At 53.3% G+C, this 57,671-nt stretch carries 51 protein-coding genes (2 of these 51 only partly in view); 19 read left to right on the plus strand and 32 right to left on the minus strand.

The features are described 5' to 3' along the window. The 3 genes from gspE to nadC form a co-directional block, all read right to left on the minus strand. A protein-coding gene (gspE, locus tag NA624_RS05710; RefSeq protein ID WP_000650598.1) for a type II secretion system protein GspE crosses the window boundary here: on the minus strand, positions 1–1,268 show its 5' portion. It extends 118 nt beyond the left edge of the window; only the first 1,268 of its 1,386 coding nucleotides appear in the window; it begins with the start codon at positions 1,266–1,268; its stop codon lies beyond the left edge, outside the window. A gap of 9 nt (positions 1,269–1,277) precedes the next feature. Beyond that, the gene (gene ppdD / locus NA624_RS05715) at positions 1,278–1,715 is read right to left on the minus strand and encodes a prepilin peptidase-dependent pilin (RefSeq protein WP_000414988.1); all 438 of its coding nucleotides are present in this window, start codon (positions 1,713–1,715) and stop codon (positions 1,278–1,280) included. A gap of 221 nt (positions 1,716–1,936) precedes the next feature. Beyond that, positions 1,937–2,830, minus strand: coding sequence for a carboxylating nicotinate-nucleotide diphosphorylase (gene nadC, locus NA624_RS05720; protein ID WP_001135136.1), 894 nt, complete (start codon positions 2,828–2,830; stop codon positions 1,937–1,939). An 87-nt stretch (positions 2,831–2,917) separates the two neighbouring features. Here nadC and ampD point away from each other — a divergent pair, with 87 nt between their 5' ends. Beyond that, positions 2,918–3,481 (plus strand): 1,6-anhydro-N-acetylmuramyl-L-alanine amidase AmpD, encoded by a 564-nt coding sequence (ampD, locus tag NA624_RS05725; RefSeq protein ID WP_000936326.1) that lies wholly within the window; start codon positions 2,918–2,920, stop codon positions 3,479–3,481. Next, entirely contained in the window at positions 3,478–4,332 is an 855-nt protein-coding gene (gene ampE, locus NA624_RS05730; protein ID WP_000172039.1) for a beta-lactamase regulator AmpE, read from the plus strand. The genes ampD and ampE overlap by 4 nt, the downstream gene beginning before the upstream one ends. Before the next feature lie 91 nt (positions 4,333–4,423). Here ampE and NA624_RS05735 read toward each other — a convergent pair whose 3' ends face one another. The 3 genes from NA624_RS05735 to aroP form a co-directional block, all read right to left on the minus strand. Beyond that, on the minus strand, positions 4,424–5,374 hold the full coding sequence (locus NA624_RS05735) for a glycoside hydrolase family 43 protein (RefSeq protein ID WP_000024780.1): 951 nt from the start codon (positions 5,372–5,374) through the stop codon (positions 4,424–4,426). Next, positions 5,374–6,780: a glycoside-pentoside-hexuronide (GPH):cation symporter gene (locus tag NA624_RS05740; RefSeq protein ID WP_000357539.1), complete on the minus strand. Its 1,407-nt coding sequence runs from the start codon at positions 6,778–6,780 to the stop codon at positions 5,374–5,376. The genes NA624_RS05735 and NA624_RS05740 overlap by 1 nt, the downstream gene beginning before the upstream one ends. 163 nt (positions 6,781–6,943) lie before the next feature. Next, complete coding sequence (gene aroP, locus NA624_RS05745; protein WP_001539002.1) at positions 6,944–8,317, minus strand: aromatic amino acid transporter AroP; 1,374 nt, start codon at positions 8,315–8,317, stop codon at positions 6,944–6,946. A 560-nt stretch (positions 8,318–8,877) separates the two neighbouring features. Here aroP and pdhR point away from each other — a divergent pair. From pdhR to NA624_RS05770, 5 genes are all read left to right on the plus strand, one after another. Continuing rightward, complete coding sequence (gene pdhR / locus NA624_RS05750) at positions 8,878–9,642, plus strand: pyruvate dehydrogenase complex transcriptional repressor PdhR (protein ID WP_000331771.1); 765 nt, start codon at positions 8,878–8,880, stop codon at positions 9,640–9,642. A gap of 159 nt (positions 9,643–9,801) precedes the next feature. Continuing rightward, positions 9,802–12,465: a pyruvate dehydrogenase (acetyl-transferring), homodimeric type gene (gene aceE / locus NA624_RS05755; protein WP_000003841.1), complete on the plus strand. Its 2,664-nt coding sequence runs from the start codon at positions 9,802–9,804 to the stop codon at positions 12,463–12,465. 14 nt (positions 12,466–12,479) lie between these two features. Then, positions 12,480–14,366 carry a pyruvate dehydrogenase complex dihydrolipoyllysine-residue acetyltransferase gene (gene aceF / locus NA624_RS05760; protein ID WP_000963593.1) on the plus strand — a complete coding sequence of 629 codons (1,887 nt, stop codon included), beginning with the start codon at positions 12,480–12,482 and terminating at the stop codon, positions 14,364–14,366. Between the two features lie 199 nt (positions 14,367–14,565). Further along, positions 14,566–15,990: a dihydrolipoyl dehydrogenase gene (gene lpdA, locus NA624_RS05765; protein ID WP_001529952.1), complete on the plus strand. Its 1,425-nt coding sequence runs from the start codon at positions 14,566–14,568 to the stop codon at positions 15,988–15,990. 288 nt (positions 15,991–16,278) lie between these two features. Continuing rightward, positions 16,279–16,563, plus strand: a complete 285-nt coding sequence (locus tag NA624_RS05770) for an outer membrane protein (RefSeq protein WP_000765363.1) — start codon at positions 16,279–16,281, stop codon at positions 16,561–16,563. 37 nt (positions 16,564–16,600) lie between these two features. Here NA624_RS05770 and NA624_RS05775 read toward each other — a convergent pair whose 3' ends face one another. Together NA624_RS05775 and NA624_RS05780 are read right to left on the minus strand one after the other, a co-directional pair. After that, positions 16,601–17,392: a DUF2950 family protein gene (locus NA624_RS05775; protein WP_000757447.1), complete on the minus strand. Its 792-nt coding sequence runs from the start codon at positions 17,390–17,392 to the stop codon at positions 16,601–16,603. A 12-nt stretch (positions 17,393–17,404) separates the two neighbouring features. Then, positions 17,405–19,000, minus strand: coding sequence for a DUF3300 domain-containing protein (locus tag NA624_RS05780; RefSeq protein WP_000174536.1), 1,596 nt, complete (start codon positions 18,998–19,000; stop codon positions 17,405–17,407). A gap of 388 nt (positions 19,001–19,388) precedes the next feature. Here NA624_RS05780 and acnB point away from each other — a divergent pair, with 388 nt between their 5' ends. The 6 genes from acnB (at position 19,389) to NA624_RS05810 (ending at position 26,742) form a co-directional block, all read left to right on the plus strand. Further along, a complete protein-coding gene (acnB, locus tag NA624_RS05785; RefSeq protein ID WP_000888963.1) occupies positions 19,389–21,986 on the plus strand; it encodes a bifunctional aconitate hydratase 2/2-methylisocitrate dehydratase in 2,598 nt (865 codons plus the stop codon). Positions 21,987–22,174: 188 nt separating this feature from the next. Then, the gene (gene yacL, locus NA624_RS05790; protein ID WP_000384308.1) at positions 22,175–22,537 is read left to right on the plus strand and encodes a protein YacL; all 363 of its coding nucleotides are present in this window, start codon (positions 22,175–22,177) and stop codon (positions 22,535–22,537) included. Between the two features lie 233 nt (positions 22,538–22,770). Further along, complete coding sequence (locus tag NA624_RS05795; RefSeq protein ID WP_001022084.1) at positions 22,771–23,724, plus strand: 2-keto-3-deoxygluconate permease 1; 954 nt, start codon at positions 22,771–22,773, stop codon at positions 23,722–23,724. Beyond that, the gene (gene dtnK, locus NA624_RS05800) at positions 23,721–24,992 is read left to right on the plus strand and encodes a D-threonate kinase (protein WP_439040252.1); all 1,272 of its coding nucleotides are present in this window, start codon (positions 23,721–23,723) and stop codon (positions 24,990–24,992) included. Before NA624_RS05795 ends, dtnK begins: the two co-directional genes overlap by 4 nt. Further along, positions 24,982–25,965: a D-threonate 4-phosphate dehydrogenase gene (locus tag NA624_RS05805; RefSeq protein WP_000448754.1), complete on the plus strand. Its 984-nt coding sequence runs from the start codon at positions 24,982–24,984 to the stop codon at positions 25,963–25,965. Before dtnK ends, NA624_RS05805 begins: the two co-directional genes overlap by 11 nt. A 9-nt stretch (positions 25,966–25,974) precedes the next feature. After that, positions 25,975–26,742 (plus strand): DeoR/GlpR family DNA-binding transcription regulator, encoded by a 768-nt coding sequence (locus tag NA624_RS05810; RefSeq protein WP_000678255.1) that lies wholly within the window; start codon positions 25,975–25,977, stop codon positions 26,740–26,742. Positions 26,743–26,771: 29 nt separating this feature from the next. Here NA624_RS05810 and speD read toward each other — a convergent pair whose 3' ends face one another. The 3 genes from speD to NA624_RS05825 form a co-directional block, all read right to left on the minus strand. Beyond that, complete coding sequence (speD, locus tag NA624_RS05815; RefSeq protein ID WP_000734276.1) at positions 26,772–27,566, minus strand: adenosylmethionine decarboxylase; 795 nt, start codon at positions 27,564–27,566, stop codon at positions 26,772–26,774. Between the two features lie 20 nt (positions 27,567–27,586). After that, the gene (gene speE / locus NA624_RS05820) at positions 27,587–28,447 is read right to left on the minus strand and encodes a polyamine aminopropyltransferase (protein ID WP_000829974.1); all 861 of its coding nucleotides are present in this window, start codon (positions 28,445–28,447) and stop codon (positions 27,587–27,589) included. A 106-nt stretch (positions 28,448–28,553) separates the two neighbouring features. Continuing rightward, on the minus strand, positions 28,554–28,901 hold the full coding sequence (locus NA624_RS05825; RefSeq protein WP_000846613.1) for a YacC family pilotin-like protein: 348 nt from the start codon (positions 28,899–28,901) through the stop codon (positions 28,554–28,556). Between the two features lie 201 nt (positions 28,902–29,102). Between NA624_RS05825 and cueO the strand changes: the two genes are divergently transcribed. Further along, positions 29,103–30,713 carry a multicopper oxidase CueO gene (cueO, locus tag NA624_RS05830; RefSeq protein ID WP_000946047.1) on the plus strand — a complete coding sequence of 537 codons (1,611 nt, stop codon included), beginning with the start codon at positions 29,103–29,105 and terminating at the stop codon, positions 30,711–30,713. 77 nt (positions 30,714–30,790) lie between these two features. Here cueO and NA624_RS05835 read toward each other — a convergent pair whose 3' ends face one another. Next, positions 30,791–33,181, minus strand: a complete 2,391-nt coding sequence (locus tag NA624_RS05835) for a glucose/quinate/shikimate family membrane-bound PQQ-dependent dehydrogenase (protein WP_000829733.1) — start codon at positions 33,179–33,181, stop codon at positions 30,791–30,793. A gap of 205 nt (positions 33,182–33,386) precedes the next feature. On the opposite strand from NA624_RS05835, the gene hpt reads away from it, so the two are divergent. After that, positions 33,387–33,923 (plus strand): hypoxanthine phosphoribosyltransferase, encoded by a 537-nt coding sequence (gene hpt / locus NA624_RS05840; protein ID WP_000683342.1) that lies wholly within the window; start codon positions 33,387–33,389, stop codon positions 33,921–33,923. Between the two features lie 57 nt (positions 33,924–33,980). On the opposite strand, the gene can is transcribed toward hpt, so the two are convergent. Further along, a complete protein-coding gene (gene can / locus NA624_RS05845; protein ID WP_000651590.1) occupies positions 33,981–34,643 on the minus strand; it encodes a carbonate dehydratase in 663 nt (220 codons plus the stop codon). Between the two features lie 108 nt (positions 34,644–34,751). On the opposite strand from can, the gene NA624_RS05850 reads away from it, so the two are divergent. Further along, entirely contained in the window at positions 34,752–35,678 is a 927-nt protein-coding gene (locus tag NA624_RS05850; RefSeq protein ID WP_000150617.1) for an ABC transporter ATP-binding protein, read from the plus strand. Beyond that, positions 35,675–36,445, plus strand: a complete 771-nt coding sequence (locus NA624_RS05855) for an ABC transporter permease (protein ID WP_000983418.1) — start codon at positions 35,675–35,677, stop codon at positions 36,443–36,445. The genes NA624_RS05850 and NA624_RS05855 overlap by 4 nt, the downstream gene beginning before the upstream one ends. 117 nt (positions 36,446–36,562) lie before the next feature. On the opposite strand, the gene NA624_RS05860 is transcribed toward NA624_RS05855, so the two are convergent. The 4 genes from NA624_RS05860 to NA624_RS05875 are packed head-to-tail and all read right to left on the minus strand — an operon-like array spanning position 36,563 to position 41,503. Then, positions 36,563–37,639, minus strand: a complete 1,077-nt coding sequence (locus NA624_RS05860) for a fimbrial protein (RefSeq protein WP_000794035.1) — start codon at positions 37,637–37,639, stop codon at positions 36,563–36,565. An 8-nt stretch (positions 37,640–37,647) separates the two neighbouring features. Then, positions 37,648–40,194, minus strand: coding sequence for a fimbrial outer membrane usher protein (locus NA624_RS05865; RefSeq protein ID WP_001225425.1), 2,547 nt, complete (start codon positions 40,192–40,194; stop codon positions 37,648–37,650). A gap of 26 nt (positions 40,195–40,220) precedes the next feature. After that, positions 40,221–40,904, minus strand: coding sequence for a fimbrial biogenesis chaperone StiB (stiB, locus tag NA624_RS05870; protein WP_001086398.1), 684 nt, complete (start codon positions 40,902–40,904; stop codon positions 40,221–40,223). Positions 40,905–40,951: 47 nt separating this feature from the next. After that, a complete protein-coding gene (locus NA624_RS05875; RefSeq protein ID WP_000779119.1) occupies positions 40,952–41,503 on the minus strand; it encodes a fimbrial protein in 552 nt (183 codons plus the stop codon). A gap of 365 nt (positions 41,504–41,868) precedes the next feature. Here NA624_RS05875 and NA624_RS05880 point away from each other — a divergent pair, with 365 nt between their 5' ends. Both NA624_RS05880 and NA624_RS05885 read left to right on the plus strand, forming a co-directional pair. Continuing rightward, positions 41,869–42,309, plus strand: a complete 441-nt coding sequence (locus tag NA624_RS05880) for a PTS sugar transporter subunit IIA (protein WP_000901969.1) — start codon at positions 41,869–41,871, stop codon at positions 42,307–42,309. A 61-nt stretch (positions 42,310–42,370) separates the two neighbouring features. Further along, on the plus strand, positions 42,371–43,600 hold the full coding sequence (locus tag NA624_RS05885; protein ID WP_000245329.1) for a polysaccharide deacetylase family protein: 1,230 nt from the start codon (positions 42,371–42,373) through the stop codon (positions 43,598–43,600). A 6-nt stretch (positions 43,601–43,606) separates the two neighbouring features. On the opposite strand, the gene panD is transcribed toward NA624_RS05885, so the two are convergent. From panD to sfsA, 15 genes are all read right to left on the minus strand, one after another. Further along, the gene (panD, locus tag NA624_RS05890; protein ID WP_000621526.1) at positions 43,607–43,987 is read right to left on the minus strand and encodes an aspartate 1-decarboxylase; all 381 of its coding nucleotides are present in this window, start codon (positions 43,985–43,987) and stop codon (positions 43,607–43,609) included. A gap of 94 nt (positions 43,988–44,081) precedes the next feature. Further along, a complete protein-coding gene (gene panC, locus NA624_RS05895) occupies positions 44,082–44,936 on the minus strand; it encodes a pantoate--beta-alanine ligase (protein WP_439040253.1) in 855 nt (284 codons plus the stop codon). A 125-nt stretch (positions 44,937–45,061) separates the two neighbouring features. Beyond that, positions 45,062–45,856: a 3-methyl-2-oxobutanoate hydroxymethyltransferase gene (gene panB / locus NA624_RS05900; protein ID WP_000043005.1), complete on the minus strand. Its 795-nt coding sequence runs from the start codon at positions 45,854–45,856 to the stop codon at positions 45,062–45,064. 121 nt (positions 45,857–45,977) lie between these two features. Beyond that, entirely contained in the window at positions 45,978–47,246 is a 1,269-nt protein-coding gene (locus NA624_RS05905) for a fimbrial-like adhesin (protein ID WP_071778390.1), read from the minus strand. 21 nt (positions 47,247–47,267) lie between these two features. After that, a complete protein-coding gene (locus NA624_RS05910) occupies positions 47,268–47,852 on the minus strand; it encodes a fimbrial-like protein (RefSeq protein WP_001253713.1) in 585 nt (194 codons plus the stop codon). A gap of 11 nt (positions 47,853–47,863) precedes the next feature. Next, a complete protein-coding gene (gene staE / locus NA624_RS05915; RefSeq protein WP_000745165.1) occupies positions 47,864–48,472 on the minus strand; it encodes a fimbrial protein StaE in 609 nt (202 codons plus the stop codon). Positions 48,473–48,486: 14 nt separating this feature from the next. Further along, entirely contained in the window at positions 48,487–49,053 is a 567-nt protein-coding gene (locus tag NA624_RS05920; RefSeq protein WP_001549988.1) for a fimbrial protein, read from the minus strand. Further along, complete coding sequence (locus tag NA624_RS05925; protein WP_001125000.1) at positions 49,040–51,646, minus strand: outer membrane usher protein; 2,607 nt, start codon at positions 51,644–51,646, stop codon at positions 49,040–49,042. Before NA624_RS05925 ends, NA624_RS05920 begins: the two co-directional genes overlap by 14 nt. Positions 51,647–51,705: 59 nt before the next feature. Further along, positions 51,706–52,443, minus strand: a complete 738-nt coding sequence (locus NA624_RS05930; RefSeq protein WP_000019793.1) for a fimbrial chaperone — start codon at positions 52,441–52,443, stop codon at positions 51,706–51,708. A gap of 265 nt (positions 52,444–52,708) precedes the next feature. Beyond that, a complete protein-coding gene (locus NA624_RS05935; protein WP_000756783.1) occupies positions 52,709–53,302 on the minus strand; it encodes a fimbrial protein in 594 nt (197 codons plus the stop codon). Between the two features lie 403 nt (positions 53,303–53,705). Then, a complete protein-coding gene (gene folK / locus NA624_RS05940) occupies positions 53,706–54,185 on the minus strand; it encodes a 2-amino-4-hydroxy-6-hydroxymethyldihydropteridine diphosphokinase (RefSeq protein WP_000150782.1) in 480 nt (159 codons plus the stop codon). Beyond that, the gene (pcnB, locus tag NA624_RS05945; protein ID WP_204100804.1) at positions 54,182–55,579 is read right to left on the minus strand and encodes a polynucleotide adenylyltransferase PcnB; all 1,398 of its coding nucleotides are present in this window, start codon (positions 55,577–55,579) and stop codon (positions 54,182–54,184) included. The genes folK and pcnB overlap by 4 nt, the downstream gene beginning before the upstream one ends. 161 nt (positions 55,580–55,740) lie before the next feature. After that, the gene (gene gluQRS, locus NA624_RS05950) at positions 55,741–56,637 is read right to left on the minus strand and encodes a tRNA glutamyl-Q(34) synthetase GluQRS (protein WP_001549989.1); all 897 of its coding nucleotides are present in this window, start codon (positions 56,635–56,637) and stop codon (positions 55,741–55,743) included. A gap of 68 nt (positions 56,638–56,705) precedes the next feature. Further along, positions 56,706–57,161 (minus strand): RNA polymerase-binding protein DksA, encoded by a 456-nt coding sequence (gene dksA, locus NA624_RS05955; RefSeq protein ID WP_001155232.1) that lies wholly within the window; start codon positions 57,159–57,161, stop codon positions 56,706–56,708. A gap of 176 nt (positions 57,162–57,337) precedes the next feature. Continuing rightward, positions 57,338–57,671, minus strand: partial view of a DNA/RNA nuclease SfsA gene (sfsA, locus tag NA624_RS05960; protein WP_000899412.1) — the end only. The gene runs 371 nt beyond the window's last position; only the last 334 of its 705 coding nucleotides appear in the window; its start codon lies beyond the right edge, outside the window — the gene reads right to left on this strand; its stop codon occupies positions 57,338–57,340.

Genomic DNA, 57,671 nt, shown 5'->3' on the forward strand with positions numbered 1-57,671 from the left:
GCTTCCAGTGCTTGCGCCGATGCGCCGCTCGCAATTAACTGACGTAATGTCGGGGTAACGGTTAACACTTCGAATAACGCGGTTCGGCCATAAAAGCCGTGGTAGCAATGCTGACAGCCGCTTGCCTGCCAGCGCGGTAGCGCGCTGGGCCAAAGATTGGGCGATAGTACCACGGGATCGCTCAGGCGCTGTTTGCAGTGCGGGCAAAGCTTTCTTACCAGGCGTTGCGCTACCACCAGCGTAAGCGCCGATGAGATCATCCAGCGTGCTACGCCCATTTGCTGCAAACGTATCAGGGTTTCACTGGTGGAGTTCGTATGGAGCGTTGAAAGTACCAGATGGCCCGTTTGTGCCGCCTTAATTGCGATTTCTGCGGTGTCGCCGTCACGAATTTCACCTACCATGATGATGTCAGGATCCTGGCGTAAAAGCGCGCGCAGCACATTTTGAAAGGTGAGCCCGGCGCGGGGATGGATCTGCGTTTGGTTAATCCCATCCAGTGGAATTTCTATCGGATCCTCAACGCTACAGAGGTTGATACCCGGCATATTCCGGGTTTGTAGCGCGCTGTATAGCGTGACCGTTTTTCCGCTACCGGTGGGGCCAGTCACCAGTACCAGCCCCTGAGGTTGCTGTAGGGCTTGTCTAAAAGCGGTAAGTTGTGCCCCGTACATGCCCAGCGTGTCCAGATCCAGCGTTTGTTCAACCTGATGCAATAACCGTAAGACGACTTTTTCGCCTTCTTTACAGGGAAGCGTGGCGATACGAAAAGAGATGCTGTCTCCCGACAGGTCAACGGTAAATTGCCCGTCCTGCGGCAGCCGATGTTCAGCGATGTCCAAATTTCCCAGGACTTTCAATCTGGCCGTCAGCGCAAGCCCCGTCTCTTTGGCGATGTCCTGCAGAATATGAAGAACGCCGTCGATGCGGAGTCTTATTCGGTAGCGGCTGGCGCCTGGTTCGAGATGGATATCAGAGGCGCGTTTCGCCATCGCCGAGCGTAATGTCTGATTGAGAAGCTGGGCCGCGGTTTCTCCGCCTTTCGCGGCGTTTGCCGAGGGAGCCTGATCCGGCTTATGCCGATGATTTTCCATTTGCTGGCGAGTCCAGCACACAATATCAATCTGTTTTTGCGTGGCGAAATGCAGAGCGTCCAGTAACGCATGAGAGGGCGCGTCGACCACCGCAACAGTGATACTGTTGCTGGCGCTATTGATCAGTACAGCCTGATGACGTTGACACAATGTGTTGAGCTGAGCGTCTTTCATCTTGTCTCCTTAGTTGGCGTCAAAACGGAAGACATCTTCACAAGCCTGTTGTAACGCGCTGTCGCTTTGAATATTGCAGTTACGCGTCCAGCCGGTAATGCCGTTAGCATTGTCCCAGGCGGGCGTCATGATGACGTTAAGCCCGCTCAGACTCTCCTGGCCGGTAAGCGTGATGACGCCTTTTTCCACGCTCATGCCCGAAACATAACGGGTGATGACGGGCGAGGGGATACCGTTGACGCCCGCATCGCATGTGCTCGTCCCACCATGTTCCAGAGCGCAGAGTTCGACGGCGGTACGGTAGGGGACAAACGTTTGCAACATATCCGTCAGCGCCGCTTTACGCAGATAGTTCTGGTAAGCCGGAATGCCAATGGCGCTTAAAATGGCGATGATGCCAATAACGACCATCAGTTCGATAAGCGTGAAACCGCGTTGTTTTTCCATTGTTCGCTCCTTGAGTTAGCTGGCGCTACTGTGGCAAACGCGGGAAGAGCGGGCGAGCGGCAAAAGGTAAAACGGGAAGGCGGATTCTGAAGATTTTCGCTGCGTTACATGACACGGCAACGTTATTGCGAGGCGCTACGAATATTTTACCGAATCACGACGCGGATCTACGGACAGGTGATTTATAGACCCGACGGCGCAGCGCCATCGGGTGGAGAGGATCAGCGAAAACGCATGGAGAGATCGAGCGCGCGTACGTGCTTGGTCAGCGCGCCAACGGAGATGAAATCCACCCCGGTTTCAGCAAATTCGCGTAAGGTTTCCGCGGTGACGTTGCCGGATACTTCCAGCCGCGCCTGGCCGTTGACGCGTTTCACCGCCTCGCGCATCTGGTCGGTGTTGAAATTATCCAGCATGATAATATCCGCGCCTGCTTTCAGCGCATCGTCCAGTTCATCCAGATTTTCGACCTCGACTTCTACCGGCACGTCCGGATGGAGCCAGAACGCTTTTTCCACCGCCTGACGAACAGAACCGGAGGCGATGATATGGTTTTCTTTAATCAGGAACGCGTCAGTGAGGCCCAGACGATGATTGGCGCCGCCGCCGCATAAAACTGCATATTTGAGCGCGGTGCGCAGACCCGGCAGCGTTTTACGCGTGTCGAGCAACTGGGTTTGGGTGCCAGCCAGCAGTCCAACGTAGCGGCGTACTTCACTGGCGACGCCGGAAAGAGTCTGGACAAAGTTTAGCGCCGTGCGCTCGCCGGTCAGCAATACGCGAGCGGGGCCGTTCAGTTCAAACACTGTTTGGTTGGCGTGAATGGCGTCGCCGTCATCGACATGCCAGGTGAGGCGCACATCATCGCCCGCCAGTTGGATGAAGACCTCTTCAACCCAGCGCTTGCCGCAGAAAACGCCGTCTTCACGAGTGATCACCGTGGCATGGGCTTGCGTATCTGCCGGCAAAAGTTGCGCGGTGATATCGTTGCCAGCATCGACTTCTCCACCTAAATCTTCACGCAGCGCCTGAGCAACGGCGGCAGGGATATCGAGATTAATGCGTTCCAGTAGCGCGTCACGTCGGTCGTCTGGGTTATAACGGCGAGGCGGCATGATAAAACTCCAAATTGCTAACGAATCATAAGGTAGAAACATGCTACTCTGAAGCAGCTATAAGCACCACTCAAAAGGAGACTCTGCATGTTGCCAGATAAGGGTTGGTTGGTAGAGGCGCGACGCGTCCCTTCTCCGCATTATGATTGCCGTCCGGATGACGAAAAACCGTCCTTGCTGGTGGTGCATAATATTAGCCTGCCCCCCGGCGAGTTTGGCGGTCCGTGGATCGATGCATTATTCACCGGAACGATAGATCCAGACGCCCATCCTTTTTTTGCAGAAATCGCTCATCTTCGTGTTTCGGCCCATTGTCTGATTCGTCGCGACGGTGAAATCGTCCAGTATGTGCCTTTTGATAAGCGTGCGTGGCATGCGGGCGTATCAAACTATCAGGGGCGGGAACGTTGTAATGATTTCTCCATTGGTATTGAGCTGGAGGGGACGGATACGCTGGCTTATACCGATGCGCAGTATCAGCAGCTAGCCGCCGTGACGCGCACGCTTATCGCTTGCTATCCGGCGATCGCCGACAATATGACCGGACACTGTAACATTGCGCCTGACCGCAAAACGGACCCTGGCCCTGCCTTTGACTGGCCGCGCTTTCGCGCTTTGGTAGCCCTTTCGTCGCACAAGGAGATGACATGACGCTGTTTACGACATTACTGGTGCTGATTGTCGAGCGCCTGTTTAAGCTGGGCGAGCACTGGCAGCTCGATCATCGGCTGGAGGCGCTATTCCGTCGGATTACGCATTTTTCGATGTTGCGCACGATGGGAATGACGGCGATCGCGATGGTGGTGACTTTTCTACTGCTCCAGGCGTTAAAAGGGCTGCTATTTAACGTGCCGACGCTGGTGGTGTGGATTCTCCTGGGCGTGCTGTGTATCGGCGCGGGCAAAGTGCGAGTACATTATCACGCCTGGCTGAAAGCGGCGTCCCGTAACGATCCGCATCCTTGCGAGGCGATGGCCAGCGAGCTTACGCTGATTCACGGCGTGCCGCCGGATTGTAATGAGCGTGAATTTTTGCGTGAGTTGCAAAATGCGTTGTTATGGATAAATTTCCGTTTTTACCTCGCACCGCTATTTTGGTTTATCGTTGGCGGTCCATGGGGGCCGGTAACGCTGGTGGGCTATGCGTTTTTACGGGCCTGGCAGACGTGGCTGGCGCGCTATCAGACGCCGCACCAACGTTTGCAATCCGGCATTGACGCTATTCTTCATGTGCTGGACTGGATTCCGGTACGTCTGGCGGGCGTTGTGTATGCATTACTGGGGCATGGCGAGAAAGCGTTGCCGGCCTGGTTTGCCTCGCTGGCGGATCTGCATACTTCGCAGTATCAGGTGCTCACACGTCTGGCGCAGTTCTCACTGGCGCGCGAACCGCATACTGACAAAGTAGAAACCCCCAAAGCGGCGGTGTCGATGGCGAAGAAGGCCTCGTTTGTGGTGGTGGTGATTATTGCGTTGCTCACCATTTATGGGGCATTAGTGTAGCGTTGTGCCGATGGCGCTAACGCTTATGCTGCCTACAATGGAAAAATCTGTAGGCCCGGTAAGCGTTAGCGCCACCGGGCAGTGCAACGGCTTAGATCGTATCGGCTGGCGGCACGCCAAAATCAGGCATCCCGTTTTCGTCCCAGCGCACCCGTTTCAGACGCGTATGGCGGTTGGGATCGTACAACGGATCGCCTTCAATTTCGGTGTAATTTCTCGCGTGGTACACCAGTACATCTTCACCTTCCGGCGTTTGCGTAAAGCTGTTGTGTCCCGGCCCATACTGGCGATTCTCATAGCTGGTGGTAAAGACCGGACGCGGTGATTTATGCCAGTTGGCCGGATCGCGCAGATCGTCGTTTACGTTAATCCACAGTAATCCCACACAGTAGTTTTCATCGGTGGCGCTGGCCGAATAGCTGATAAACAGCTTGTCGCCATGCACCACGACGGCCGGACCTTCGTTAACCCAAAAACCCCGACACTCCCAGTCGTACTCTGGCTTACTGAGTCTTACCGGCTCGCCTTTAATCGTCCACGGATTTTCCAGTTCAGCCAGATAAATATTTGAGTTACCGGCAATATCCGGCGCTTTTTGCGCCCACAGATACCACTGCTTTCCCTGATGATAAAAAGTGGTGGCATCGAGGGCGAAGGTATCAAACGGTGTTTTAATTTGACCTTTCTCCGTCCACTTGCCGGTGAGTGGGTCGGCATCGGCGCACTCCAGGGCAAACATGCGGTGCTGGAACATTCCCAGCTTATCAAGCGCTTGAGTATGGGTAGCGGCAAAATAGATGTACCACTTGCCGTTGATGCGGTGCATTTCCGGTGCCCAGATGAGCTGGCTCATCGGGCCGCTTTCCGGTTTGCGCCAGACGACAACGGGGTCGGCGGCGCGCAACCCTTCCAGCGAATTAGCCCGGCGGATTTCCAGCCTGTCATATTCCGGTACGGAGGCAATAAAGTAGTAATCGCTGCCGTCGCGTAAAATAAACGGATCGGCACGTTGTTCAATAAACGGGTTTGGCCAGTTTGCCATCAGGCTTTCCTTACGCTTTCAGCGGCTTTGAGCTCCTGCAACTCACTCAATTCGCGGTAATTAGTGCGACGTTTTTCCAAATCGTCCTGGATTTTTTTCATCAGTTCACGGTCAACTTTCAGCAGACGTACCACGCCTGCGGTAATCAGGTAGCCAACGCCGGGGATAACGGTAAACAACAGCATAATACCGTTCATCGCCGAGGCGCTTTGCGCTTTGGCGCTGGCGTCATAACCGTACCAGGAGAGCAAAAAGCCGACCATCGCCCCGGCAATCGCCAGACCTAGTTTCAGGAAGAACAGATTACCGGAGAAGCTAATACCGGTAATGCGTTTGCCGGTTTTCCATTCGCCGTAATCATCGACGTCCGCCATCAGCGACCAGTGCAACGGGGAAGGGATCTGATGCAGAATATTGAGCAGGAAGTAGAGCGCCACTATCATTACGGTAGCTTTCGGATCAAAGAAATAGAACGCGCAGGAGAAAATCGCCAGCGCGATATTGGTCCAGAAAAATACCTTCAATTTACACCAGCGATCGGTTAAGACTTTTGCCAGCATACTGCCGATCATCATACCGACCACGCCAAGACTAATAAAAAGCGTAGCGAAATGGGTGCTTTGTCCCATCACCCAGGTGACGTAATACATGGTCGCCGCCATACGGATAAACCCCGGGCAGACGTTACATAAGGTCAATAGCAGAATGCGTACCCATTGATCGTTTTTCCACACGTCTTTGAAATCATTCTTCATATCATCGTGCGTCGGAACGGCAGGGCGAACGCGTTCGCGGACGCTGGCAAAGCAGAACAGAAACATACCCATGCCGATAATCGCCAGCACGGTCATCGCCAACTGATAGCCTTTGGCTTTGTCGCCGCCGCCAAACCAGTCCACCATCGGCAATAGCGTTAACGATAGCAACAGCGTCGCGATGCCGACTAACACGAAGCGATAAGCCTGACAGGCCACGCGCTCTTTTGGATCATTGGTGATCACGCCGCCCAGTGAGCAATAGGGAATATTGATGGCGGTGTAGGTCACGGAAAGCAGAAAATAGGTGACGAAAGCATAGACAACTTTGCTGTTATAGCCCCAGTCCGGCGTCGTGAACATCAGCACGCTGAACAGCGCGTAGGGAAATGCAATCCACAGTAGCCAGGGGCGGAAACGACCATATTTACTTTGGGTACGATCGGCAAGCGCGCCCATCACCGGATCGGTAACGGCATCGATAACGCGTACTGAAAGGAGTAAAACACCGACTAACGCCGGGGCAAGACCAAAAATATCCGTATAAAAGTAATTAACAAACAGCATGATAGCGCCAAAAATAATGTTACATCCGGCGTCACCCATGCCATACCCGATTTTCTCTCTTACCGAAAGTCTGCCCTTATCCATTGAGACTTCTCCCCATCAGATGATGGCGGTAATTATTCGCCTGCGAGCTTTTTTTTGCGTAGCAGGATCACGCCGCTGATATGGATAAAATGGTTATACGTGGGAAACTGTGAGGCAGATAACACCCTCCCCGGACGGGGAGGGCGGAAAAGTAACGCCACGATCAGTGGGCTTTCACCGTTTTTGCCGTTTTTTCTTTACACAGGTAGCCGACGCCCAGGATGAGCAGCCATACCGGAATCAGCCACACGGAGATCGCCATACCTGGCGTCATCAGCATAATGATCAATACCGCCGCCATAAACAGCAGGCAGAGAACATTGCCGAACGGATAAAACAGGGCCGGGAAGCGGGTTTTCACGCCCTGCTGCTGTTTCGCGCGACGGAACATCATATGGGCAAGGCTAATCATCGCCCAGTTAATGACCAGCGCGGAGACCACCAGCGCCATCAGCAGTCCGAATGCGGACTCTGGGGCCAGGTAGTTGAGCAGCACGCACAACGCCGTCACGACGGCGGAAACCAAAATGGAGCTCACCGGCACGCCGCGTTTGTCGACGTTCAGCAGCGCTTTCGGCGCATTTCCCTGCTGGGCCAGACCGAACAGCATACGGCTGTTGCAGTAAACGCAGCTGTTATAAACCGATAGCGCGGCGGTGAGAACCACGATATTCAGCGCATTGGCGACAAACGTATCGCCCAGCTCATGGAAGATAAGGACAAATGGGCTGGTATCGGCGGTGACGCGAGTCCATGGCAGCAGCGAAAGCAGAACCGCCAGCGAGCCGATATAAAAAATCAGGATGCGATAGATAACCTGATTAGTGGCTTTGGGGATGCTCTGTTCCGGGTTATCGGCTTCAGCGGCGGTGATCCCTACCAGCTCCAGTCCGCCGAACGAAAACATAATAATGGCCATCATCATCACCAGCCCGGTCCAGCCATGCGGCAGAAAGCCGCCCTGTTCCCACAGGTTGCGCACGGTGGCCTGCGGACCAGCGGTATCGCTGAAGAGTAACCACGCGCCGAACAGAATCATAGCGATGACGGCGATCACTTTAATAATGGCGAACCAAAACTCCATCTCACCGAACACTTTAACGTTGGTCAGGTTGATGGCGTTGATAATCACAAAGAAGGCTGCCGCAGAAGCCCAGGTGGGGATCTCCGGATACCAGAACTGGATATATTTACCCACTGCAGTCAGTTCCGCCATGGCAACTAATACGTACAGCACCCAGTAGTTCCAGCCGGAAGCGAATCCGGCAAAGCCGCCCCAGTATTTATAGGCGAAGTGGCTAAAAGAGCCGGCGACCGGTTCTTCAACCACCATCTCCCCCAGCTGGCGCATAATCAGAAAGGCAATAAAACCTGCAACCGCATAGCCCAGGATAATTCCTGGCCCCGCCGACTGAATAACGGAGGCGCTTCCCAGGAACAAGCCTGTCCCTATCGCGCCGCCCAATGCGATAAGCTGAATATGGCGGTTTTTCAGGCCGCGCTTGAGCTGCTCGCCGTGCTGCTGACTGTCCATTATAAAACCTCGTGTATCGGGCGCGGTTTATTCATAACGCGCTTATTTTGAACGATGCAGTAGTGCGTGTGTAAGTTTGCAATTCCGCTTTTGTATTGATTTATTTACAGATTCGTTTTTTTAAATGTCACTTCAACTCTTTCGTCTTGATCAGAATAATGGTATATGGCCGCGAATGCACCTGCTTTGTGCAGGGGTGATGACGAGTTGCGTAAAAAGAAAGCACTTGTAAATACCTCCTTTTATTTTCCCTTACAGATGTTAATTTTTTTTATTCGTTATTTATGCATAAAAATGCATTTAATCTACTGTTGAATCGGTTCAGATGAGATTTTTTATCGTTTCAAATACGTTAAATCTACCTCCTGGTGGGTAAATTTAACATTTGTGCACAGTTACAGTTTTGAAACATGATTTCTGTAAAATTGTTAAAATGTGCCTCCTTTACTGATTTCAATCAAAACCTGTATGGACAGAAGGTGAATACTTTGTTACTTTAGCGTCACAGACATGAAATTGGTAAGACCAATTGACTCCGGGCAAATGGCTTAAGACAGGAAATCATGGCCTACAGCAAAATCCGCCAACCAAAACTCTCCGATGTGATCGAGCAGCAGCTGGAGTTTTTAATCCTTGAGGGAACATTGCGTCCCGGAGAAAAACTCCCACCGGAACGTGAACTGGCAAAACAGTTCGACGTCTCCCGTCCCTCCTTGCGCGAGGCGATTCAACGTCTCGAAGCGAAGGGATTGTTGCTTCGTCGCCAGGGCGGCGGAACCTTCGTGCAGAGCAGCCTGTGGCAGAGCTTTAGCGACCCGCTGGTGGAACTGCTCTCCGATCACCCTGAATCCCAGTTTGACCTGCTCGAAACGCGCCATGCGCTGGAAGGCATTGCGGCTTATTACGCGGCGCTGCGCAGCACCGACGAAGATAAAGACCGTATTCGCGAGCTGCACCACGCTATTGAGCTGGCGCAAGAGTCCGGCGATCTGGATGCCGAGTCCGAAGCCGTGCTCCAGTATCAAATCGCCGTCACCGAAGCGGCGCACAACGTGGTATTGCTTCATCTGCTAAGGTGTATGGAGCCGATGCTGGCGCAAAACGTGCGGCAGAACTTCGAATTGCTGTATGCGCGTCGGGAGATGCTGCCGCTGGTGAGTACGCATCGCACCCGTATATTTGAAGCCATTATGGCCGGAAAACCAGAAGAAGCGCGTGAAGCGTCACACCGCCATCTGGCGTTTATCGAAGAGATTATGTTGGACAGAAGCCGTGAGGAGAGCCGTCGTGAACGCGCTTTACGCCGTCTGGAGCAGCGCAAGAATTAGTTTTTTCTGGCAGAACGTTAACCAGAAGATGTTGTGAATAAAGCGCAAAAATGTGCGCGGCAACTAAACGCAGAACCTGTCTTATTAAGCTTTCTGACGAAAGTTTAATGGGACAGGTTCCAGATAACTCAACGTATTAGATAGATAAGGAATACCCCCATGTCAGAACGTTTCCCAAATGACGTGGATCCGATCGAAACTCGCGACTGGCTACAGGCGATCGAATCGGTCATCCGTGAAGAAGGTGTTGAGCGCGCTCAGTATCTGATTGACCAACTGCTTTCTGAAGCTCGTAAAGGCGGCGTGAAAGTCGCGGCAGGCGCAGGGGCCAGTAATTACATCAACACTATTGCCGTTGAAGACGAACCGGAATACCCGGGCAATCTGGAGCTGGAACGTCGCATTCGTTCTGCTATCCGCTGGAACGCCATCATGACCGTGCTGCGCGCGTCTAAAAAAGACCTTGAGTTGGGCGGCCACATGGCGTCCTTCCAGTCTTCCGCCACGATCTATGATGTCTGTTTCAACCATTTCTTCCGTGCGCGCAACGAACAGGATGGCGGCGATCTGGTGTACTTCCAGGGCCACATCTCTCCGGGCATCTACGCTCGCGCGTTCCTGGAAGGTCGTCTGACCCAGGAACAGATGGATAACTTCCGTCAGGAAGTGCATGGCAATGGCCTCTCTTCCTATCCGCACCCGAAACTGATGCCGGAATTCTGGCAGTTCCCGACCGTCTCTATGGGTCTGGGCCCAATCGGTGCTATCTACCAGGCGAAATTCCTGAAATATCTGGAACACCGCGGCCTGAAAGATACCTCTAAACAGACCGTTTACGCCTTCCTCGGCGACGGCGAGATGGACGAGCCGGAATCCAAAGGCGCGATCACCATCGCCACCCGTGAAAAACTGGACAACCTGGTCTTTGTTATCAACTGTAACCTGCAGCGTCTTGACGGCCCGGTCACCGGTAACGGCAAGATTGTTAACGAACTGGAAGGCATCTTTGCAGGTGCTGGCTGGAACGTTATCAAAGTCATGTGGGGCGGTCGTTGGGATGAGCTGCTGCGTAAAGACACCAGCGGTAAACTGATCCAACTGATGAACGAAACCGTTGACGGCGACTACCAGACCTTCAAATCCAAAGACGGCGCTTACGTACGTGAGCACTTCTTCGGTAAATATCCGGAAACCGCCGCGCTGGTGGCCGACTGGACTGACGAGCAGATTTGGGCGCTGAACCGTGGTGGTCACGATCCGAAGAAAGTCTACGCGGCACTGAAAAAAGCGCAGGAAACCAAAGGCAAAGCGACGGTAATCCTGGCCCATACCATTAAAGGTTACGGCATGGGCGACACCGCGGAAGGTAAAAACATCGCTCACCAGGTTAAGAAAATGAACATGGACGGCGTGCGTTACGTCCGCGATCGTTTCAACGTGCCGGTTGCCGATGCTGATCTCGAAAAACTGCCGTACATTACCTTCCCGGAAGGTTCTGAAGAACACAAATACCTGCATGAACGTCGTCAGGCGCTGCATGGCTACCTGCCAAGCCGTCAGCCGAACTTCACCGAGAAGTTAGAGCTGCCTCAACTTTCAGATTTCGGCGCGCTGCTGGAAGAGCAAAGCAAAGAGATTTCCACTACGATCGCTTTCGTGCGTGCCCTGAACGTGATGCTGAAGAACAAGTCGATCAAAGATCGTCTGGTTCCGATCATCGCCGACGAAGCGCGTACTTTCGGTATGGAAGGTCTGTTCCGTCAGATTGGTATCTACAGCCCGAACGGCCAGCAGTACACCCCGCAGGACCGTGAGCAGGTTGCTTACTACAAAGAAGACGAGAAAGGCCAGATTCTGCAGGAAGGGATCAACGAGCTGGGCGCAGGCGCATCCTGGCTGGCTGCGGCGACCTCTTACAGCACCAACGATCTGCCGATGATCCCGTTCTACATCTACTACTCCATGTTCGGGTTCCAGCGTATCGGCGACCTGTGCTGGCAGGCTGGCGACCAGCAGGCTCGCGGCTTCCTGATCGGCGGGACTTCCGGTCGTACTACGCTGAACGGCGAAGGTCTGCAGCACGAAGATGGTCACAGCCACATTCAGTCGCTGACTATCCCGAACTGTATCTCTTACGACCCGGCTTACGCTTACGAAGTGGCTGTCATCATGCATGATGGTCTGGAGCGTATGTACGGTGAGAAACAAGAGAACGTTTACTACTACATCACCACCCTGAACGAAAACTACCACATGCCGGCTATGCCAGCAGGTGCCGAGGAAGGTATCCGTAAAGGTATCTACAAACTCGAAACCCTCGAAGGTAGCAAAGGTAAAGTTCAGCTGCTGGGCTCCGGTTCTATCCTGCGTCACGTGCGTGAAGCGGCACAGATTCTGGCGAACGACTACGGCGTAGGTTCTGACGTGTACAGCGTGACCTCCTTCACCGAACTGGCGCGTGATGGTCAGGATTGTGAGCGCTGGAACATGCTACACCCGCTGGAAACCCCGCGCGTTCCGTACATCGCTCAGGTGATGAACGACGCTCCGGCAGTGGCATCTACTGACTATATGAAACTGTTCGCCGAGCAGGTTCGTACTTACGTACCGGCTGACGACTATCGCGTACTGGGTACGGATGGCTTCGGTCGTTCCGACAGCCGTGAGAACCTGCGTCACCACTTCGAAGTTGATGCTTCTTATGTGGTTGTTGCAGCGCTGGGCGAACTGGCTAAACGTGGCGAAATCGACAAGAAAGTGGTAGCGGATGCGATTACCAAATTCAACATCGATGCAGATAAAGTTAACCCGCGTCTGGCGTAAGAGGTAAAAGAATAATGGCTATCGAAATCAAAGTACCGGACATCGGGACAGATGAAGTTGAAATCACCGAGATTCTGGTCAAAGTGGGCGACAAAGTGGAAGCTGAACAGTCGCTGATCACCGTAGAAGGCGACAAAGCCTCTATGGAAGTCCCGTCTCCGCAGGCTGGCGTCGTGAAAGAGATCAAAGTCTCTGTCGGCGACAAAACCGAGACCGGTGCACTTATCATGATTTTCGATTCCGCCGACGGTGCAGCTGACGCTGCACCTGCTAAGGCAGAAGAGAAGAAAGAAGCGGCTCCGGCAGCAGCACCTGCTGCGGCAGCGGCGAAAGACGTTCACGTTCCGGATATCGGCAGTGACGAAGTTGAAGTGACTGAAGTGATGGTGAAAGTGGGCGACACCGTTGAAGCTGAACAGTCGCTGATCACCGTCGAAGGTGACAAGGCCTCTATGGAAGTGCCGGCGCCGTTCGCGGGCACCGTGAAAGAGATCAAAGTGAACACCGGTGATAAAGTGTCTACCGGCTCACTGATTATGGTCTTCGAAGTGGCGGGCGCAGCGCCTGCCGCAGCACCAGCGAAAGCGGAGGCCGCTCCGGCAGCGGCTGCTCCAGCAGCGACGGGCGTGAAAGACGTTAACGTACCGGACATCGGCGGCGACGAAGTTGAAGTCACCGAAGTGATGGTCAAAGTCGGCGATAAAGTTGCCGCTGAACAGTCGCTGATCACCGTGGAAGGCGACAAAGCCTCCATGGAAGTGCCTGCGCCGTTCGCGGGCACCGTGAAAGAAATCAAAATCAGCACCGGCGACAAAGTGAAAACCGGTTCTCTGATTATGGTCTTCGAAGTAGAAGGCGCAGCGCCTGCGGCCGCTCCGGCTAAACAGGAAGCGGCGGCACCGGCTCCGGCGGCGAAAGCTGAGAAGCCTGCTGCCCCGGCTGCCAAAGCGGAAGGCAAGTCTGAGTTCGCTGAAAACGACGCTTACGTTCACGCTACTCCGCTGATTCGCCGCCTGGCGCGTGAGTTTGGCGTCAACCTGGCGAAAGTGAAAGGGACTGGTCGTAAAGGCCGTATTCTGCGCGAAGACGTTCAGGCTTACGTGAAAGATGCTATCAAACGCGCGGAAGCTGCGCCGGCTGCTGCGGGCGGCGGTATCCCGGGTATGCTGCCGTGGCCGAAAGTGGACTTCAGCAAGTTTGGTGAAGTTGAAGAAGTGGAACTGGGCCGTATCCAGAAAATCTCTGGCGCGAACCTGAGCCGTAACTGGGTGATGATCCCGCACGTTACGCACTTCGACAAAACCGATATCACCGATCTGGAAGCGTTCCGTAAACAGCAGAACGCCGAAGCTGAGAAGCGCAAACTGGATGTGAAATACACGCCAGTGGTCTTCATCATGAAAGCGGTTGCCGCTGCTCTGGAACAGATGCCGCGCTTCAACAGCTCTCTGTCCGAAGACGGTCAGCGTCTGACCCTGAAAAAATATATCAACATCGGCGTGGCGGTTGATACCCCGAATGGCCTGGTGGTTCCGGTCTTTAAAGACGTGAATAAGAAGAGCGTGACCGAGCTGTCTCGCGAACTGACCACCATCTCCAAAAAAGCGCGTGATGGTAAGCTGACCGCTGGCGAAATGCAGGGTGGTTGCTTCACTATCTCCAGCATCGGCGGCCTGGGAACTACCCACTTCGCGCCGATTGTTAACGCGCCGGAAGTGGCTATCCTCGGCGTTTCTAAGTCGGCGATGGAACCGGTGTGGAATGGGAAAGAGTTTGTGCCGCGTCTGATGATGCCTATCTCTCTTTCCTTCGACCACCGTGTGATCGATGGTGCTGATGGTGCGCGTTTCATTACCATTATCAACAATATGTTGTCTGACATTCGCCGTCTGGTGATGTAATGAAAAAGCCGGCCCGACGGCCGGCTTTTTTTGATAATCTCATGTATTTTGTGAGGTTATTAGCGAAAGCGATAATTCGTGATCCGTTTGTTGTTTCAAAATTGTTAACAATTTTGTAAGATACGGGCGGATAGAACGACCCGGTGGATGATGGGCGATCAAGTACCCCGGACCGCCGGATACAAATAAAGAGGTCATGATGAGTACTGAAATCAAAACTCAGGTCGTGGTACTTGGGGCGGGCCCGGCAGGCTATTCTGCCGCTTTCCGTTGCGCTGATTTAGGTCTGGAAACCGTAATTGTAGAACGTTACAGCACCCTTGGCGGTGTTTGTCTGAACGTCGGCTGTATCCCTTCTAAAGCGCTGCTGCACGTAGCAAAAGTTATCGAAGAAGCCAAAGCGCTGGCTGAACACGGTATCGTCTTCGGTGAGCCGAAAACCGATATCGACAAGATTCGTACCTGGAAAGAGAAAGTGATCACGCAGCTGACCGGCGGTCTGGCGGGTATGGCCAAAGGCCGTAAAGTGAAAGTGGTCAACGGTCTGGGTAAATTCACCGGGGCGAACACCCTGGAAGTTGAAGGCGAAAACGGCAAAACCGTGATCAACTTCGACAACGCGATTATCGCGGCAGGTTCTCGTCCGATCCAATTACCGTTTATTCCGCATGAAGACCCGCGCGTATGGGATTCTACCGACGCTCTGGAACTGAAAGAAGTGCCGAAGCGTATGCTGGTCATGGGCGGCGGTATCATCGGTCTGGAAATGGGTACCGTATACCACGCGCTGGGTTCAGAGATTGACGTGGTTGAAATGTTCGACCAGGTTATCCCGGCGGCTGATAAAGACATCGTTAAAGTCTTCACCAAGCGCATCAGCAAGAAATTCAACCTGATGCTGGAAACCAAAGTAACTGCCGTTGAAGCGAAAGAAGACGGTATCTACGTTTCGATGGAAGGCAAAAAAGCCCCGGCTGAAGCGCAGCGCTATGATGCGGTTCTGGTGGCGATCGGTCGTGTGCCGAACGGTAAAAACCTCGACGCGGGCAAAGCAGGCGTGGAAGTTGACGACCGTGGCTTTATCCGCGTCGACAAACAGCTGCGCACCAACGTGCCGCACATCTTCGCTATCGGCGATATCGTCGGTCAGCCGATGCTGGCGCATAAAGGCGTTCACGAAGGCCACGTTGCCGCTGAAGTTATCGCCGGGAAGAAACACTACTTCGATCCGAAGGTTATCCCGTCTATCGCGTACACCGAGCCAGAAGTGGCATGGGTTGGCCTGACCGAGAAAGAAGCGAAAGAAAAAGGCATCAGCTATGAAACCGCCACCTTCCCGTGGGCAGCTTCTGGCCGTGCTATCGCTTCTGACTGCGCAGACGGTATGACCAAACTGATTTTCGACAAAGAATCTCACCGCGTGATCGGCGGGGCGATTGTCGGCACCAACGGCGGCGAGCTGCTGGGTGAAATCGGTCTGGCGATCGAAATGGGCTGTGACGCGGAAGACATCGCGCTGACCATTCATGCGCACCCGACTCTGCATGAGTCCGTGGGCCTGGCGGCGGAAATCTTCGAAGGTAGCATTACTGACCTGCCGAACCCGAAAGCGAAGAAGAAATAATCTTCTGTAGGTGGCAATGCGCCATTCGACACAGAAAAGCGGCTTTACAGCCGCTTTTTTTATGCATGGCAAATCAGATGTGTCAAATGATGGCGAAGGATAACGAAACCGCAAAATTTATCTTTTCCGCAGCAGTGCGCTTTTCAAACCTTATGCCGTCGGTAGTGCCTTTGTCAGTCATTTTCGACCAACTAATTGTTTCATAAGAAATACCTCTCCTTACTTTGTCATCACCCTGAAATTAGTAACGCTATAAAATAATAGCGAGCTAATTATGAGGTTTGATATATGAAACTTTTTCTGACAACAGCAGCGCTAACCGCGACGTTGATCTCCGGCATGGCATTTGCCAGCGATCCCGTCATCCCCTGGGCGACTAACAGCGGCGGTACGGAAAGTACGCATATTGCGGCAATGGGCGAGGATTTGAATGCGCAGCATCAGCAGATCACCCACACGCATGAAGGCGTATGGGCGGCCAATTCCGGCAGCATTCAGGCTGATGAAGCCGCGCTGACCAGCAACAAGCCGCCGGTACAAGGCCACCCGGAATTAATGCCGCATCAGGGCTAATGATCATGGCCTGGCGATAACGCCAGGCGCTTACGGGTTATTCGGCGACCTGCCACTGCGCGTCTGGCGCAAAACGCGTGATAGCCTGAACTTTACTCTCCGTCTCTTTGCCTAAATCCGCCTGATAAATACGATCGTCCTGGTTGACCATAAAACTCATCACCCCGGTTTCGCCGTAATGCATCGGCCAGGCCAGAAGCGCCGCGCCGTGACCGTCGTTATCGCTGATAATACGGAAATGGTAGCCGTGGTAACCCTCATCTGGCGCTGCGGGGCTAAAGTTTGGGCCTAAGGGACTGGGGGCGTCGCCTGCTTTGGTTGGCCAGTACAGGCCATCTTTTTGGCCTTCGCTACTGATTATCCTGTGCGCCCAGCGATGGTTTTGTAAGTAATAGTCCTGCTGTGCATCAACGTAAGCATGCATAGCCTGTAAGGTAGAAAGTTCATTTCGCCCAATAGTACGGGTGAGGATCTCATTCCCGGCTGCCGCCATATCAAAGCGCCAGCCGCCAGCCTCTTTCACCATGGGCACCGGGAGCTGCCAGTCTTCTCGTCCGACATTCAGGTGCGCCGTATTGTCTTTTTGTACAATGCGATGGCCTTCGCGCCAGTCACGGTTGAAGCGGGCCACGGCCTCGGGATCGGCGCCTTCCGGCGGCAGAAATTGCCGCCAGTCATCGCCCAGTAGCGCGGTAAGCTGCGTTTCGTTTTTTCCGGCTACCGCCGCGGCGAAGGCGCTGGCGGCCGCTTCCGGGGAGGGGAACCGTTCCTGCGCGTAGCCCAGCAAGGGTAACGACAGTAACAGAGCGCTTAACATAACCTTTTTCATTATCTGCTCCGGTTAACGGCGATGAAATTCATGATGTTCAGAAAAATGTTCCCGCGCGGCGGCGTGTTGCTCGGTGTTTAAGTGGCTGCCGCGACGGCTTTCCAGGCCGCGTAGCTGTTGCGATTGCCATGACGGCGATCGACTGTCGTTCCCGCTAAACACATTGGCGTGCATATTCTGGCGAAATGCCTGACGCTGCTGCGGCGTAGAGGATGCGATCCGCTGATGCGCCGCGTTACGCTGTTGCTGCGATAAGGGATGCTGCTGCGTCTGGGATTTCAGCGTCGCGCTATGCTGCTGCGCCGTCTGTCGACGCGCGCTGTCATACTGATTGTCATAACCGCGATAATTATTACGCCGGGCTATCTGATTTAATTGTTGTGAGGCCGCTTTACGCTGGGCATCACGGGTGCCTGGCGCTGGCAAAGAAGCGTTCGCTGTATGGCTGCGCTGTTGGAATTGCGTCATGGCCGCCTGGCGCTGACTGTCGCGAGACACTGGCGCTTGCTGCGTTGCGCTTAACCCGCCGCTAACATTGGTGGGATGGAACCGTTGCGCAACGGTATTATTCGGATAGGGGACGCCATTGCGCCAGGCGGGATTATGCTGCCAGCCCATCGTTTGGCCCGGCAGGTTTTGCCCGGATATCCGGTTGAAATTATTGACATTGATGTTGATATTATCGCCATTATGTTGATAACCGCTACCACCATGATGGTAATCATCATCATGATGGTCGTCGTCATGGTGGTGATGATCGTCGTCATCCCAGTCTATGCTGCTGAACAACGCATAGGTGGTGGCGACGCCCAGACTATAACCAAAACCTTTAACAAAACTATCGGCAAACTGCTGTCCCGGAGGGGGCGGTAAATACACCGGCGGATAAGCGGTATTGGGCCAGGCGCCATACACCGTCGCGGGGTTATAGTTCGGCACGTACACCACCTGCGGATTCGCGGGTTCAATTTTGATGACGGTCGACGGTGTCGCTGGCGTACTGGCGGATGTGGTGGTTGTCGTCGTGACGGCGGTAGAAGCGCTGGACTTCGGCACGCTGGTGACGGTTTGCTGCGGCGTTGATTTTAGCGAACCGGTTTGTTGAGCGAGTAGACGCAACCTTTGCACCGCATCCATCACATCCTGTGGCTGGGCTAAGAACGCATCGCCCAGGTTTTGCACCCATTGCGGATTCTCGCCCATAAGCGCCATCAACTGGGGAAAGGCGACCAGCGATTTGACGCTGGGATCCCACGGTTGGCTGGCCACCGCCTGAATAGCGGCATCGCCCTGCAGTGTGGGGTTATCTCGCGACCACTGGACGGCCTGAACCACGTTCGCCGGGTAGGTGGAGGCCATGAGCACCTGAGAAAGCAGGGCATCGGGATAAAGCGCGACAGGCGCGACCCATTGATCAATTTGCGCAGTGGTAAAGGTCGTTTTCGCGACAGGCGCGGGCACAGCGGTCTGCGTTTGCTCAGGGGCGGGAGTCGCCGCCTGCGCGGGCGCTTCGGGAGCGCGGCTTTTAACATACAGTACGCCCGAAGCGGCAAATAACCCGGCACTGCACACAAGGGCAATGAGATGGGGTTTAAAGGGCAACGTCATTTTATCTCTCCCGATTCCCGAGAATCGCTATGGTCATTATGCCTGCCGCCGACGGGGTGCAGTTTGGCGTGAGTATAAAGGGACGATAGTTTAATTTTTAGCTAATGTTGGGATCGGTAACGTTACGTGACGATCAAAGCACGAAATGAGGTAAGCATTTATGGCTGCAGCTCCCGTCTCAGTAGAGCATTAGACCATCCTTAACGATTCAGCCACTTTTTTATGTTGCTTTTTTGTAAACAGATTAACACTTAAAGAAAATCCTGTTATTGTGCCTTATGCGGTACCGGGCATTTACCCTACTAACTACTGTCTCACAGGAGCGTGAAGAGAATCGCCCATCAACAAAAGCGCCGCATTATGACAATGAGAGCGAGGAGATATCGTCGTGCTAGAAGAATACCGTAAGCACGTAGCTGAGCGTGCTGCCCAGGGGATTGTGCCGAAACCTTTAGACGCAACCCAAATGGCTGCGCTTGTCGAGCTGCTGAAGACCCCGCCTGTGGGCGAAGAAGAATTCCTGTTAGACCTGTTGATCAACCGCGTTCCTCCTGGCGTAGATGAAGCCGCTTATGTTAAAGCCGGTTTTCTCGCTGCTGTCGCGAAAGGCGACACCACCTCCCCGCTGGTCTCCCCAGAAAAAGCCATTGAACTGCTGGGCACCATGCAGGGTGGTTACAACATTCATCCGCTGATTGATGCGCTGGACGATGCGAAACTGGCGCCGATTGCTGCCAAAGCGCTGTCCCACACTCTGCTGATGTTCGATAACTTCTACGACGTAGAAGAGAAAGCCAAAGCGGGCAATGAATATGCCAAACAGGTGATGCAATCCTGGGCCGACGCCGAATGGTTCCTGAGCCGTCCGCCGCTGGCGGAAAAAATCACCGTCACCGTTTTCAAAGTGACCGGCGAAACGAATACCGACGATCTCTCTCCGGCGCCGGATGCGTGGTCGAGACCGGATATCCCGTTACATGCGCAGGCGATGCTGAAAAACGCCCGTGAAGGCATTGAGCCGGATCAGCCAGGCGTTGTCGGCCCGATCAAACAAATCGAAGCATTGCAGAAAAAAGGCTACCCGCTGGCCTACGTGGGTGACGTGGTGGGCACCGGTTCTTCCCGTAAATCCGCGACCAACTCCGTGCTGTGGTTCATGGGCGATGACATCCCTAACGTGCCGAACAAGCGCGGCGGCGGTCTGTGCCTCGGCGGCAAAATTGCGCCTATCTTCTTTAACACTATGGAAGATGCGGGCGCACTGCCGATTGAAGTTGACGTTTCTAACCTGAATATGGGCGATGTGATTGACGTCTACCCGTACAAAGGCGAAGTGCGCAATCATGAAACCGGCGAGCTACTGGCAACCTTCGAACTGAAAACCGACGTGCTGATCGACGAAGTACGTGCCGGTGGCCGTATTCCGCTGATTATCGGCCGTGGCCTGACCACCAAAGCGCGTGAAGCGCTGGGTCTGCCGCACTCAGACGTTTTCCGTCAGGCAAAAGACGTGGCGGAAAGCAGCCGTGGCTTCTCGCTGGCGCAGAAAATGGTCGGTCGCGCCTGCGGCGTGAAAGGTATCCGTCCGGGCGCGTACTGCGAACCGAAAATGACCTCCGTCGGTTCTCAGGATACTACCGGCCCGATGACCCGCGATGAGCTGAAAGACCTGGCCTGTCTGGGATTCTCCGCCGATCTGGTCATGCAGTCGTTCTGTCACACCGCAGCCTATCCGAAGCCGGTTGACGTCACCACGCATCACACGCTGCCGGACTTCATTATGAACCGTGGCGGTGTCTCTCTGCGTCCGGGCGACGGCGTTATCCACTCCTGGCTGAACCGTATGCTGCTGCCGGACACCGTGGGGACCGGCGGCGACTCCCATACCCGTTTCCCGATCGGCATCTCCTTCCCGGCGGGATCTGGCCTGGTGGCATTTGCTGCCGCGACCGGCGTGATGCCGCTGGATATGCCGGAATCCGTGCTGGTGCGCTTCAAAGGCAAAATGCAGCCGGGCATCACCCTGCGCGATCTGGTACACGCCATTCCGCTGTACGCCATCAAACAGGGCCTGCTGACCGTTGAGAAGAAAGGCAAGAAAAACATCTTCTCTGGCCGCATTCTGGAAATTGAAGGTCTGCCGGATCTGAAAGTTGAGCAGGCATTTGAGCTGACCGATGCGTCCGCCGAGCGTTCCGCGGCAGGCTGTACCATCAAGCTGAACAAAGAGCCGATCGTTGAATACCTGACCTCCAACATCGTCCTGCTGAAGTGGATGATTGCCGAAGGCTACGGCGACCGTCGTACGCTGGAACGTCGTATTCAGGGTATGGAAAAATGGCTGGCGGACCCGCAACTGCTGGAAGCCGATGCTGACGCGGAATACGCGGCAGTGATCGACATCGATCTGGCGGATATCAAAGAGCCAATCCTGTGTGCGCCGAACGATCCGGACGACGCGCGTCTGCTGTCTGACGTGCAGGGCGAGAAGATCGACGAAGTGTTCATCGGCTCCTGCATGACCAACATCGGCCACTTCCGTGCCGCCGGTAAGCTGCTGGATAACCACAAAGGCCAGTTGCCAACCCGCCTGTGGGTAGCGCCGCCAACCCGTATGGACGCCGCGCAGCTCACCGAAGAAGGTTACTACAGTGTGTTCGGTAAGAGCGGTGCGCGTATCGAAATTCCAGGCTGCTCTCTGTGCATGGGTAACCAGGCGCGTGTAGCCGACGGCGCAACGGTGGTGTCGACCTCTACCCGTAACTTCCCGAACCGTTTAGGTACCGGGGCGAACGTCTACCTGGCTTCTGCGGAGCTGGCGGCGGTGGCGGCGCTTATCGGCAAACTGCCGACGCCGGAAGAGTACCAGACCTTTGTGGCGCAGGTGGATAAGACGGCGGTGGATACTTACCGTTATCTGAACTTCGACCAGCTCTCTCAGTACACTGAGAAAGCGGACGGCGTGATTTTCCAGACTGCGGTGTAATTTGCCTGACGGCGTCAGGCTTACCATGCCTACGCCTCTTATTGCCCGGTGGCGGCTACGCTTACCGGGCCTACAACACCCATCGCAACTGCGGTGGGTTTTTATTTTCATTCCGCCTGCTGTTCCCGCTTTTTTTCTTCTCCGCTGCTGCGATAATGACTGTAAGGGCTTTGCAGAGGAAAACAATTATGGATTACGAATTTCTGCGCGACGTTACCGGAGGGGTAAAAGTACGAATGTCGATGGGCCACGAGGTGGTCGGTCACTGGTTTAATGAAGAGGTTAAAGACAACCTCTCGCTACTGGATGAAGTAGAACAAGCCGCGCGTACGGTCAAAGGCAGCGAACGTTCCTGGCAACGAGCAGGGCATGAATACACGATCTGGATGGACGGCGAAGAGGTGATGATTCGCGCCAATCAGCTGGATTTTTCCGGCGATGAGATGGAAGAGGGGATGAGTTATTACGATGAAGAGAGTTTATCCCTGTGCGGCATGGAGGATTTTCTGCGGGTCGTCGCCGCGTATCGGGAATTCGTCAGTAAAGCCTGACCCTCTCTTCGTTATTGTCCCGCAACGCCAGTCGACGGACAGTTGGGGGCGTAGTGGAAACGAAATCACCACACATTCCAGCCGGGAGTATCCCGGCTTTTTTATTGCAGAATGATTTTTTGATTTTTATTAATCATTTTAAAACTGTGATCTGACGCGTTTGTGATCTTAATTTGATTGAATATAATCGTTATGATTTTATTCAATCACAACAAGCAACAGGCGGTAAGACCATGAACATCAAAAAAGCAATAGAGCGCGTACCCGGCGGCATGATGGTCGTACCGCTCGTTATTGGCGCAGTCATTAACACCTTCGCTCCACAGGCGCTTGATATCGGCGGTTTTACCACCGCCTTATTTAAAAACGGCGCGGCGCCGCTGATTGGCGCTTTTCTGCTGTGTATGGGAGCCGGTATCAGTGTGAAAGCCGCACCCCAGGCGCTATTGCAGGGCGGGACGATTACGCTCACTAAGTTGCTTGTCGCCATCGGGATTGGCCTGGGCGTGGAGCATCTTTTCGGCGCGGAGGGTATTTTTGGCCTGAGCGGCGTGGCGATTATCGCGGCGATGAGCAATTCGAATGGCGGACTTTATGCTGCGCTGGTAGGTGAGTTCGGCAATGAGCGCGACGTCGGCGCTATCTCTATTTTGTCTCTTAATGATGGCCCTTTCTTTACGATGATTGCGCTGGGCGCGGCAGGGATGGCGAACATTCCCATTATGGCGCTGGTGGCGGTGCTGGTTCCGCTGGTTGTCGGCATGATCCTCGGCAATCTTGATCCTCATATGCGCGATTTTTTGACCAAAGGCGGCCCGCTGCTCATTCCTTTCTTTGCTTTTGCGCTGGGGGCGGGCATCAACCTGGAAATGTTACTGCAAGGCGGACTTGCCGGAATTCTGCTCGGCGTGCTGACAACGTTTGTTGGCGGTTTCTTTAATATCCGCGCAGATCGTCTGGTTGGCGGAACTGGCATTGCCGGGGCGGCGGCCTCCAGCACCGCGGGTAATGCCGTTGCGACGCCGCTGGCTATTGCGCAGGCCGACCCTTCGCTCGCCGAGGTGGCCGCTGCTGCTGCTCCGCTGATTGCCGCCTCGGTGATCACCACGGCAATCCTGACGCCAGTGTTGACCTCCTGGGTTGCGAAAAAACAGGCGCGTCAGGCTTCTTTGGAGAAAAACGCATGAAAATGATAGTCATCGCCGACGATTTTACCGGATCGAATGATACCGGCGTCCAGTTGGCGAAGAAGGGGGCGAGAACGGAAGTCATGTTGAGCGCGTCGCAAAAACCGTCCCGCCGCGCCGATGTGTTAGTCATTAACACCGAAAGCCGGGCGATGCCCGCAGATCAGGCGGCATCTGCCGTTTATGCCGCGCTTTCCCCGTGGTGTGAGACATCGCCAGCGCCGCTGGTGTACAAAAAAATCGACTCTACATTTCGCGGCAATATCGGAGCCGAAGTGACGGCGGCTATGCGCGCCAGTCAGCGAAAACTGGCCGTTATCGCCGCCGCGCTCCCTGCGGCTGGACGCACGACGCTTGAAGGAAAATGTCTGGTTAATGGCGTCCCGCTACTGGAAACCGAATTTGCCAGCGATCCGAAAACGCCCATTGTCTCTTCCCGTATTGCCGAGATAGTGGCGTTGCAAAGTGAGATCCCTGTGTATGAAGTCTTTTTGCAGGATGTTCGACGCGGTGGGTTAAGCGCCTTACTTACGGCTTATGCGGCTGAGGGCGAAGGGATTATCGTCGTGGATGCGGTGGAAGAGCGGGACCTGACGTTGATTGCGCAAGCGGCGTGCGAACAACCGTCGATGCCGCTGCTCGTCGGCGCAGCGGGTCTGGCGAATGCGTTGCCGATTGAACTTTTTATGCAAGACCGGCAGCGGCTGCCGGTACTGGTGGTGGCCGGTTCGATGAGCGAAGCCACGCGACGTCAGGTGGATAATGCGCTGTGCCGGGGACGTGCGGAGGTCGTGGATATCGATGCCGCGCGCATGGTGTCGGATAGCGCGGAGCAGGAAATCGCGTCTGTCGTAGAGCAGGCCTGCGCGCTGTTAAGTCAGCATCGACATACGATTTTACGCACCAGCCGTCGCGCAGAAGATCGACAGTTAATCGACGCGTTGTGCGAAAAATCCGCGATGAGCCGTCAGCAATTGGGTGAGCGACTGAGCCAGCGGCTTGGCGTCGTCACGTTAAACATTATCGAGCAGGCGCGGATTGGCGGGTTGTTTCTGACCGGCGGCGATATCGCTACCGCCGTCGCCGGCGCGCTTGGCGCTGAAGGTTATCGCATTCAGAGCGAGGTGGCGCCCTGTATTCCCTGTGGAACGTTTGTAAACAGCGAAATTGACGATCTGCCGGTCATTACCAAAGCGGGCGGATTCGGTTCAGACAGTACGTTGTGTGACGCGCTTTATTATATTGAGGAGATGTATTGTGGAGACTAAAACCGTTGCCATTACCATGGGCGATCCAGCGGGCATTGGGCCGGAAATTATTGTTAAAGCGCTAAGCGAAGACGGTCTCAACGGCGTGCCGCTGGTGGTTATTGGATGCCTCGCAACGTTGAAACGTTTACAGGCGAAGGGCATTACGCCGAACGTCGAGTTACGGGCCATTGAACGGGTTGCCGAAGCGCGTTTTGCGCCCGGCATCATTCATGTGATTGATGAGCCGCTGGCGCAGCCGGAGGCGCTGGAGGCCGGGAAAGTTCAGGCGCAGGCGGGGGATTTAGCGTATCGCTGCGTGAAGCGCGCCACCGAGTTAGCGTTACGGGGCGACGTACAGGCTATCGCTACCGCGCCGCTGAATAAAGAGGCGCTGCACCTGGCAGGGCACAACTATCCGGGCCATACCGAGCTGCTCGCGACCCTGACCCATAGCCGCGATTACGCGATGGTACTTTACACCGATAAACTAAAAGTGATTCACGTTTCAACGCATATCGCGCTGCGTAAATTCCTTGATACGTTAAGTACCGCGCGTGTCGAAACGGTGATTGGTATTGCTGATACTTTCCTCAAGCGTGTGGGTTACGTTAAACCGCGTATCGCCGTGGCAGGCGTGAATCCTCATGCGGGCGAGAATGGCCTGTTTGGCGATGAAGAGACGCGTATCCTGACGCCAGCCATTACCGATACCCGCGCAAAAGGCATGGACGTTTATGGGCCGTGCCCGCCGGATACTGTATTTCTCCAGGCTTATGAGGGGCAGTATGATATGGTGGTGGCGATGTATCATGATCAGGGGCATATCCCGTTGAAATTGCTTGGTTTTTATGATGGCGTGAATATCACCGCGGGGCTGCCGTTTATTCGGACCTCTGCCGATCATGGCACCGCATTTGATATCGCCTGGACGGGAAAAGCAAAATCTGAGAGCATGGCCGTATCGATCAAACTGGCAATGCAACTGGCATAATTCCCTGTTATGAAAGGACAACACCGTCTGGATCTCATTGTGGCGTATCTGAAAAACCATACGCTGGTTACGGTAGAACAGCTGGTTGAGGCGGTTGACGCATCACCAGCCACTATCCGTCGCGATTTGATCAAGCTGGATGAGCAGGGCGTGATCAGCCGTAGTCATGGCGGCGTGGCGCTGCGGCGTTTTGAACCCGCCCAGCCCACCACCAATGAAAAACAACTGCGATCGCCTGCTGAAAAACGGGCGATCGCACGCGTTGCCGCATCGCTGGTGAATGCTGGCGATGCCGTCGTGCTGGATGCCGGTACGACAATGATGGAGCTGGCGAAATGCTTAACCCATCTTCCGCTGCGGGTCATCACCGTCGATCTGCATATTGCGCTGTTTTTAGCTGAGTTCCGGCAAATTGAAGTGACGATTGTCGGCGGTCGTATCGATGACAGCAGTCAGTCCTGTATCGGTGAGCATGGGCGTAAGCTGTTGCGCAGCGTTTATCCGAACATCGCGTTTATGAGCTGTAATTCATGGGGGGTAAAAACGGGCGTGACGACCCCAACGGAAGATAAGGCCGGGCTTAAACAGGAGATTATTGCTAATGCGCAGCGCAAAGTGTTGCTGGCGGACAGCAGTAAGTATGGCGTGCATTCGCTCTTTAATGTGGTGCCGCTTGAGCGCTTTAATGATGTGATTACCGACGTCAATCTGCCGCCGTCAGCGCAGGTTGAACTGAAAGGGCGCGCTTTTGCGCTAACGCTGGTGCAGCCGGAGTGACAGCGCCGTCAGGCGCTGCCAGTGGTGAATCAGACCGCAGAAATATTGCGGCCGTAGTAAATCTCGCGCATCTCTTTCCACAGCGCGGCGGTGATCTCCTGGCGTTCGGTTTCAGTGAGATCTTCCGGTTTGGTGTGAAACATGTAGTGCTTAAGATCGAACTCCTTAAGCAGCATCTTGGTATGGAAAATATTTTCCTGATACACGTTTACATCTACCATGTCATACAGCGACTTCATATCTTCCGACATAAAATTCTGAATAGAATTAATCTCATGATCGATAAAGTGCTTCATACCGTTGACGTCGCGCGTAAAGCCGCGCACGCGGTAATCGATGGTGACAATATCGGACTCTAGCTGGTGGATCAGGTAATTGAGCGCTTTTAGCGGTGAAATCACCCCGCAGGTTGACACTTCGATGTCGGCGCGAAAGGTGCATAGCCCGCCTTCCGGATGGCTTTCCGGATAGGTATGCACACAGATATGGCTCTTATCGAGGTGCGCCACCACGGTTTCCGGCAGCGGGCCGGGATGTTCGGTTTGATCGATAAGTTTCGGGTCGATCGGCTCTTCGCTCACCAGAATCGTGACGCTGGCGCCCTGGGGTTCATAATCCTGACGGGCGATGTTCAGGATGTTCGCGCCGATAATGGAGCATGTCTCCGACAGGATCTCGGTCAGTCGGTTGGCGTTATAGAGTTCATCGATATAGGCGATATAGCCATCGCGCTCTTCTGCGGTTTTGGCGTAGCAGATATCGTAAATACAAAAACTCAGGCTTTTCGTCAGATTGTTAAAGCCATGCAGTTTCAGCTTTTTCAATTTTTATCACCTCCTTAACGTCACTGTGCGGACAGTGCGTCATGTAGATATTGCGGTAGCGCAAATGCAGCGGCATGAATAGCCGGGTTGTAATAGCGACATTTGAGGCCGGCGGCATGAAAACGCGCCTGAATAATTTCGCTCGACAGGTGACGAAGAGCGTCGTTGTTCGTCGCCCAGGCGAAGGTCATGATGCCGCCGTAATAGGTCGGAATCGCCGCCTGGTAGAAGCCGACATCGCTGAAGTAATGACTCAGTTTGCGGTGGCTGTCGAGCGCTTCATCCTGTTGCAGGAAGCACACGCCGTTCTGGGCGACAAAAATGCCGCCCGGATTCAGGCAACGCTTACAGCCTTCATAAAAGGCGGAGGTAAACAGGCTTTCGCCGGGGCCTATCGGATCGGTACAGTCGGAAATGATCACATCAAAGGTCTGATGGGTCTGATTGACGAAATTCACGCCGTCGTCGATCACCAGCGTAAAGCGCGGATCGTCGTAGCTGCCGGCATTGTGGTTGGGTAAATACTGGCGGCAAAACGAGACTACGCCAGCGTCTATCTCCACCATGGTGATGGTTTCGACGTTTTTATGCCGGGTAACTTCACGTAGCATTGCGCCGTCGCCGCCGCCGATAATCAGAACGTGTTTTGCATGACCGTGCGCCAGCAGCGGGACGTGGGTCATCATTTCATGATAAATAAACTCGTCGCGTTCGGTGGTCTGTACCACTCCGTCCAGCGCCATCACGCGGCCAAAAGCGGCGTTTTCAAAGATGATTAAATCCTGGTGATCGGTTTTTTCATGATACAGAACGTTGTCTACGGCAAAGTACTGACCAAACTGGTCGTGTAGCGTTTCATGCCACATCGTATTTTCGGCCATTGGCTGATACCTCCATTGTTAACACCCGTAAAAAAAGGGCGCAACATCATAGCTAACAATGACCGTGGATGCACGGTCATTATTTCAGCAATAGGATCGCGGAGGATTATTTAACGTAGGCTAACAGGCTCAGAGAATCACGGGCCAGAGCTTTGCATTTTTTAGCGACCGGAATACCGATGCCGCTAAGATCGCGGTAGCTGTCTTCGCCCAACGATTTCATATCGAAGGTGTCGTAGTTACTCAGGTCCCACTGATTTTGCTGGGCAAAAAAGACCAGCGCACGGCGAATCTGACTGTTGGGTAAATTTTGGTAACCACAGTCATTTTTCAGAAAAACGAAAACCGCCGTTAAATCGGCCATATCTTCGGCTTCGGATTCAGTAAGCGCATAGCTATTTGCGCATAAGGCCATCAGGCTGCCAAACAACACGGGTCTGAAAAACGTCTTCATTGCTTCTACCACGGCATCAGGGAAAGTCAACGTTAGCATACTGAGAACGTAGCGACGACTTTTATTATCAGGATTGGTCGCGGCGTTTTCATTCTTATTGTATTGCTGTCAGGAATGGTAAAGACGTGTTGCTGGCTTGACCTTCCCGTTAGGGCAGGGTCTAAGCTTAGACACCCGCCTGTTCATTATAAGGAAATGATTATGTTACGCCGTGATTTCTTAAAATATTCAGTGGCGCTGGGGGTTGCATCAGCGCTGCCGCTGTGGAGCCGCGCCGCTTTTGCCGCCGAACGTCCCGCGTTGCCTATTCCTGACCTGTTAACGGCAGATGCGAGCAACCGTATGCAGTTGATTGTTAAAGCCGGACAGTCGACATTCGCCGGTAAGAACGCGACAACCTGGGGCTACAACGGTAATTTGCTGGGGCCAGCGGTACAGCTCCACAAAGGAAAAAGTGTGACCGTTGATATCCATAACCAACTGGCCGAAGACACGACGCTTCACTGGCATGGTCTGGAGATTCCGGGCATCGTCGACGGCGGCCCGCAGGGGATTATTCCCGCAGGCGGAACCCGCACGGTGACGTTTACACCGGAGCAACGCGCCGCGACCTGCTGGATTCATCCGCATAAACACGGCAAAACCGGGCGCCAGGTGGCGATGGGCCTTGCCGGACTGGTGCTGATTGAAGATGACGAGATTCGCAAATTGCGCCTGCCGAAACAGTGGGGCATCGATGATGTGCCGGTGATCATTCAGGACAAACGCTTCTCCGCCGATGGTCAGATTGATTATCAACTGGATATTATGACCGCCGCCGTCGGCTGGTTTGGCGATACGCTGCTGACCAATGGCGCTATCTATCCGCAGCATTCTGCGCCGAAAGGCTGGCTACGTCTGCGCTTGCTAAATGGCTGTAATGCGCGTTCGCTGAATATCGCCGCCAGCGATAATCGCCCGCTTTATGTGATCGCCAGCGACGGCGGCCTGCTGGCGGAGCCGGTGAAAGTCACCGAACTGCCGTTATTAATGGGCGAGCGTTTTGAAGTGCTGGTGGATATCAGCGACGGGAAAGCCTTTGATCTGGTGACGCTGCCGGTCAGCCAGATGGGAATGGCGATCGCTCCGTTTGATAAACCGCATCCGGTGATGCGTATCCAGCCGCTGCGGATTACCGCCTCCGGTACGCTGCCGGATACGTTGACGACGATGCCTGCGTTGCCGTCGCTGGAAGGGCTAACGGTGCGCAACCTGAAACTGTCGATGGACCCGCGTCTTGATATGATGGGGATGCAAATGCTGATGAAGAAATATGGCGCTCAGGCGATGAGCGGCATGGATCATGACAGCATGAACGCGCATATGCAGGGCGGCAATATGGGGCATGGCGAGATGGATCATGGCAACATGGATCACAGCGGGATGAATCATGGCGCGATGGGCAATATGAATCACGGCGGAAAATTCGACTTCCATAACGCTAACTTTATTAACGGCCAGGTCTTCGATATGAACAAACCGATGTTCGCGGCGCAAAAAGGCCGACATGAACGTTGGGTGATTTCCGGCGTGGGCGACATGATGCTGCATCCTTTCCATATTCACGGCACGCAGTTCCGTATTCTGTCAGAGAACGGCAAAGCGCCAGCGGCGCACAGAACGGGCTGGAAAGATACGGTACGCGTTGAGGGCGGTATCAGCGAAGTGCTGGTCAAGTTCGATCACGACGCGCCGAAGGAACATGCCTATATGGCGCACTGTCATCTGTTAGAACATGAAGATACGGGAATGATGTTAGGATTTACGGTCTAATCGCTGTCTCCGACGCAGGCCGGGTAAGGAGAAGCCGCCACCCGGCACAATGCCCGGCATACGCCGGGCATTAATGGTTATTTCGCGTCGTCAGGCAAAGCATAGGCCACGATATAGTCGCCCATCTTCGTACCAAACGAACCGTGGCCTCCGGCAGAAACGACCACGTACTGCTTACCGTTTACCTCATAGGTCATCGGCGTTGCCTGGCCTCCGGCGGGTAAACGTCCCTGCCACAGTTTTTCCCCGTTGCTCATGTTATAAGCGCGCAGGTAGTTGTCGGCGGTCGCGGCAATGAACAGTACGTTACCGGCGGTTGAGATTGGCCCGCCGAGCATGGGCATCCCCATGTTGAACGGCACCGGAACCGGCATCGGGAACGGCATACTGTCGCGCGGCGTCCCTATACGTTTCTTCCATACGATTTCATTGGTCTTCAGATCCAACGCGGAAATATAGCCCCAGGCCGGTTGTTTACACGGCAGGCCAAACGGCGAAAGGAACGGATTCAGCGTGACGCCGAACGGTACGCCGTACTGTGGCTGAATACCCGCTTCTGTTCCGGTACCTTTCGCGTCTTTCGGCGGCTCCATCGGATTGCCAGGGCCGCGTGGGATCAGCTTCGAGACAAACGGCAGCGCCATCGGGTTAGCGATAGCGACCTGACGGTCTGGATCGACGGAAATACCGCCCCATTCAAACATCCCCAGGTTGCCAGGGAATACCAATGTCCCCTGCTCGGACGGTGGAGTGAAGATACCTTCATAGCGCAACTGGTGGAACATAACGCGGCACACCAGTTGGTCGAACATGGTCGCGCCCCACATATCCGCGCCGGAGAGATCTTTTTTCGGGCGGAAGGTTAAATCAGAGAACGGCTGAGTTTTGGCGACGTAATCGCCTTTTGCCGCGCCCTGTGGGACCGGTTTTTCCGGAGCGGGCACGACCAGCTCGCCATTACGTCTGTCGAGCACAAAGATATTACCGGTTTTCGCTGGCGCATAGATAACCGGAACGGTGGTACCGTTAACGGTGATATCCGCCAGCGTCGGCTGTGCCGGCAGGTCCATATCCCACAGATCGTGATGGACGGTCTGATAACTCCAGGCCAGTTTCCCGGTGGTGGCATTCAGCGCCAGGATGGAGCTGGCATAACGTTCCTGCTCCGGCGTGCGGTTACCGCCCCAGATATCCGGCGTGGTCACGCCCATCGGCAGATAGACCAGATCCAGTTTCGCATCATAGGCGGCAGGCGCCCAGGAGTTCGGCGAGTTAAAGGTAAAAGCGTGCTCATCGGCTGGAATCGCGTTCGGATCTTTCGCCCCCGGATCGAAGGCCCACAGTAGCTTACCGGTATTAACGTCAAAACCACGGATAACGCCGGACGTTTCGCGGGTAGAGAAGTTATCCGTGACCGAACCGGCAATGACGATCGTTTTATCGGTGATAATCGGCGGCGACGTCGGTTCATACAGTCCCGGCGTGGTGTCCGGCATATTGGTTTGCAGATTCAGGACGCCTTTATTGGCGAAGGTTTCACACAGCTTGCCGGTTTCGGCATTCACCGCGAAAAGGCGACCGTCATTGACCGGGAGGATAATGCGGCGCGGACAGTCGGCGATGACCTCCGGCGAGGCGGTATCCGCTTTGGCCTCATGATAAGAGACGCCGCGGCAGGTCACATGCTGGAAAGACGAATCGGTCTTCAACTGAGGATCAAAATGCCACTTCTCTTTACCGCTGGCGGCGTCCAGTGCGAACAGACGCTGGTGAGCCGTACACAGGTAGAGCGTATCGCCGACTTTAATCGGGGTCACTTCGTTGGTGATTTCGCCCGGATCGTTGGGTTGTTTCAGATCGCCGGTGCGGAAGACCCACGCTTCTTTCAGCTGGTGAACGTTATCCGCAGTGATCTGTTTCAGCGGCGAATAGCGTTGGCCTTCCTGATTACGTCCATAGGCCGGCCAGTCTTCGTCGGCGATCGACGAGCTTGTTGCGGCGGGCGTGGCGTCGGCGCGAAGCGTACCGTTGATCTCCTGCGGGTCGTTGAAGCCAGCCCAGGTCAGAATGCCGCCGCTAATCAGCAGCGCCACGACCAGCGCCGCCACTGCGCCGCTGGAAGGAACCACCAGCCGATGCCAGACAAACGGCAATATTAGCCAGATGCCGAAAAACACCAGAATATCGCTACGCGGCGTGAGCGCCCAGAAGTCGAACCCGACTTCCCACACGCCCCAAATCATTGTCGCCAGCAGCAGGGCGGCATACAGCCACAGCGCGGCACGTTTACTGCGCCATAGCAATCCGGCCACAACCAGCATCACGAGGCCCGCGATGGGGTAGTACCAGGAACCGCCAATAGCAACCAGCCAGACACCTCCGATAAGAAGATACAGCCCGCAAAGTGCTGCAAAGAGGGCCGTCAGCGTCACGAGTAATCGTGGCGATCGTGCGTTATTTTCTGCCATAAAAAGACACCATCCCAAATTGTTAATTTTTTAGTAGCAATTAAGTATAGGAATTAACATGTGTGATCGTCATCACAAAATGAGCTTTCTTATCAAATGCCGCGAATGAATACGTTTGCTGTTATACTGCGTGCCTTGCGCGTCAATGCGGCGTTATTAGTCACCGGCATTGAGTGATTTGTTTTTAAATCATATGGTTATAAATATGAAACATACTGTTGAAGTCATGATCCCCGAAGCGGAGATCAAAGCACGTATTGCCGAGCTGGGTCGTCAGATTACCGAACGTTATAAAGACAGCGGCAGTGAAATGGTGCTGGTAGGTCTGTTGCGTGGCTCATTTATGTTTATGGCGGACCTGTGCCGTGAAGTCCAGGTTCCTCATGAAGTCGATTTTATGACCGCCTCCAGTTATGGTAGCGGCATGTCCACCACCCGCGACGTGAAAATCCTCAAAGATCTGGATGAGGATATTCGCGGTAAAGACGTGCTGATTGTCGAAGACATTATTGATTCCGGTAATACGCTGTCGAAGGTCCGTGAAATCCTGGGCCTGCGCGAGCCGAAATCGCTGGCGATTTGTACGCTGCTGGATAAACCGTCTCGTCGCGAAGTGGACGTGCCGGTTGAGTTCGTTGGCTTTTCGATTCCGGACGAATTCGTAGTCGGTTACGGTATCGACTACGCCCAGCGTTATCGCCATCTACCGTATGTTGGTAAAGTGGTGCTGCTGGACGAGTAAGAGCAGAAATGCCGGATGGCGTCGCTAAAGCGACTTATCCGGCCTATAGCTAATGGCTTATTGGTGGGGAATGTATTTCAGACTTAGGGCGGAGATACCCTTATGATAGCCGTTCTCCAGCGTTTTTTTGTTGGTGGCGGTGACGTCAAGATCGCGCAGCAGGCCATCATTGATACTGTACGCCCAGCCGTGAATGGTCACATTCTGCCCGCGTTTCCACGCTGACTGCATAATGGTGGAATGCCCCAGGTTATAGACCTGCTCCATGACGTTCAATTCATAGAGCGCGTCCAGACGTTGCTCTTCGGGCATTTTTCCCAACAGCGAGCTATGTTTAAGCCAGATGTCGCGGATATGCAGCAACCAGTTATTAATCAAGCCCAGCTCAGGGTTTTCTACCGCAGCCTTGATACCGCCGCAACCGGAGTGGCCGCAAATGATAATATGCTCAACTTCCAGAACATCTACCGCATACTGAACCACGGAGAGACAGTTCAGATCGGTGTGAATAACCAGGTTAGCCACATTACGGTGAACAAACAATTCGCCCGGTTCAAGCCCGGTTAAACGCTCTGCGGGAACGCGGCTGTCGGAACATCCAATCCATAGAAAGCGCGGTTTTTGCGCTTGCGCCAGTTTCTCAAAAAATCCGGGGTCCTCTTCCACCAGCATTTTTGACCATAGTGCATTGTTGCTGATGAGTGTATCTATGTCTTTCATGGAAGTTAACGACCTGTAACCAAATAAGTGCGTTGGGCTAATATAGGGCAACTCCGTAGTTATTTAAACCATATATAAAGTGTAAGAACGTAAAGTAAGTGAGAATTTATGACCATTGCGCTGGAACTTCAACAACTTAAAAAAACCTATCCCGGCGGCGTTCAGGCGCTGCGCGGCATAGATTTGCAGGTCGAAGCGGGGGATTTTTACGCGCTTCTGGGGCCAAATGGAGCAGGGAAATCGACCACCATCGGTATTATCAGCTCATTGGTTAATAAAACGTCCGGGCGCGTTAATGTTTTTGGTTACGACCTGGAAAAAGACGTGGTTAACGCTAAGCGACAGCTTGGACTGGTGCCACAGGAGTTTAACTTTAACCCGTTTGAAACGGTGCAACAGATCGTAGTGAATCAGGCCGGTTATTACGGCGTGGAACATAAAGAGGCGGTTTTACGTAGCGAAAAGTATTTAAAACAGCTCGATCTGTGGGAAAAACGTCATGAACGCGCGCGGATGCTCTCCGGTGGGATGAAACGCCGCCTGATGATCGCCCGCGCATTGATGCATGAGCCTAAGCTATTGATTCTCGACGAGCCGACGGCGGGCGTCGATATCGAATTGCGTCGCTCGATGTGGGGATTCCTGAAAGACTTAAACGCCAAAGGCACCACGATTATTCTCACCACCCACTATCTGGAAGAGGCGGAAATGCTGTGCCGCAATATCGGTATTATTCAGCACGGCGAGCTGGTGGAAAATACCTCCATGAAAAATCTGCTTTCAAAGCTGAAATCGGAGACGTTTATTCTGGATTTAGCGCCAAAAAGCCCGCTGCCTAAGCTTGCGGGTTATCAATATCGTCTGGTGGATACCTCGACTCTGGAGGTTGAAGTGTTGCGCGAGCAGGGGGTTAACAGCGTTTTTAGCCAACTGAGCGAGCAGGGGGTTCAGGTATTAAGTATGCGTAATAAAGCCAACCGTCTGGAAGAACTGTTTGTGTCGCTGGTGCATGAAAAACAAGGAGATCGCGCATGATGCAGCTTTACTGGGTTGCCCTTAAAAGCATCTGGGCGAAAGAGATCCACCGCTTTATGCGGATCTGGGTGCAAACGCTAGTGCCGCCTGTCATCACGATGACGCTCTATTTTATTATTTTCGGTAACCTGATCGGTTCGCGCATCGGCGAAATGCATGGTTTTAGCTATATGCAATTTATTGTGCCGGGCCTGATTATGATGGCGGTTATTACTAACTCCTACGCGAATGTCGCGTCGTCATTTTTTAGCGCCAAGTTTCAGCGCAATATTGAGGAACTGCTGGTCGCGCCGGTACCAACGCACGTGATTATCGCCGGATTTGTCGGCGGCGGCGTGGCGCGCGGGCTGTGCGTGGGGATTCTGGTGACGGCGATTTCGCTCTTTTTTGTGCCTTTCCAGGTGCATTCCTGGGTATTTGTCGCGCTAACGCTGATTCTGACCGCGATTCTGTTCTCGCTGGCCGGACTGCTGAACGCCGTGTTTGCGAAAACCTTTGACGATATCAGCCTGATCCCGACCTTTGTGCTGACGCCGCTGACCTACCTCGGCGGGGTATTTTACTCGCTGACGCTGCTGCCGCCGTTCTGGCAAGGGTTGTCGCACCTGAACCCGATCGTCTACATGATCAGCGGCTTCCGTTATGGTTTCCTGGGTATCCATGATGTGCCGCTGGTGACGACGTTTGGTGTACTGGTGATCTTTATCGCCGCTTTCTACCTGCTGTGCTGGTCGCTGATCCAGCGTGGGCGTGGTTTGCGCAGTTAAGTGTTGACAGGGGAGATGGGGCGTTGGGTTGCACTTCGCTTCACCCCATCTACGGGGCCGTAATATCAATGGGTTACGGGTCTGTAGGGGGAGGCTTGCTGAAACCCAACGCTTCTCTCAGCGAATCTGAATCTCCAGCGTGGCGGTAGCCTGGTATTCTCCGGTGTGGGGAACATGTCCGGTGGTATTGACCGGCGCGGCGGTGAACTCGGTGCTGCCTCTACCGTCGGCGTAATCTTCAATCGGCAATTCGGCGCTGCCGCCGGGAACGATGGTCTTATCGTATTTATCGGAAATCCGTATCCCTAAATTCTCATTGTCGGTTTTCAGGTATTCCGGGTTGTGCGGATCGGTTTCTCCATTCAATGACATTGACAGGTTGGTGCCGTCCGCCACGTTGCTACAGGTAAAGTTTACCTGAGTGGTGACGTGCGAGTTCTGCGGACTGTCGCCGAGGTGACGAATATCTTTGCCCTCAATATCCGGCAGCCTGACCTCGATAACCTGCCCGGCGTTGATGGAACAGGACTGCGGCACGGTAATGGTCCCGGACATGGTGACGTGCGCGATAGGGGGAACGGAGGGGGGAATATTATCTCCACTGCTGCCCGGCGTTTTTGATAAATAGAGATTCATGATCGTTGTTTGCGGGATCGAGATTTCTCCGACCAAAGGATGAGTAATATAAATCCTTACCGTGCCTTTATTGCCCGCCGTCATTGATTTCATTTCTGCATCGCCACAGCCGCCTGCGGAGGCATCATTATTGCTGATTGAGGAAAACGGGACGGGAATATATTCGCCAAGCTTCCCGGCTATATACGCTTCGGTACCAATTTCCAGTTTGCCTGCCACGAGGACATAGTAATCCATATGTCCGTAGTATCGCGTCTCGCTGTGCGTGCCTTTCTGTGTCAGATCGCCGGTGGTCGCGGTGAAATAGTTGTACCCGCGATAATCACTGTTATCGCAGTCGCATTTAGCCGAATATTCTCCGCCTGCTGACCAGTGCTCTTCAACGATGGTTCCCGTCTGGTTCCCATCCGTATCGGTAATGGTTTGATTAAAACTAAAAGGAAAATCATGCGTGCCGCTGGTTGGTTGACACCAGCCGCTTCCGTTGCCCATCGTTCCGTCTGCCAGCGCATGGCCTGAAAATAGCGACAATGCCAGCAGCATCCATAAATTCTTCATTGTGTTCCTCACTGGCAGACGGCGTTCGCCATCACGATGCCGTTCATATTTTTGCTGATATCCAGACGGTAATCCGCGCGGCAAGAGGCGCTTCCCCAGTTCACCAGGAGCAGGCCCTCTTCCGGCAGGCCGCTGAGGAAGACCTGGCCTTTATCGCCGACGATACTGGCCAGGTTCGCATCCTGCCCATCGACGCTTGCCGTCGCGCCAAAGGGCACGGGCTCGCCATTGCTGCGCGTCAGCGTTAACAGCGCGCGATAGCCCTTATGCGTGTCATACGCCGCGCGCACCACCGCATTACGCGTCGGGTAGACAGTCTGGTTGTTGAGTGGAATATCCACGTTGTCGGCAAACGTGCTGCTGTCGAGCGAGATATCGTAGCGATAATACGGAGTGACGTTGGGGATCACCGTATAACCCCGGAAGTCGGTGGCGACGCCGGTCTGGTTTTCAACTGAAACGCCGCTGGCGCCGGGCGCTTTAATTAAAATCGCCGCGCCGGTAATTGGCTGGCTCAGGGTAATACCGTTTTCGTGCGCCAGAATGCCGCCGCTGATGCCGTAGCTGACCTGTTGGCTATCTGGCGACTGATTGTAACCGGCGTTGAGGTTGGCATAAGTGCCTTTGTAGCTGGCGTTTACCCCGCCGGAATCACCGTCTTGTGTGCTGTGGCTCTGCTGTAACGACCAGTTCAGGTTTCTGTCACGCAGCGCGGTGCCGCTAAGGGTGGTGCTGTTCACCGTAGCATCGTGCTTACGCGTGTTCAGCATATAGCTGGCGTATAGCCTGGAATCGAACACCGTAAACGGAACATGCAGCGACAGCGTGAACAGCCGATCGTTCTGGTTATAACGATCGTCGTCGTTATCATCATCGTCATTATCCGATCGGTACTGGTAGGTGTTTTTGTTATAGCTGTAGCTTAACGTATAGCTCACCGGGCCCCAGCTATTGTTGTAGTTGGCGCTCAGAGATTCCATCTGCTGCGCGCTGTGCCAGTAATCTTCTTTTACCCAACTTAGCGTTAAGGAACCGAGCGTATCGCTAATTTGCTGGTTGACTGAAGCTTCGAAACGATTATGGCGCTTGCCGTAGTTATCATAAAAATCGTCGTCCGGGTTGATCACCTCGCTCAGCGAATTGTAGTTTTCGCTGGCGTAACGATAGCCGGCCAGCGAAAACGTGGTGCCCGTACTGACGACGCCCTTGCTGTAGCGGACGCGCCAGGATTGCCCGGCTTCTTTGCGGCCATCGTCAAATTTGGCGTGCGACCAGATACCGTCCAGGGAAATGGCCCCCAGCATCTGCATATTTTGCCCGACGCCGAAGGCGACGGACTGGTATTTATCGCCGGCAATCTGGCTGCCGCCGTACAGCGTGATACCCCACGGCAGGCCGTACAGCAGGGTCGCCTGGCCGAAGTCGTCCAGCGTGTGGTTGTCGTAATCACGATATTTACCCACAGTCACGCTGTATTTTGCCCGTCCGGTGCGCTGCAGAATCGGCAGCGAAGAGTAGGGCACGATAAAATGCTGTTCGCTACCGTCGGCTTCTTTTACCGTCACGTCGTAGTCGCCGTTGCTGCCGGTGGGAAACATATCGTTGATTTCAAATTCGCCCGGCGAAACGGCAGTTTGATAGGCGATATAACCGTTTTGCCGCACGATAACCTGCGCGTTTGAACGGGCGATGCCGCGAATCGTCGGGGCGTAACCACGCTGGCTGTTGGGCTGCATTTGATCGTCAGAGGTAAGCTGGAGGCCGCGAAAAGGTACGCTGTCGAACACGTCGGATGGCGTATTGCTGTCTCCGGCGGTGAACTGGCTTTTCAGCGCGATAATGTCGCGCTGTAAATAGTTATAAACGCTGTTCCAGCTACCGCTCTCGCCGTTATTTGCGCTCCAGTTACTGTAGTTGCGAAAACGCCACGGCCCGAGGTTAAAACCCGGCTGGAGAGCGAGATACTTCGATTCCGCATCGTCGGAATCCTCACTGGAACCGTACTCTTTATAGCCGCTGAAACTGTAGTTCAGCATTAGCGCGGTAATCCCCTCCTGCCACTTTTCCGGCGGCACGTAGCCGCGCGCGTTGTTGGCGATGTAGAGTTGAGGGATGCTTATCGATAATGCCTGTTGCTGAAAATCAAACTGCTGGCTGGCGCCGGGGATAGCGCTGAGATCGACGCAGCCTTTTTCACTCTCCAGCGTTGGAAAAAGGTCGGTTTTGACGCCGTTATCTTTTAGTTCCTGAAGCCGTAAACAGCCCTGTAATGCCTGTTGACCGTCACTGAGCGTCGTGAGTTGAAAATCAACGTTTCGCGCGCCGATTTCTGTTTTGTTGATAATGATAGTGACGTAATAGGTGCCAGGAAGTTGGCTTTTGTCGTTATCAAATGTCGACAGATCGACGCTTGTGCGATTCGCCTGCCCATGGTGTTCAATAAATGCCGGATTGAAATAGTCGCGCGCCCATGCAACATGTGCGAACGTGCTGCCCAGCGCGATACACACAGCGCAGCGCGATAAATAAAATCCCCTGTGTTGCCCTTTGCGCATCGGCACTCTCATCCCTGTCACTCTTCTCAAGGCGTTTGTTTATGTTCGGGGCCAGTACCGCCAAAATCGTTGATGATAGACCAGGCGATCGGGCCGCTGGCGGCGGCAGGCAGCGTGTACTGCGCGTTGCCGAAAGGCGCCACATAGCGCGGGGCTTTTATTTTTTGACTGCCAACGGAAAGGGTGGCGAAGTTCATATAATAGGGCGTGGGGTTCTTCACGGTGAGCGTGCGACCCTGACGCGACCACGTTAACCGATCGGCAACCTCTTCTGGCTTTTGGGTTAACGCTTTTGGCCGGTAAATCAGCTTAAATTCCGCTTTAACGGCCAGCATGAGCGTATTGTGCTTATTGTCCGGATTGCTGCTGGGAATCGATTTAATATCCAGCCAGTACAGCGACTCGCGATCTTCCGGCAAATTGCCGCCGGTACGGATAATTCGCAGTACGTTCTTTTGCCCGCCATTAAGGCGAAAAAGCGGCGGGGTGACCATAAACGGCGCATCGCCGCTCGCCCCGGTTTCGCTGATCGATTGCGCCCAGGACTGAATTAAATAGGGAACGTTGTCGCTATTGCTTATCGATATGGATGCATCTTTGGCATCGCCGTGAAAAATAACCCGCGTTGCGCCGATGTTTATCCCTGCGGCATGCGCCAGCGAACCGCACAACAGGCAACAAAGCAACCCTGCTTTAGCCAATGAATTCATTGATGACCTCAATAAACAAATGGGCCAGCCGACGCTGGCCGCCAGGATCAGTTATATTGCAGATAGAATGTTGCGCTTGCATCGACATTTCCCGACCCAACGGGAACCGCGGTGGCGATATAGCGGGCGGTGAAAGGCATTGAGAGTGTCGTCACCCCCTCTTCTGTAGGGAGCGCGACTGCGGAAGACCATGCCTGAAGATCGTTAAAGGTCACTGGCGTACTGTCACCCGTTTTATCAAGAATTTGCACGCCAATATTCTGAGCATCAGCCTCATTTTTCAGGATGGTCGCATCGGTTCCGTCGAGCGTACCTTCAAAGCGTGCCTGTACATTGCTGTAGATGTTTGCGTCGCAGTTTTCGAGATCGATGGTGAAGCCTTTATCCCCTGCCGTTTGCCCTGCGGCAGTAAAAAGAGAGGCAAATTCGTTCTGTAATGTTACCTCTATTAATACTGAATCCGTTTTTACCGTACAGGCGTTTTGCTGAATGAGGCCGGTGATATGTACGGTGCCGTCTTTAGCGGTGTCTGCCAGCGCGGCGGGGGAGAGGGTGATGGCAGCCAGTGCCACAGCGAGTGTTTTTAAGGTGAGTTTCATTATCTTTGATCCTTTAAGATATTATAAATATTGACATAGTAGCAATATTTATTGTGTGGAAAGTTATTGTTCTTTTTATTCCCGAATGAGTAAATATGACGTTCGATGATTTTTGCGGCGCGAAGAAAAATTCAGAATACATAAATATAAAATATTTATAATATATATTTTATTGATTGTTTCGGTGGATGTTTATTTAAGAATTGCCGTGATTATACTTTCAATGGGCCAGATTCTATGAAGGCTGCGAACATTTTTAAAAATAATGCAAATTTTTTTGAATAAAAAATGATCGTGGTCATAGAGTGTTGTTGGCCAAAAAAACATGCTGACATGCTGGATTGGAGCTCAATGGAGGAGAAGTTATGCTGGGATGGGTGATTACCTGCCATGACGATCGCGCACAGGATATGCTTGATCGCCTGGAGAGAAAAAATGGTCCGCTGGCGCAATGCCGGGCGGTCAATTTTTGGCGCGGCGTGAGCTCAAACATGTTGAGCCGTATGATGTGTGATGCCCTCCATGCCACCGACTCCGGTGAAGGCGTGATATTTTTAACCGACATTTCCGGCGCGGCGCCTTATCGTGTAGCGTCGCTGATGAGCCATAAACATTCTCAATGTGAAGTTATTTCAGGTGTCAGCTATTCATTGATAGAGGAAATGCTTCCTTTGCGAGAGTCGATGAGCAGTTCAGCATTTCGCGACCAGATTGTCGCGCTTGGCGCGCCGGATGTCACCAGTCTCTGGCATCAGCAGCAGAAAAACCCGCCTTTTGTATTGCTACATGATTTGTATGAGTTTTGATCAATACCATTGACGACGCTTTTGCTACAATAACGGCGTTTTTTCGCCTCGGTTATGATATATGGTTATGCGCGTTGTTCTTATCTTGCTGTTCTTTTTCTCCGGTAATGTGTTGGCTGCCTTGCCCGCTCGTTATATGCAAACGACGAAAGACGCCGCCATCTGGTCGCAGATTGGCGATAAAATGGTGACCGTAGGGAATATCCGCGCCGGACAAATTCTTTCCGTAACGCCTGTTGCGGCTGATTATTATGCCTTTAAATTCGGCTTCGGCGAGGGATTTATCGATAAAGGCCATCTGGAACCTGTGCAGGGAAAACAAAAAGTGGAAGATGGCCTGGGCGATCTTAACAAGCCGCTCAGCAATCAGAATCTGGTGACCTGGAAGGACACGCCGGTGTATAACGCGCCGGACATCAGTAGCGCCCCGTTTGGCGTATTGGTGGATAACTTGCGTTACCCCATTATTAGTAAGCTGAAAGGCAGGCTACATCAAACCTGGTATCAGATCCGTATTGGCGACAGGCTGGCGTATGTCAGCGCCATGGATGCGCAGGAAGACAACGGCATCCCGATTTTGACCTATCATCACATCTTACGTGATGAAGAGAATACCCGTTTTCGCCATACGTCCACCACGACTTCGGTTCGGGCATTCAGCAACCAAATGACCTGGCTTCGCGATCGCGGCTATGCCACGTTGACGATGTACCAACTGGAGGATTACATCCATAACCGCGCGAATTTCCCGGCGCGCGCGGTGGCTATCACCTTTGATGATGGCCTTAAATCGGTGAGTCGCTATGCGTATCCGGTATTAAAGCAGTACGGTATGAAAGCGACGGCATTTATTATTTCATCGCGTATTAAGCGCCATCCGCAAAAATGGAATCCCAGGTCGCTGCAATTTATGAGCGTGTCCGAATTGCGCAAGATAAGCGATATTTTTGATTTTCAGTCGCATACTCACTTTTTACATCGGGTAGATGGGCATCGTCGTCCGATTTTATATAGCCGCAGCTACCATAATATTCTGTTTGATTTTGAACGTTCGCGGCGGGCGCTCGCACAGTTTACTCCGCACGTATTTTATCTTTCTTATCCCTTTGGCGGCTATAACGCGACCGCGATCAAAGCAGCAAAAGACGCCGGTTTCCATCTGGCGGTCACCACGGTGAGAGGGAAGGTGAAGCCGGGAGATAATCCGATGCTGCTCAAAAGGCTATATATTTTACGCACGGATTCGCTGGAAACCATGTCGCGGCTGATCAGCAACCAGCCGCAGGGGTAAGGACTATCAGGCAACCTGGACCGGAATGGCTTTCGCGGTACGCTTCATTTCGTTGTCGCCTTCAAAGTAGGCCACTTTCGGCCGCCATGTCCGGGCTTCTTCATCAGACATGGTGACGAAGCTGGCGATAATCACAATGTCGCCAACCTCAGCGCAGTGCGCCGCCGCGCCGTTCACCGAGATGATTCTGGAGCCGCGTTCAGCCGCAATCGCATAGGTTGAGAAACGTTTCCCATTGGTCACGTTCCAGATATCAATCGCTTCGTTTTCCAGAATACCGGAGGCATCGAGGAAATCCTGGTCAATGGCACAGGAACCTTCGTAGTGCAGGTCCGCCTGCGTGACTTTTACGCGGTGGAGCTTGCCTTGCAGCATGGTGCGAATCATAACATCTATACCCTGTCGTTTATCTTGACTAAGCAGGCGCTTGTGGCCTGCTTTGGAAATTCTCAGGCAGTATTGCCCGATTTTTAACCCCTGTCTACTGGGCTAATGTAACGCTTTGATTATCGATCAGACGCGCCTGACCCAGCCAGGCGGCGGCCAGAATCACGGCGCGTTTGCTGGTTTCCGTCAGTTCCAGCAGCGTGTCGGCATCACGGATTTGAATGTCGTCGGCACGGAAGCCTTTTTCATTCAATTCCTGTTCGGAAATGGCAATAATCTCTTGCAGCTCACGATTACCCGCAATCAGTTTTTCAGCGATGCTATTCATCACGTTGTGTAGACCTGGCGCAATTTTGCGCTGCTCTGCGGTCAGATAACTGTTACGTGAGCTGAGCGCCAGACCGTCTTTGGCGCGAATAATCGGCACGCCGACGATCTCAATGTCATAACTCATATCCGCCACCATTTTGCGAATCAGCGCCAGTTGCTGGAAATCTTTCTCGCCAAAGCAGGCGATATCCGGCTGGATCAGGTTGAACAGCTTGCTGACGATGGTCGAGACGCCGCGGAAGTGGCCCGGACGGCTGGCGCCTTCCAGCATGGTGGAGAGGCCGGGAACATCAACGTACGTCTGGCCTTCCAGCCCCTGCGGGTAAATTTCCTCAACGGCTGGCGCAAAGACATAATCGACTTTGCGCTTGTTCAGCTTTTCACAGTCTTCCTGCAGCGTGCGCGGATAACGCACCAGATCGTCCGGCCGGTCAAACTGCATCGGATTGACGAAAATGCTGACGAACACCACATCAGCCCGGGCTTTTGCCTCATCGACCAGCTTCATATGACCGTCGTGCAGATTGCCCATGGTGGGAACCAGTGCGACGCGTTTGCCTTCCTGACGCAGACGACGGATATGCTGGCGCAGCAGCGGCAGGGTTTCAATGATTAGCACAACAAGACTCCTTGAGTTGCCTGATGATCCTGCCCGATGGCGCTGCGCTTATCAGGCCTACATCCGTTGAGGATCTGTAGGCCGGATAAGACGCGTCGCGTCGCCATCCGGCACGGTTAGAAAAATTAGTGAAAGCTGTGTTCTTCGCCCGGATAAACGCCGGACTCTACTTCAGCTATATACTGCCGTACAGCTGCGCGCATGTCGCCCGTTTCGGCAAGGAAATTTTTCGCAAATTTAGGGATATGGCCGCCGGTGATGCCGAACGCGTCGTGCATTACCAGGATCTGCCCGTCGGTAACGTTGCCCGCGCCGATGCCGATCACCGGAATCGACAGTGCTTCCGTGACGCGCTTCGCCAGTTCAACCGGCACGCATTCCAGCACCAGCAGCTGTGCGCCCGCCGCTTCTAAGGCCAGCGCGTCATCCAGCAGCACCTGCCCGGCGTCGCCGCGCCCCTGAATTTTATAGCCGCCGAAGATATTCACCGACTGCGGCGTCAGCCCCAGATGGCCGCACACCGGCACGGCGCGTTCGGTGAGCATTTTCACCGTATCAACCAGCCATGCGCCGCCTTCGATCTTGACCATATTGGCCCCGGCGCGCATCACGATGGCCGCGTTTTCAAACGCCTGTTCCGGCGTGGCATAAGCCATAAACGGCAGGTCGGAGAGCAACAGGCAGTTCGGCGCGCCACGGCGAACGGCGCGGGTATGATAGGCGATATCTTCCACGGTGACCGGCAGGGTGGAGTCGTGCCCCTGAATTGTCATGCCCAGGGAATCGCCCACCAGCATCACGTTGATGCCTTCATCGGCGAACAGTTTGGCAAAGCTATAGTCGTAGGCGGTGATTGTCGCGAAGCGCTTCTTTTCCTGTTTGCATTTTTGCAGCAGTGAGATAGTGGTGGGTTTGCTCATAACCTCTCCGGCCATAATATTGATGAATAGAATGGCCGCATTGTAGGGGAATGACCGAAGAAAGTGTTAGCGCTTTGTGGGAAAGGAAAAAACCGGCAGAGGAGGTCTGCCGGAATAAACATCAGGGATAAGTAATGGTGAATTTACCCGTAGCTTTGAATTTTCCTGGGGTTATCGCTTTGTTACCATCCTGTTTCAGGGTCGCCTGGAAATTCATTACCTGCTCAGCATTCCCAATTTCGCTATTTTCGTAATCCGGGGAATTAGTAAAAGAATAAATAGAACTGCTGATGTTTGGCTTAAGTAAGGTCCAGTCAGCAGGGCTGTTTGGATTTTTCTCCCCTTCGATCATGACACCGATACCACCAGCCGCCTCACTGCCGGTAAGTGTATTACCGAGCAAGGTGTTATCCTGTCCTCCTACCGTTGCAGAACTTAACGTAACATTCAATTCTTTAACGTAAGCGCAATTACTGAGCTTTATGGAAAATTTGCGGTTAATGGTATTCGCCGAAATGTCTTTGGCATTCTGTTCCCCAAATGGAACCGTTGAATTTGTTACCCCATCGCCTGTGACCGCATTGGCCTGGCAGGTAGGATAGTTAATCGTCAACTGATTTGGTGCTATATTGTAATATACATTATGTGAGCCTGAGAAGGCTGGTGATGAAGCAAATTGATAATCATACGATTGTTCTTTTCGTAGCGAGACAGATAACGAAGTTGCTCCGGCAGGATTAAAAGAGTCATCAATATACAAATGATATTTAACCCACAGAACAATACCGCCTAATCCAAAATAGGTCCAGTTGGTTGGCCTCTGACAGAGTTCGAAACGACCATCCTTTGGCATGATATTTGTTAAATCAAATTTTTTTGCGCCGGACGTTTCTCCGTTGCTCCAGTTTATCCAGAATTTTTCACCCCAGTATTGGCCGCCAAAGTTGATATTGGTGACTTCGATACCCATGTACATACCAGGAGTATTAGTTTCCCATAACATATTACCGTTGTAGGTTTTACCGGAGTTCTTGTAGCCATGATACAGTGTCAGGACATGGTTATCGCCATCTTTGTTACAACTTAGCCCAGTAGTGGGGTCGAGCTCTGTCGCATCATTCGATACGGAGATTTCACGCAGTCCTGAGCCGTTATGAATAGCTATTGGATTAAGCATGTTTTTGGGCGCATAGGATTTTGTAAAATCCTGCACCGCTCCCCATACGTTTCCCCCTTCATTCTTTGTATATTGGCCTACATATAGTGACCAGCCATACGAAGGCGTCACAAAAGAAACGAAAGATAACAGTAATAATGATATGATTTTAATGACACTCTTTAGTCTTTGAGTGTTTAATAGCATCAGTCGGTGATCGCATTTTGTTATCATAATAGTTAACTGGTCCTCACGTTATTCGTATTCAACATTTACCAGCACGCGGCTGCTGAGTTTGCCGGGGACGACCACGTCGTTACTGAGGACTTTCTGCATCCGGGCATAAAACGTCCATGAGGTATCGCTGTATGTCGTCGCGGCAAAGGTTGCCCGCGAGGAGCCATCGGTGTTCAGAACGTTATGGCGGGGTGACTCGGTGGTAAAAATCACTACGCCGACGTTGGAGGCACCGTCTGTGCTGGTTGCTAAATCATTGGCAAATACCTGCTTATTACCGGTAACGAACTGCCCGCTCTGTGGTAAGAAGTTAAACGTGACGTTCGTGATTGCGCCGCCGCTAACCGGGCAGCTTATCAACTTAATCAGAAATTCCTTGCCGCCCCCGTAGTCCGTTTCCGCCGTGATGCCATCGGCGAAGTAACTCGGCCCGACGGTCGCTAAACTGACTGTACCATTACCGTCAATTTCAATCTGGCAGGTATCTTTCTGCACGGTGGCGGTAAAATCCACGTTGGTGTCGGCATACAGCGGCGCGATAAACAGGGCTGTTGCCAGCCCTGAAAATAACGTGGCGAGCGTGAGTCTGCGCAAACGTCTCATTGGTATCACCATTACTGGTAAGTGATGGTGAAGGTGGTGGGGGAATAGAAGTCACCTGCTGTTAGCGCAGTGATTGCATAACCGGTAACCGGCACCATGCGAGCGCTTAACGGATAATCAACCGGTGTGGTTGAACTTGCACTGCTCAGATCAATCTCTTGCGCATTTTTGTTACGGCAGTGGAACTGGACGCTGTTAGAACCTTCCGGGGTATCTGTTGTCCAGAGTTCAACAGCGGTTCTCTGTGCTTTAGACGTCGCTGTGGAGGCGTTGGCAAATTCTGCGTTAATCGAATCGCTGCCTGCGCAACCTGCATCTCTTGGCGCAATGACCAAAGAGGCTTTTTTATCTTTTAATCCCGCGCAGTCACTGAAGCGCAGTTTAAAGCTTTTGACTTTTGTTTTGGCAAAAACTTCCGAAATGTAGACGTTGCCAAATGCGATGGTATCGGTGGCGGTTTCACCGTCCAGCACCGATGCGGAGCAGGTTCCCGCCGTGATGTTGGCATTTACCGTTAAGTCCAGGCTGGCGGTGCCATCGGCCTGCGTCATTGTTGATACGCCCGCGGTCATGGTCGCCAGTGCGCCTAAGATTACGCCGCGCAATACTTGCTTTTTCATTATCATCGTCCCTGTTATTGATAAGTGAAGTTAAACGTAGCGGTAGAGCTGAAGGCACCCATGGTACCCGCGCCGTCGGTCAGTTCACGCAGCGCAACCGTCATCTCTACTTCGTTTGCTGTGCGCTCGTCGTCAGTCCAGGTAATTGAACCGGAGCCTGGCGTGAAATAGGTTTCATCGGTGGTGCTCTTACGCTTAAAGCCCATACCAATATTGCTGGCCGCATCGGACGCCGCAGACTGGTTTTTAATAAAGTTGCCGCTGGCATCCGCAGAGCTGCCGAGTGCGGTGGTAATTTTCGTCAGGGCGGCACTGCAATCTTTCGCCACAAACTTAAAGTTTTTCTGCGATTCCGCTGATTTTTTTATGATTTTATCCAACCCGACATCGCCGACATTCAGCGTATAGCCGCTGGTAGCATCACCCGATACGTTCGAGCCATCTAACGCCGCAATCGACATGCTGCACGTCGTGGCCAGCACGGTAGCGGTAAAGTCAACGTTGATATCTTCCGCCTGACTGGTCAGTGGAAATATCATCGCGAGCACAGAGGCTGCTAAAAGGTGCTTATTCCTTCTCATTGTCTATTCCATTTGATTTAAGGTTATTAACACGACAGGTTACGTGGTCTAACAGTAAGGTCTGGCTGGACCCTACCGTTTGTTGCGTTGCAGGCAACGCAAAGGTTGCTGAACAAGTTACTGGCTGGTTTTCTTCAAACCAACGTACTGAGAGTTCGCCCGCATCGCTGATACCGCGAACAAAAGCCTGTCCGCCCTGGCCCATGTTGCCGATCTGCACATCGTTCTCGTAGATTTCTGCGCCAAACGGCAGAGCTTTGCCGTCATTGCGGGACATGTTAAGAATGACCGAGCGTCCCTGGTCGGTTTCAAAACTGGCTAAGACCACCGCGCCATCGCGCGGCACCAGAGTTGCGCTGGTGCTCTTAAGCTCAACGTCGTTTTCCAGTGTGTCGATATCGACATTGACCAGGTTTTCTCTGTAGGCGGAAAGCGAGTTTGTCGCGCCGTAGCCCCAGCGATCGATGGTGCTGTTGCCACCATTGATGCGTGCGCCTTTCGCACCGGGGGCTTTTACCAGCACGATGGCATCGTTATTACCGAAGTTATCGTTAGTGAACGTCAGGCCGCCGCCATGCAGGACAAAGCCCCCGTTTGTCGCGAGCGAATATTGTCGGCTGCTATCGTTATTGGCAGAGGCTGAGGCCGAAATATCTCCCCACGGGGATTGATAGCTGGCATAGCCGCCGATATCAGAGATGCTCTTGCCCTCTTTCTGCATGGTATAACCCGTATTTACGCTATAGTTCAGCATATTGTCTTTGCTGCTACCGCTACTGTTCATGCTCAGGTTATGGCCACCGTTAAAGTCCGTCCGCATCTGCGTGGAGAGGGTGTTAAAACCGGAACGGCGACTCTCCCCGCCAAGCAGGTTGGCGAGCGGAATACTCAGGTTGATATAGAGCGAATCATCTTTTTTACCGTCTTCATCCCAGGTGCGTTGCAGGTTGACGCTCATGCTGCCCCATGAGAAGCCTTTACCGTAGCCCAGCGTATAATCGCTGCGGCTGTCGCCCGTCGCCCAGTAATCTGTCCAGGAGCCTGAGAGATAAAAGGAACCGTAATCCGTTTCGCCATGCTGTAACGGCTGGCTGATGCTGAGGGTGATCTGGTTTTTCAGGCGCGCAAAGTTATTCATGGTGTTGCGCTGGTCGTCATCCCCATATTTCGCTTCGTCGATCAACTGAAGCGCATCGTTCAGCCCCAGATAATTCTGGGTTGAATAGCGGTAGGCCGCCACGTTAAACGAGGTATCAGTGGCTTCAATCAGCTTGTTCCACGTTAAGCGGTAGCTCTGCCCCTGATAGGTTTTATCGTCAGGGATCTCCGCGCGGGAATGGGTGATGTCCAGCGCGATGGCGCCAAACGGCGTGTTGAGGCCCATGCCGAGCAACCCCGCCAGGTAGTGATTATCGGTAGCCTGAACGCCAGTATAGGCGGTCAGATAGTTGTTCAAACCGTAATAGTAGGTACCCTGCGCGACATACGGATTATCGTGAAGATCGTCGTCATTCACTTCCCCGGCGCTGACATCCCAGCGCCCGACGCCGGGTTTTTGCATCTGCATTACCGAGGAGAAGGGCTGGCTAAAGGTGCGCTTGCTGCCGTCGGCCTCTTCGATAGTGACGATGAGGTCGCTCCCGTAGCCAGAAGGGCTGAGATCGTTAATCTCGAACGGACCTGGCGGCACCGTTGATTCATAAATTTTGTAGCCGCCCTGGGTAATGGTGACTTTGGCGTTGGTATTGGCGACGCCGCGGATCACAGGGGCGTAGTTGGCAAGCTGTGACGGTAGCATACGGGAGTCACTGTACAGACGCACCCCGCGAATGCTGACCGAGTCGAAAGTCTCGCCGGTGGTGTACGCCTCGCCTAACATCAGTTGCGAGCGCAGCGCAGTGAGATCGCGCTGGATGTAGCGGTTCTGAAAATCGAAGTTACTGCCGCTGTTATTGTTCCAGTTATAGTTACCGTTGGCGCGAAAACGCCATGCTCCGAGGTTAATACCGGTATTGAAAGCGGCGTACATATTGTCGTTATCGACACCGTGATTGGTATTGTGATAGCCGTTAATGTTGTAGGAGAGGAGCGCGGCCGGGATTCCGTTTTCCCATAGCGACGGTTCCACATAGCCGTCATAACTTTTGTTAATCCATGCCTGAGGTACGATGATATCCAGGCGCTGGTCGCCCATATCAAACGTCACGCTGGATTGTTCAATCAGCGCTGGCAGATTTAAGCAATCGCTGCTCTCGTCGTCGCCTTTCTTCAAAATGGCTTTTTCGCCGACGTTTTGCGGCGACTTAATGTGTAGCTGCGCCAGATTTTTCATGGTCAGGCAGGCCTCGGCGCTTTTTTTGCCGATGTCGATAAACGGGATGGTCTGGCTGGCGACGGCCTTCTCATTGACAAACACTCTCACGGTGTACGTTCCCGCTGGCGTGGGGTTGCCATTAGAATAGCGGCTGACATCAATAGACGTAGCGCCATCGCCCATCAGAAATGTGCTGTCGTATTCAACGATGTCCGCAGCCAGGCCGGGCTGACTGTAAAACAACGCACAGCACATCGCGAGCAACGTCTTTTTTGGCATGGTCCTGGTTGTGGAAACGTTTTGCACCGTCTTTTTCATCCTGCTTTGTGATAACGTCATTACAGTGAAGCTGAGCCAGCGATGATGCCGCCGTAGTCATTAATGGACTGGAATTCCAGTTTGCCTGCGCTGGCGTTTTGCAGTCCTTTCACCGTGAAGGCGGCTTTGCCAAAGGGGGCAACCATGGTCGCGTCGACGTCATAGCGTTTTCCGCCGCTGGTGTAGGTGGCAGAGTTAAAGGAGACGTAATACGGAGTCGGGTTATCGGCGCGAAGAACGGCATGGCCCTGTTCGCTGGCGACCTGCCATTTCAGCTGTTTTGCCGCTTCTGCCGGGGCGCCCGGTAAACCCGTCGGGCGATAAAATAGTTTGATGCGGGTGCGAAACGCCAGCTGGAGCAAATTCTTATTTTCTTCCTGGTTGGTATTTGCCTTCGGTGGAACTTCCAGCACGTTGAACCAGAAAACGCTTTCGCGATCTTTCGGTAGCGATTCTGTGGCGGTATACATAATTTTTATCGACTGCCCGCGCTTAGGTTCTATTCGTGATACCGGCGGCGTGGCGGCGAAGGGCGCTTTAATACTGCCCGGCTCGGCATTATCATTGCCGAGATCTATCCAGTTCTGAACTAATAATGGGCTTTTACCTTTATTTTCCAGACGCACGCTGACATCTTTTTTATTTGCATCATAAATAATACGCGTGCCAGAAATAATAATATCGGCCTGGCTGGCAGAGCTAAATAATGCCCCGGTCAGAGCGATAGCAGACAAAGTAAACTTTAAAGAGTGAGACATAAGCCGTCCTTGCTGTATTGAATATCCGAAACAGGGTAAGTAGCGCCGAAATTTGCTACTACCCTGCAATGTGCATCGTCTGTAATACTGTCTGTTAAAGACAGCGAGACTGATGACAAACACCGAAGCTGAATAAATGTTGGGTTTTATTTAACCCGTAAAAATTAACTCATTTATATTCATTGAGTTATTGGTTTTATGGGGCAAGACGCAGCCCAACATTAAACAGCACCAATAGCGTTGTCAGCAATCTGAGAGGCGACTATTACTCGTAAGTAAAGGTATAAATCGCATTGGTGGAGACCAGACCGGTTGTCACGCTGGCACCTGCATCAGACGATTTCACGTAAGACGCTTTAAAGTTGTAGGTTGCGATACCGTTGGTAAAGCTTTCTTCCATCGTGTTAGAAGGATCGTTGATTTTCACCAGCGAGAGAGCGTTGGCATCGTCAACATGGTGAACCGCGATATCAACCGCTTTCGCCGCCTCGATACCGCTGCGGGTCAGCGTTTCGTCGTTATCCAGGGTGCCCTTCGTATTGCTAAAAGAGGAGGACATCGTCAGATGTGATTTCACCAGGCCTGCGCCAGCATCGGAGCAGTCGATAATGATGGAGAAATCTTCTGCGTTTACGCCTGCGGTGCTGTTTTGAACTTCTGCGGTAACATCGCTAACGTGTGCGGTTTTCAGAGTAACCGTACCGTCGATATTGCTATTACCAACAGCGGAGCTGACGACTTTTTTACAGGTTTCAGCGCTGACCAGACCTTCAAAATTAATACGACCACCTTCGACAGCCATAACGGAAGAAGAGCCTAAAGCCATAAATACGGCTGTCGCCAGGAGAACTTTTTTCATACTTGCATCCTTACAAAATGAGATAAATGTACCACTTCAATAAGATTAAAGAGGGACGGCACATTTTATGCGTATATTTCATTATGTAAAATAACGAAATATTATATGTTTGTTTAAACGATATTTGTGGTGAATTTTTTTTTCAAAAGCAAAAATGCTGATTAGATTTATATGTTTTTTAATGATGTTTAAAAACAAGATAGTACATTAAATCTGCAAAAAAAGCGGCTTTAGGGGGAGAGGGATGTTAATGAATTCACTGAATCAATTTAATAATTTTACATATAAATGACATTCATTTTTGCTAAACAATCTTTTAAGTGAAAATAACGATTGGATTTATTCCATTAATTAGTGAGCGAAGTAATAATACAGGTTTCTTAAAAATAATATTAATTAAAAATTACCAGTATGCTGGTGCGGGGGTATGTTGATGAACAAGCTGCGTCAGCGCGACGCCATCGTCGGGGAAGCGCAGTTTTGGAGCGATCTCAAACAGCGGCCACAGCATAAAGCCGCGGTTTTTCATGTCGTAGTGCGGAACCGTCAGACGGTCGGTGTTAATCACTTCATCGCCAAACAGCATAATGTCGAGGTCCAGCGTGCGCGGCCCCCAGCGTTCCGCTTTGCGCACCCGGCCCTGTTGCAGCTCAATGCGCTGGGTATGGTTAAGCAATTCTTCGGGGGTGAGGGCGGTATCCAGCGCCACCGCGGCGTTCAGGTAATCGGGCTGATCCTGTGGGCCAAGCGGCGGCGTGCGGTAAAACGAAGAAACCGCAACGATACGGCTATCGGGAATGTTGGCGATAGCCTTCAGGGCGGCATTGACCTGCTCCAGCGGAGAGGCCAGATTACTGCCAAGCGCGATATATGCGATCGTCATACGGTGCCCTCGCGGCGCGGCGCGCGTTTGCGCGGACGTGAACGGCGGCGGCGTGGAGCAGGATCGTCGTCCAGCTCGTTGAGCATCCCTTTTTGTTCCGGCGGCGCGGAAGCCTGAAACTCGGCCCACCACTGCGCCAGACGTTGCAGCTCAGTATTATTTTCCACCTGAGCGCGCAGCTCCAGCAAATCAAACGCGGCGCGGAATTTAGGATGTTCCATCAGCTTCCAGGCGCGTTTGCCCTGACGACGGGACATCCGTAACTGAAGCTGCCAAATATCACGGGTAAGCGTGGTCAGACGTTTCGGGATCGCCAGCGAACGGCAGGCTTCATCCAGCACGTCATTCATGGCCAGCGCGAAAGCGTCGTAATAGGCCAGACCGCTCTCCTGAGCGATTTTTTGCGCCATTTCCAGCAGCGGATACCAGAACATGGCGGCAAACAAAAATGCCGGATTAACGCGCATTTCGTTACGGATGCGGTTATCCGTATTCTTCAACACCAGTGCAATGATGCGTTCCATTGCGCTGTCGCCGTTTTCGGTGAAATAACGCGTAATGGTAGGAAACAACGGCTGGAAGAGGTGGTATTCCCGCAGTTGTTGATAGGTTTCAAAACCGTTCCCCGCCTGCAACAGCTTCAGCGACTCTTCGAACAGGCGCGCGGGAGGAATGTCGTTTAGCAAGGTTGCCAGACGCGGGATTGGCTCAGCCGTTTCAGGGCTGATACGCATATTGAGCTTCGCAGCGAAACGCACGGCGCGCAGCATTCGAACCGGATCTTCGCGGTAGCGCGTTTCCGGATTGCCGATCAGGCGAATCACGCCTTCTTGCAGATCCTGCATCCCGCCGACGTAATCGCGCACGGTAAAATCCGCCACGCTGTAGTAAAGGCTGTTGATGGTGAAATCGCGGCGCTGGGCATCTTCTTCGATAGAGCCGAAGATATTATCGCGCAGCAGCATACCGTTTTGCCCACGCTGGGAGGTCGTACGGTCGCTTTCACTGCCTTCATGATGACCACGAAACGTTGCCACTTCGATAATTTCCGGGCCAAACATCACGTGAGCCAGGCGGAAACGACGCCCCACCAGACGGCAATTGCGGAATAATTTCCGTACCTGATCCGGTGTTGCGTTGGTGGTCACGTCGAAATCCTTCGGCTTTTTGCCGAGCAGGAGATCGCGGACGCCGCCGCCGACCAGGTAGGCTTCATAGCCCGCTTTGTTCAGCCTGTACAGTACCTTGAGGGCATTTTCACTGATATCTTTGCGGGAGATAGCGTGCTGTTCACGCGGGATAATCGTCATATGTGGACGGGCGACGGCTTGTTCTGCCTCGCTCTCCTCGCGGCTTAACACCTTACGGCAAAAATTAGCGACTCGGGTAAAAATAGCGCACCTCGGTAGTGTCATACATTAATAAGATCAACTTACTCTATGTCTTTCGCATTACGGCAGACGGGCGTAAGAGAACAACGCGACCTGGGCTGTAAGCATCATTAACGCCGCAGCAATGCGAAAGACGATGAGCAAAAATAGCGGCTAATCATAGCTCAGCGAGACGCATTTGAGAATGCCGGATTTACATTAGCCGATGTGGGTACGGCTGCAAGCCTCCAGTGCTCCACCGCAAAGCGCAGCAACTCCTCAACAGACATCTCCTGCCACGCTACGACGTCGCGTTGGCCTAAAAAGCGCAATGCCTGGACCAGTACCGGGCGCGGATCGCCTGTCGCAAGCGCAGGGGCATGATTTTGCTTGGAAAGTTTAGCGCCTTGTTCGTTGAGCGCCAGCGGAAGGTGCACGTAACCTGGCGCACGCCAGCCAAACTGTTTATACAGCGAAAGTTGTCGGACAGTGGGTTCGATTAAATCTGCGCCGCGGACGATCTCCGTCACCCCCTGAAAATGATCGTCGACCACCACGGCCAGATTATAAGCAAACAGTCCGTCGCGGCGGTGGATAATAAAATCTTCGCTCGCCAGCTGTGGGTCAGCCTGGATGTCGCCGCGCAAGGCATCATGGAAACGCATCACCGGATGCTGCTGTTTAATTCTGACGGCGGCATTCTCCGGCCCGTGGTATAACGTCCGGCAATGGCCGTCGTAAATACCGCCCAGACGTTGAATGCGCGAGCGGGGGCAAGTGCAGTAGTAGCTCAGTCCCTGCTCGTGAAGCCAGGCCAGCGCCTCGCGATAAGCCTCATGACGCTGTGATTGCCATAAGACCTCGCCATCCCAGTGCAGGCCGTAATGTTCCAGCTGGCGCAGAATGGTCGCTGCGGCACCGGGAACTTCACGTGGGGGGTCGATATCCTCTATGCGAACGCGCCAAATTCCGCGTTGCGCACGGGCTTGTAAATAGCTGCCGAGGGCGGCGATTAACGAGCCGAAATGCAGTTCGCCGGATGGCGACGGCGCGAAACGGCCAATATAGTGTGAGTCAGTCATGCTGCGGGCAATAAAGAATAAGGCGGGAAAACTCCCGCCTGTCATAAATAGGGTAGAAACGAACGGGATTAACCCGCCATCTGTTTTTCGCGAATTTCAGCCAGCGTTTTGCAGTCGATGCACAGATCGGCTGTTGGACGCGCTTCCAGGCGGCGGATACCAATCTCCACCCCGCAGGACTCGCAATAACCGAAGTCTTCATCTTCCACTTTCTTCAGCGTCTTCTCGATCTTTTTGATCAGTTTGCGCTCACGGTCACGATTACGTAACTCCAGGCTAAACTCCTCTTCCTGCGCGGCGCGATCGACCGGATCGGGGAAGTTGGCGGCTTCGTCCTGCATGTGCGTCACAGTGCGATCGACTTCATCCCGGAGTTGATTACGCCATGCTTCAAGAATACGCTTGAAGTGCGATAGCTGGGCTTCGTTCATATACTCTTCGCCCGGTTTCTCCTGGTACGGCTCCACCCCAGCGATGGCGAGAATACTCAGGGACGATGTTTTACGGTTTTGCCCTTCTTGCATGTTGCTTCTCCTTAACACGCACTATCGATCCCCATGTTCGGGGGAAAATCAGGTCGCTATAAATAGCAGATGCTTTTCCGGATAGCAATTATCTAAACGTAACACTTGACAACCCTGTGAGGAAAAGCGTATTTACGCACGCGGCCAGAATACTTAATAATCAGGCTGTTATTCCACTACAACGTTATGGGTACTGGTTCGTTCAGTTCCATTTTTTGGGCTGAAAGTTCTGCTTTATAAGCTAAAACTTCCACGCCTTTATTCTGAGCCTCGCTCAATAGCTGCGCGTATTTTATATCGATATGACGTGCGGGTGAAAAACGTGTAATGGCGGAGTGCAGCACCGCGAACACCACCACCGCGCGATGACCTGCCGCCGCAACGCCCATCAACTCCCGAAGATGTTTTTGCCCTCGTTCGGTGATGGCGTCGGGAAAATAACCGTTTTCTTTTTCCGCTAACGTGACCGATTTCACTTCAATATAGCAGTCCGGGCGGAAATCTGCCTGT

The sequence above is a fragment of the Salmonella sp. NW38 genome, from assembly GCF_051807745.1.
In the GTDB taxonomy this organism is placed as follows: Bacteria; Pseudomonadota; Gammaproteobacteria; order Enterobacterales; family Enterobacteriaceae; genus Salmonella; species Salmonella enterica.

Coding starts and splice junctions, on each gene's coding strand:
- ppdD (WP_000414988.1), bottom strand. CDS start 1,715: ATGGAAAAACAACGCGGTTTCACGCTTATCGAACTGATGGTCGTTATT.
- nadC (WP_001135136.1), bottom strand. CDS start 2,830: ATGCCGCCTCGCCGTTATAACCCAGACGACCGACGTGACGCGCTACTG.
- ampD (WP_000936326.1), top strand. CDS start 2,918: ATGTTGCCAGATAAGGGTTGGTTGGTAGAGGCGCGACGCGTCCCTTCT.
- ampE (WP_000172039.1), top strand. CDS start 3,478: ATGACGCTGTTTACGACATTACTGGTGCTGATTGTCGAGCGCCTGTTT.
- NA624_RS05735 (WP_000024780.1), bottom strand. CDS start 5,374: ATGGCAAACTGGCCAAACCCGTTTATTGAACAACGTGCCGATCCGTTT.
- NA624_RS05740 (WP_000357539.1), bottom strand. CDS start 6,780: ATGGATAAGGGCAGACTTTCGGTAAGAGAGAAAATCGGGTATGGCATG.
- pdhR (WP_000331771.1), top strand. CDS start 8,878: ATGGCCTACAGCAAAATCCGCCAACCAAAACTCTCCGATGTGATCGAG.
- aceE (WP_000003841.1), top strand. CDS start 9,802: ATGTCAGAACGTTTCCCAAATGACGTGGATCCGATCGAAACTCGCGAC.
- aceF (WP_000963593.1), top strand. CDS start 12,480: ATGGCTATCGAAATCAAAGTACCGGACATCGGGACAGATGAAGTTGAA.
- lpdA (WP_001529952.1), top strand. CDS start 14,566: ATGAGTACTGAAATCAAAACTCAGGTCGTGGTACTTGGGGCGGGCCCG.
- NA624_RS05770 (WP_000765363.1), top strand. CDS start 16,279: ATGAAACTTTTTCTGACAACAGCAGCGCTAACCGCGACGTTGATCTCC.
- NA624_RS05775 (WP_000757447.1), bottom strand. CDS start 17,392: ATGAAAAAGGTTATGTTAAGCGCTCTGTTACTGTCGTTACCCTTGCTG.
- NA624_RS05780 (WP_000174536.1), bottom strand. CDS start 19,000: ATGACGTTGCCCTTTAAACCCCATCTCATTGCCCTTGTGTGCAGTGCC.
- yacL (WP_000384308.1), top strand. CDS start 22,175: ATGGATTACGAATTTCTGCGCGACGTTACCGGAGGGGTAAAAGTACGA.
- NA624_RS05795 (WP_001022084.1), top strand. CDS start 22,771: ATGAACATCAAAAAAGCAATAGAGCGCGTACCCGGCGGCATGATGGTC.
- dtnK (WP_439040252.1), top strand. CDS start 23,721: ATGAAAATGATAGTCATCGCCGACGATTTTACCGGATCGAATGATACC.
- NA624_RS05810 (WP_000678255.1), top strand. CDS start 25,975: ATGAAAGGACAACACCGTCTGGATCTCATTGTGGCGTATCTGAAAAAC.
- speE (WP_000829974.1), bottom strand. CDS start 28,447: ATGGCCGAAAATACGATGTGGCATGAAACGCTACACGACCAGTTTGGT.
- NA624_RS05825 (WP_000846613.1), bottom strand. CDS start 28,901: ATGAAGACGTTTTTCAGACCCGTGTTGTTTGGCAGCCTGATGGCCTTA.
- cueO (WP_000946047.1), top strand. CDS start 29,103: ATGTTACGCCGTGATTTCTTAAAATATTCAGTGGCGCTGGGGGTTGCA.
- NA624_RS05835 (WP_000829733.1), bottom strand. CDS start 33,181: ATGGCAGAAAATAACGCACGATCGCCACGATTACTCGTGACGCTGACG.
- hpt (WP_000683342.1), top strand. CDS start 33,387: ATGAAACATACTGTTGAAGTCATGATCCCCGAAGCGGAGATCAAAGCA.
- can (WP_000651590.1), bottom strand. CDS start 34,643: ATGAAAGACATAGATACACTCATCAGCAACAATGCACTATGGTCAAAA.
- NA624_RS05850 (WP_000150617.1), top strand. CDS start 34,752: ATGACCATTGCGCTGGAACTTCAACAACTTAAAAAAACCTATCCCGGC.
- NA624_RS05855 (WP_000983418.1), top strand. CDS start 35,675: ATGATGCAGCTTTACTGGGTTGCCCTTAAAAGCATCTGGGCGAAAGAG.
- NA624_RS05860 (WP_000794035.1), bottom strand. CDS start 37,639: ATGAAGAATTTATGGATGCTGCTGGCATTGTCGCTATTTTCAGGCCAT.
- NA624_RS05865 (WP_001225425.1), bottom strand. CDS start 40,194: ATGCGCAAAGGGCAACACAGGGGATTTTATTTATCGCGCTGCGCTGTG.
- stiB (WP_001086398.1), bottom strand. CDS start 40,904: ATGAATTCATTGGCTAAAGCAGGGTTGCTTTGTTGCCTGTTGTGCGGT.
- NA624_RS05875 (WP_000779119.1), bottom strand. CDS start 41,503: ATGAAACTCACCTTAAAAACACTCGCTGTGGCACTGGCTGCCATCACC.
- NA624_RS05880 (WP_000901969.1), top strand. CDS start 41,869: ATGCTGGGATGGGTGATTACCTGCCATGACGATCGCGCACAGGATATG.
- NA624_RS05885 (WP_000245329.1), top strand. CDS start 42,371: ATGGTTATGCGCGTTGTTCTTATCTTGCTGTTCTTTTTCTCCGGTAAT.
- panD (WP_000621526.1), bottom strand. CDS start 43,987: ATGATTCGCACCATGCTGCAAGGCAAGCTCCACCGCGTAAAAGTCACG.
- panB (WP_000043005.1), bottom strand. CDS start 45,856: ATGAGCAAACCCACCACTATCTCACTGCTGCAAAAATGCAAACAGGAA.
- NA624_RS05905 (WP_071778390.1), bottom strand. CDS start 47,246: ATGATAACAAAATGCGATCACCGACTGATGCTATTAAACACTCAAAGA.
- NA624_RS05910 (WP_001253713.1), bottom strand. CDS start 47,852: ATGAGACGTTTGCGCAGACTCACGCTCGCCACGTTATTTTCAGGGCTG.
- staE (WP_000745165.1), bottom strand. CDS start 48,472: ATGAAAAAGCAAGTATTGCGCGGCGTAATCTTAGGCGCACTGGCGACC.
- NA624_RS05920 (WP_001549988.1), bottom strand. CDS start 49,053: ATGAGAAGGAATAAGCACCTTTTAGCAGCCTCTGTGCTCGCGATGATA.
- NA624_RS05925 (WP_001125000.1), bottom strand. CDS start 51,646: ATGCCAAAAAAGACGTTGCTCGCGATGTGCTGTGCGTTGTTTTACAGT.
- NA624_RS05930 (WP_000019793.1), bottom strand. CDS start 52,443: ATGTCTCACTCTTTAAAGTTTACTTTGTCTGCTATCGCTCTGACCGGG.
- NA624_RS05935 (WP_000756783.1), bottom strand. CDS start 53,302: ATGAAAAAAGTTCTCCTGGCGACAGCCGTATTTATGGCTTTAGGCTCT.
- folK (WP_000150782.1), bottom strand. CDS start 54,185: ATGACGATCGCATATATCGCGCTTGGCAGTAATCTGGCCTCTCCGCTG.
- gluQRS (WP_001549989.1), bottom strand. CDS start 56,637: ATGACTGACTCACACTATATTGGCCGTTTCGCGCCGTCGCCATCCGGC.
- dksA (WP_001155232.1), bottom strand. CDS start 57,161: ATGCAAGAAGGGCAAAACCGTAAAACATCGTCCCTGAGTATTCTCGCC.